Genomic DNA, 54,945 nt, shown 5'->3' with positions numbered 1-54,945 from the left:
GCTCCTCAAACCGTGATGGACAACGACATGGTGTGCACCATTACCTCAGGTGCATTCACGATCAAGAAAGCGGACAAGGAATTCAAGCTCAAGACGGGTGATATGTACACCTGCTCCAAGGGCAAGACCGATGAAGCGACGAATACAAGCAAGGAGGTCGGCGTGCATCGCATCGCCGTATTGATACCCGCATAGCAGATGGAGTTCCGGCCGGACCACGCCGTCGCGAGTCCGGCCGGCCAGACGAGGCGATCTCGTTCCGTCGTCAGCGCGGCCATCTCACGCCAGCCACTCCCTGATCGCCGAGCGGGCGGGAACGGCGCGCATGTGGTCTTCGCGCTATGGCTTTGTTTGGGCATGATCTTTTGGGAAAGCTGGCTTGGTTTTCAAATCATCGGCTAGGTCGAATGGCTGATCAACCAGCGCATCCACGTGGCCAATACGGAGATCGAAAACCGCGGGAGTTTTGCCGGCCACCAGGCGGTGTTCGAGGCGATCGAGCGCCACGACCCGGAAGCGGCCGGCAGGCGATGCGCGCGCATCTGGAAAACGCCCGGCGCAAGTTCAATTCAGGGTCGGGAAGACTGGGCTAGCCAGTTGACGCGGCGGCGCTCTGGCGCAAAGCAAAAAGCCCGCCGTTCAAAGCCGGCGGGCTCCCTTCAATCATACAGCGCGATCCGCTCGCCGGTAACCAGGACGACCGAATTTCGGCCTTCAGCGGCTGGTTGCGCTCAGGGGGCGGGCTTCGACGGGTTTGAAGCGACCAGCGATCCGAGTTTGCCGGCTTTGGCCAGACTCGGCTTTTCGTAAATTTTCTTCACAGAATCCCTCCTCTAATGGCATCAATTTCCTCTGCCAGGCCTGTTTTGTCAAATCTGACAGCAGTCCGTCACAGGTCCCGGCGGCAATTCGTGCCCTTACGCCGGCTCGCGCTTGAGCGCCTGCGCCATGCAGTGAATGCCGCCGCCGGTCTTGGAAATCTCACTCATGTCGACGGCAGCAACCTCGAAGCCGCGTGCCTTGAGCTGGCCGATCAGCGACTGGCTCGACGTCGGCGCGATGACCCTGTCCTTGCCCAGCGACATGAAGTTGCAGCCGAGCGCCATCGTGTCCTGGAAGGGCACGTCGATGATCTCGTGGCCCTTGCCCTTCAGCCAGTCGACAATGCCGGGCTCGGTGCAGGCGAGGCACACCGCGGTGAGCTTTTCAGCGATCGGCACCACCATCAGATCGATATGGACATAGTATTCGTCGATGAAGGCGAGGCGCGTTTCCCAGCCTTCCTTTTCGAACCAGTCCTGCACCTGCCGGGCGCCCTCTTCCTGCGTGCGGGCGCCGCCGCAGCCGATCAGCACCACGCCCTCCTCGATGACGTTGAAGTCGCCGCCTTCGAAGGTGCCAGCCGTGACCATGTCGTAGATGGGGATGCCGAGCTTTTCATAGGTGCGGATGGCGGCATAGTTCTCGCCGCGCCGCCACCAATTGGCCATGGCGGTGATGAAGGCGCCGTAGGGCGTCATGACGCTGGAGTCTCTGGAATAGACCTGCATCGGCAGTTCCGGCGTCGGCTCGTGCCAGTGGATGTTGACGCCGAAATGCTCGTAGGCGGCGACGAGGTCCTTGTGCTGCGCCTGCGCGATCTGGACGTTGCAGGGCGCTTCGCGCAAATGCTTGCGCGACAGCGAGCTGGTCGAGAGGTGGCGCAGGAAGTTTGGCGAGCCGAGCAACACGTCTGTCAGCACGTCGGTCTCGTTGGCAAAGCCCCATGACGTCAGCGGCTTGGTGCCGCCGGCGGGATTGCGGCGCTGCAGCGAGAACGGTTCGGCGACGATGCGGTCATGGACGGTCATAAGGTTCTCCTCGATTTGACTATGCAGCTTGATTGGATTGGCTGCTCGGAATCCACCAATCGCGTCCGCGCGCGGTGGTGACATATTCCGGCCAGCGGAAATTGATCGGCGGGTCATAGTCGCAAAGCGGCGCGATCCAGTTCGAGCCGCCGACGCCGCCGCCAGTGCGGGTGACGAATTCGTCCATGGCCGCATCGCGCGCGGACTTGTCCTCGAGCAGGCGGAGGGCTGCAAGCGCAACCGTCTTGGCGGCGCAAATGACCATCGGGTCGATGGTGGCCGAGATACCGCCCAGCGCGTTCATCGCCCAGGATGGATAGGCATGGCCATTCGCCGAGCGCAGCGCCGGGCGGGCGACATAGAAGCGTGCGGTCGGCGTGTGCCACGACATGTCGGTGTAGTCGTCGGAGGTCGAGTTGATCTGCGACGGAGGCAAATCGCGGCGCAGGATTGCCTCAGCCTCTTGCGGCGCAACCAGCCGCTCCATCTCGTCGATGAAAGGGTTGTCGGTCGCGGTGCCGCCGGCATTGACCTGGACCTCGCGACCGATCGCTTTCGCCGCCTCGTCCCAGTTCGGAGCGCCAACGGTGGACAGCGCCTCATAGGCAATCCCTGCCATGGCGTGATTGGCGAGGCCCGGCCGCGACTTCGACACCCAATGGCGCTCATGGCGACAACCGCTGATCGCCGCGGCCGCGGCCGCATTACGGTCGAGCACCGCGGTGACCTGCTCTGCCATGGCAATGGTCGGCACGCGGATCATGTACTGGATCTCGGCCAGCCCCGCCGGCAGATTGTCGGCGGTCGCCTGCCCGGCGGTGAGGATCGCCTCGCTGATCGACCAGCCGCCCTGGTGGGGTAGCATGGAATCGCGCAGCGCCTTGGAGGCCATGTACATCGTCATCAGCGCGTCATTGGCGCCGGGCGCCCGCACCGCCGAATGCGCCTGCGGGATCGGCGCGCCATCGCTTGCGCGAACCCATTTTTCGGGTTCGTCGCAGACAAAACGGTAGATCATGGCATAGGCGGCGCCGCAATGCGTGTCCCAGCGCGCCGTGTTGCAGAGCGGCAGCATATAGAAGGGGTGGAAGGAGATCATACCGGCAAGGCCGTCATAGTAGCCCTTGGCCGCATGGATCGGCTTCGAGCCCCTGACCTTCTCGGCCGGCTCGCCGGTGAAGCGCAGCGTCCCCTCGATGCCGTGGCGTTGCATTGCCGCCTTGGCGGCGAGAAGTCCGCCGAGGCCGGCAATGCCGAGCCCGGAATGCGGATCGGTGTGGCCGCCGGCCTCGACGCCAAGGCCCGGCCGCGATCGCTTCACCGTTGCCGCGTCCTGGCAGTTGCCGGGCACGGCGTCGTATTCGCCGTACATGCCGATGGTCGGCCCCGGGCCATTCGTCCAGTGGGCACAAAAGGCGGTCGGCATGCCGGCCGACCCTTCCTCGACCGAAAAGCCCTCATGCTTCAGCCGCGCCACATACCAGGCCGCCGACTGGTATTCGCGCCAGGCGGTTTCCCCGAAATCGAAAATGGCGCGCGTCCACGCCGACAGCGACGGTTGGATGCCATCGAGACAGGCAAGCGCGGTGGCTTGCGCCGAGGTCGTCACCGGTTTCTCCATGCGCCCCAAGAAAGCAGTGAAGCGGCATTGCAAAAAGTGATATGTTTTTCCGGTTCATGCAAATTCGGTTCACCTGAGGCCTCTTGCGAATACCTTCCACACAGGCGTTGCGCGCCCTCGACAGTTTTGCCCGTCACGGCAGTGTCTGGCGCGCAGCCGATGAACTGCATTTGACCCGCAGCGCCGTCAGCCATCAGTTGCGGCTGCTCGAACGCGACCTCGGCTTCGACCTGCTGGAGCGCATCGGCAAGGGCGTGGCGCTGACACCGCGCGGCCAGCGCTATGCCGCCGATGTGAGAAAGGCGCTGACGGTGCTCGGCGATGCGGTGACGCGCCAGGCCGGCACGGGCGTCGGCGGCTCGTTCGCCGTTTCCTGCACGCCGGGCTTCGCCTCTCTGTTTTTATGCACGCATATCGGCGAGTTCCGGCAAATGTATCCGGACGTGGCGCTGTCGATCCTGACGCCGCGGCGGCTGGACGATGTCAGCAATCCGGACGCCGATGCCTTCATTGCCTTTGGCGTCGGCAACTGGCCGAACCGCTCGGTGGAGTTGCTGTGCGAAATCTCGTTCACGCCACTTTGCAGCCCGACACTGCTCAACAAGGTCGGCGGCTTTTCAAAACCGGCCGACGTGCTGCGCGCCAATCTCCTGCATCTCGGCGACACCGAGGACTGGGCGCGCTGGCTGGCGCTGTCCAAGGTGGAAAACCCCGACACCGAAGGCGGCATCTTCTTCTCGGACATGAACCTCGTTTTTTCCGCGGCGATCGCCGGCCAGGGCATCGCCATGGGCGACGAGCTGACCAGCCGCCGGGCGCTGAGCGAAGGCCGTCTGGTGCGCCCCTTCGACATCGCGATCCCCTCGCCGCGCTCGTATTTCCTGGTGTCGGAACATGCCAAGGCCAGCCACCCGGTGCTGGAAGCATTCAATGGGTGGTTGAGGTCGAAGCTGTCGGAGAACCGGATCAGCCCGTACTAGCCTCCCATCCGTGAATCAAATTTGCCGATCTGGCGAAAACTATTCGGTTGCGGTGAGCCGGCGCACTGCCCTACGCTCAAGCCACGATCAAGGAAGAGGCAGGATGCAGCAACCCGGCCGGGCCGCAGAGATCAAGGCAATCGGGATCGGCAAGAGCTTCGGCTCGTTCCAGGCGCTGGACGATCTGACGCTCAATATCGGCCGCGGCGAGTTTTTGACGCTGCTCGGTCCCTCCGGCTCGGGCAAGACCACATTCCTGATGATCCTCGCCGGCTTCGTGCAACCGACCGCCGGCAAGCTTTTCAGCGACGGCATCGACATCACCGAGCGGCCGGCCGAACAGCGTGCCGCCGGCATGGTCTTCCAGGGCTATGCGCTGTTCCCGCACATGTCGGTCGAGGCCAACATCGCCTTCCCGCTCAAGGTACGCAAGAAATCGGCTTCCGAGATCAAGCGCCGCGTTGCCGAGATGATCGAGCGCGTCGGCCTCAAGGGCCATGAGACGAAACTGCCGGCGCAGCTTTCCGGCGGCCAGCAGCAGCGCGTGGCACTGGCGCGCGCGCTGGTGTTCGAACCCGGCGTGCTGCTCCTCGACGAGCCGTTCTCGGCGCTCGACAAGAGCCTGCGCGGCCAGATGCAGGCCGAGATGAAGCGGCTGCATCAGGAGACCGGCACCACCTTCGTCTTCGTCACCCACGACCAGAGCGAGGCGCTGGCGCTGTCGTCGCGCGTCGCCATCTTCAACCACGGAAAATTGCTGCAGGTCGGAGCGCCGGACGAGGTCTACGACCGGCCGGACAACCGCTTCGTCGCCGAGTTCCTTGGCGAGATCAACATGCTGCCGTTGAAGGGGGTCAAGCCCGCCGACAATGGCTCGACGGGCCTCTGCGAGGACCGCGCGGTCAACATGCTCTGCAAGGCCGAGAAAGTCCGTGGCGATGCCATATTGGCGATCCGGCCCGAACATATGTCGATCACGCGCGAAGCCGCCGCCGGCGAGAACGGCATTGCCGCCACCGCCATCGGCTCGACCTATCTGGGTGCGGCGACCAAACTCGATCTGACGACACGCCAGGGCGCCAAGGTGACCGTCTCGGTGCCGAACGAGGTCGCGGCGGCGGCGCTGAGCCAAGGCAATTCCGTCTGGCTGACCTGGCCGGCGGAAAAGGGTTTCCTCCTTCCGGACGGAGGATGACGACGAGAACGGCGAAGTCTTCCAGCAAAGAATCTGGAGCGCGCCATAACCACCGGAACCAACAACGAAAAAGGGGAACTAAAATGACAGACCAAAGCAAAAAACAAGCCATGGACGCGCTATCCGCCCGGGCTGTGCGCGGCGAGATTTCGCGCCGGCAATTCACCCAGCTTGCAGCCTTCGTGCTGGCCGGCACGCCGATGCTGCTGCGCTCGACCGGCGCGTTTGCGCAGGCCAAGGAACTGGTGCTGGTCAACTGGGGTGGCGATGCCCTCACCGCTTATGACGCCGCCTATGGCCAGGCCTTCACCAAGGAGACCGGCATCGCCGTCAAGATGGACGGTTCGGGCCCGACCGAAGGCGCGATTGCCGCACAGTTCAAGAGCGGCGCGCCGACCTGGGATCTCGTCGATGTCGACCCGTTCTCGGCCATCACGCTCGGCGCCCAGGGTGCGCTCGAGCCGATCGACTATGCCATCGTCGACAAGAAGAAGATGCGCGACGGCTTCGGCTGGGAATACGCGGCCTCGACCTATTTCTTCTCCTACGTCATCGCCTATGACTCGGAGAAATACGGCAAGGACGCGCCGACCGGCATGGCCGACTTCTTCGACGTGAAGAAGTTTCCGGGCAAGCGCTCGCTCTACAAATGGGGCGTGTCGAGCTGGGAAGCCGCACTTCTCGCAGACGGCATCGCGCCGGCCTCGCTCTACCCGCTCGACCTGAAGCGCGCGCATGACAAGATCGCCGCTTTCAAGGAAAACGTCGTGGCTTACTGGGGCGGCGGCGCCGAGAGCCAGAGCGTGCTGCTCAACGGCGAAGCCTCGATGGCGATCGTGTGGTCGACCCGCGCCTCGCTGATCGAGCAGGACTCGGGCGGCAAGATCAAGTTCATCTGGGATCAGGGCCTGATTTCGCCCGGCGCGCTGGCCGTGCTCAAGGGCAACCCCGGCGGCAAGGACGCAGCGATGAAGTTCATCGCCAGCGCCCAGGATCCGCAAAAGCAACTGGTGATGTTCGACAAGCTCGGACAGGGTCCGGCCAATCCGGCCGCCGATGCGCTGATCCCCGCCGACAAGAAGCGCATCAACCCGGTCGATCCCGAAAACATGAAGAAGCAGATCGCGCTCGACATGGACTGGTACGCCAAGAATTACGGGGCAGCACTCGACGAATACACCAAGATCATCTCGGCCTGACCAGGCCGGGCACGAGCTTCGATGAGAGGCACCCTCTCCGACAGGATGGGCGCGGCGGTGCTGATGGCGCCGCTGCTCCTGTTCCTTGTGCTGGCCTACGCCTGGCCGTTCCTCGGCGTCGTCAAGTGGAGCGTCACCTTGCCGACACCGGGGCTCGGCCAGTATGGCGCGCTCGCCACCGATGCCCTGGTGCAGTCTGTGTTCATCCGCACGCTGCGCATCGCGCTGATCGTCACCGTGGTTTCCGTGGCGGCGGCATACGCCATCACCATGGTGTGGGTGCGCGGCAGCCCGGCACAGCGCATAATCGCTGAATTCTGCATTCTCGTCCCCTTCTGGATCTCGGTGCTGACCCGCGCCTTCGGCTGGGTGGCGCTTTTGTCCAACCGCGGCCTGATCAACACCTGGCTGCAATCGATCGGCTTCATCTCCGAGCCGCTGGCGCTGGTGCGCAACGAGTTCGGCGTCATCGTCGGCATGACGCATTTCCTCATTCCCTTCGCGGTGTTCCCGCTGGCCTCCGCCATGCGCAGCCTCGACGAGCGCGTGCTGCTCGCGGCGCGCGGGCTCGGCTCCAGCCGTATGCGCACCTTCTGGACCGTGTTCGTGCCGATGACGCGCTCCGGCATCATCGGTTCGGCGATGATCGTGTTCGTCTTCTCGCTCGGCTTCTTCGTCACGCCGGCGATCCTCGGCGGCGGCCGCAGCGTGATGATCGCCGAGCTGATCTATCTGCGCATCTTCCAGAGTCCCGATTGGGGACTGGGCGCGGCGATCAGCGTCGTGCTGGTGCTGTTCGTCGGCGCGCTCATGGCGCTGCTGTTCCGCTATGTCAGACCGAAGCAACTGATCTGATGCCGACCTATCGCCCCGGTCCCGTCTCGCTGATCCTCGCCGTGCTGGTGGCACTGTTCCTGCTGCTGCCGCTGTTGGCGGTCATCCCGGTGTCGCTGACGCCAAGCCGCATGCTGGCGATGCCGACGGGCGAGCTGTCGCTGCGCCACTACCGCGCGCTGATCGAGGATCCGCGCTGGCTCGACGCCATCCTGCTGTCGATCCGCATCGGCATCGTCAGCAGCGTCATCTCCACCGTGCTGGCGCTGTGCTTCAGCCTTGGCGTCTGGATGTTCCAGCCGCGCTTCACGGCCACCCTTGTCGGCTTCGTGCTGTTGCCGATGGTGGTGCCGCCGGTGGTCTCGGCGATCACGCTCTACTTCCTGCTGACGTCGATCTCGGGCATGAGCTCGTTCTTCGGCTACGACACCTGGCTTGGCGTCGCCATGGCGCATTCGGTGATGACGGTGCCTTTCGCCACGGTGCTGATCCTGGTCTCGCTCAGCCAGCTCGACCGCCGCATCGACCTTGCCGCGCGCGGCCTTGGCGCCGGTGTGTGGGAGCGCGCCACGCGCATCATCATGCCCAACATCAGGTTCGGCATCGTCACCGCCGCGCTGCTGTCCTTCGTGCTGTCCTGGGAAGAGATCGGCGTCACCCTGTTCATCACCTCGGTCAACGCCATCACGCTGCCGCGGCTGATGTGGATGGGCCTGCGCGACAACATCGACCCGGCGATCGCCGCGCTCTCGGTGATCCTGATCATCATCACCGTGCTGGTGCTGGCGGTGCGGACTGTGGTGGTGAAGATGCGCGGCGGGCACTGAGCCAAGGTGGCCAACAACAATCGGCGATAGCCAAGCCGCTGTGTGAAGGGCGTTACGGACGGTGAGCGCCGGGTACATTACGCGGCGTCATGGGAAACCTGCCGCTGGTGACATTTGCCTTCGTGTCGGTGCTCGGAATGGCGGTTCCGGGACCGGACGTCGTGCTCGCCATCACCAACGGCTCCCGCTACGGTTTTCGACGCGCGTTTCTCGGCATGGCCGGCGTCGTACTGTCTGATTTCGTTCTTATCAGCATCGTCGCGCTGGGCTTCGGCGCTCTTTTGCTGGCTTCGGAATTCTATCTCTCGGCTCTCAGGATGTTCGGCGCGGGCTATCTGCTTTTCGTCGCCATCGGTACCCTGCGCACCGCATCCCGACCTTCGTTCAACGCTAACCTTCCCGAAACACGCCATTCAGCCAAGGCACTCATTGGGCGCTGCTTCTTGGTGGCGGTCACAAATCCGGCGGCCTGGCTGCTTTTCCCCGCGATCCTGCCGCATTTTGTCCGCGTGGATGAGCCGATCGCGATCCAGTATGGCATCCTGGCCATTATCGCCGCGCTTGCCGATGTGTTTGTGCTGACGTTTTACGCAGCCCTTGGCGCGCGGGCTGCAAGGCTTCTGGCTGGGCCAAACGCCGTGTGGATCGACCGGTTTTACGGTATCGCCCTGCTTGGTCTTTCGAGCACTTTGATCCTGCAGTCCCTCGGGCATCTGAGATAGTCGACACAGGACTACACAGGGCCGGATTTAGCAATCGGTCCGCCGTCAGCTTGCGAAGAATCTCGACAGCCTTGCAGCCGTGTCTTCGGGGTGCTCTTCCGGGAAGAAATGCCCACCCTTGACCGAGCCGCCTTCGACGTTATCAGCCCATTGCCGCCAGATCGCCAACGGGCCGCCCTCCTCCGCATACCAGTTCTCCAACCCGCCCTCGCCGCTCCAGAGCGCAAGCAGCGGGCATCTGATGCGACAGCCATCAGCCTGGTCCTGCGCGTCGTGCTCGCGGTCGATGCCTGCGGCGGCGCGATATTCCTCGCAGATGGCGTGGACATGGGCGGGATCACGCAGCGCCTCGATATAGGCGGCCCTGACCTCAGCGGGAAAAGCATCTGGAGCCGAGCCCCAGCCGGCGATCGCATTGTCGACAACTGCGTCGGGTGCTGCGGACAACAGGCGCTCAGGCAGCGGTTCCGGCTGGGCGAGCAGGCTCCACGGCCAGAAGGCCAGCGCCAACCTGGCATCGGCCCGATCCCAGGCGGAGGCCGTGGGGACGATGTCGAGAACGGCGACTTTCGACACGGTTTCGGGATGGTCGAGCGCCAGCCGGTAGGCGACGCGGCCGCCACGGTCATGGCCGGCAACCGTGAAGCGGTCGAAGCCTAGAACGTCCATAACCTGCACCATGTCGCGCGCCATCGCTCGTTTGGAATAGGCGGCATGATTGGCTCCGGAAGCCGGACAGCCGCTTTGTCCGTAGCCCCTGAGATCGGCGGCAACCACGCTGAAGTGCGAGGCCAGGGCCAGCGCTATGTCGCGCCACATCACATGCGTTTCGGGAAAGCCATGCAGGAGCAGCAGCGGCGGCCCTGAGCCACCGGCCCTGACGAAGATCGATGTCTCCTCCATTTGAACGGTCCTGGCGTCAAAGCCCGCAAACATCAGCTGCCGCCAACCATTCCGTGGCTGGAAAGGATGCGCAACACCTGGACACCCTTCGGCAATTCGATCAGGAACTCCTTGTCGCGGTCGAGATGGTGGATGCTTTGCGGATCGCCGCCGGTAAAGGCGGCCATCGCCTCGACGCTCTCCCAATAGGAGATGGTGACGAATTCCGAATGCGTCGGCGTGTCCTCGCGAAAAGTCTGCACGCCAAGCGCTTTCTCGATCAGCGGCTTGATGCCGGCCTCGTAATTGTAGCGCTCATAGGCATCGGCCTTGTCGGGCAAGGTCCTGCCGCGCCAGATGCGCGCAATGGTGGGCGTCTTCGGTGCCATCTCCTATAACACCCGAAGGCGCGCCGCGTTCCGACTATCCTGACTGGCCGCACAACTGGCTGATAGTCGACGTATGGCAAAGGTTCCGTACAGTAACTTGCACTGGACACGCGGCTATCCTGTCAAGCCCAAACGTGCTCTCTTGTGCTCAACTTGGGAGGGCACAATGAAACTACGTCTAGCTTTCGCTGTATTCACCGCAGGAATTTTCTTCGCATTGTCGGCTGCCTCGGCCGGACAAGGGGAACAGCAAAACATCAACTTCCTGGCTCGGATGTCCGATGCAAGGTTAAATTTGGCCGCCAGAATGGCCGGTGACCTCGTTGGCGTAAGGCAAAGATGTCCGGCGTTGAGGCCAACGGAAGACGGAAAAGCAATTTTCGCAGTCCCGGTCCTTTTGTATGATGGGCGGGACAAACACCTGACCCCAGACCCCCGAAAGTTCAACATGGCCATCCATACCTATGAGAGGGCTTTCGCAATGGCGGCCCAGAGATCGGCAAGTTGCCAAAGCGAGAGGGCCAAATACCCGAAACTTTACCGGTAGATGGCTAACAAGGACGACCTTCAGTCTCCGGCGCCGCGACGCCTCACCTAACGTATTGAAATTATTGGCAGGATTCGAACCTGCGACCATCGGCTTAGAAGGCCGGTGCTCTATCCGGCGGAGCTACGGGACCGCTGCCGTCAGCGAACGCGCCCTGCCTTCAGGCAGTATGCAGGGTCGGGGATGGCGCTAACGTCAACTTGGCGCTCCGCATGCCAGGCATCATACGCGGCCTGCATCCTGAGCCAGATCGCGGCACCATCGCCGAACATCTTGCCAAGGCGGGCGGCCACGGCAGGCGATACCGGCTTCTTCTCACGGATGATGTCGTAGAGCTGCTGGCGCGAGATTCCGAGCAGATTGGCGATTTCCACCTTGGTCTTGCCGGTGGCGGGAACGATGTCGTCGAGCAACGCGCCAGGATGGGAAGGGCAGCGCTCGGTCGTTCTGTTTCGTTCGTACACCTTCAGAGTGCTACCCATATGCCAGGTACAAACCGTAACCTATGTGTCCGGAATGGACCCGGCAAAATTGGCGATCCCGACAGGATTCGAACCTGTGACCATCGGCTTAGAAGGCCGGTGCTCTATCCAGCTGAGCTACGGGACCGCTGGCCGGCATTTGATATCTTGGCCGGCTGGTGTCTATGTGCCAGGCGCTGACCGCCGGTCAATGCGTCCAGGGTATCCTGCGGTCATAGCGGAAATTTTCCGCGTAGGAAATCTGCCGGCGCTTGGTCTCTTTCGGCTCCTCGACACGGAAGGCCAGCCCCTGCTTTTCGGCATAGGCCACCGCTTCTTCCCTGGTGTCGAAGGTCAGCCTGATCTGGCTCAGCATGTCGCCCGATGTGGTGTAGCCCATCAGCGGGTCGATCTTCTTGCGTTGGGCGGGATCGAATTCCAGCACCCAATGGCCGGTCTTGGCCTTGCCGGACTGCATCGCGGTTTTGGCTGGGCTGAAAATTCGCGCGGACATGGGCACCTCGTAGCTGCGTTGGCGGTAGCGCCGCCTTATTTCAGTCAATACTGTGCAACACTGCCGACGGCAAGGCCGAAGCGGCCTGCAACCAGGTCGCTTCGACAGCGGCATAGGCTGGATACACTGGCGTAGCATCAAAAGTCATGGTCATGATGGCGACACAAAGAGGCATGGACGCAGGGATTTTGCACGCCGAGGCCGACAGCCAAGCGATTTTCGACGGCGCGATCGTGATCGGCGCCGGGGCAGCCGGCTTGACCGCAGCCCATGCGCTGCTCAAGACCGGCGTGCCTGTGATGGTGTTGGAAAAGGAAGCCCGGCTGGCCGAGCCATGGCACGGGCGGCACGAGCGACTGCATCTCAACACGCATCGCGACCTTTCGGCGCTGCCGGGCGTTTCCTTTCCTGCCGGCACCCCTGCCTTTCCGCACCGAAACACCATCATCGGCCATTTGAACGAATTCCACGCCATGCACCGGCTGCCGGTCGAGTTCGGCATCGCGGTCGAGGAGATTGGCTTCGAGGGCGACCACTGGCTTGTGCGGACCAGTGCCGGGCCGCGGCTGGCGCGCCATGTCGTCATCGCCTCCGGGCGCGACCGGCAGCCCTTCGTCCCGGCCTGGAAAGGCATGAAGGCCTTTGCCGAACGCATCATCCATTCGGCCGCATTCGGCGACGCCAAGGCCTATGCGGGCAAGAAAGTGCTGGTCGTCGGCGCCGGCAATTCCGGCTTCGACGTGCTCAATCACCTGGTGGCAGCCGGCACGGGACAGATCTGGCTGTCGGCGCGCAACGGTCCGGCACTGCTGCCCAAGCGCCTCGGCCAGATCGCCGTCCACCGGTTCTCGCCGGTCCTGGCGCGGCTGCCGTTCAAGCTCGCCGATGCGGTGATGGCGGCGACGCAGCGATGGGCCTTCGGCGACCTCACGGCCTACGGCCTGCCGCCGACGCCTTCGGGCGGCGCAAGCCGGCTGGCGTCGGATTATACCGCCATCGCCACCGATGACGGCGCCGTCGATGCCATCAAGGACGGCAGGATCATCGTCTTGCCAACCGTGCGGGAATTTACCGGCGACACGGTCGTTTTCGACGATGGCGCGACGATCCAGCCCGATATCGTCATCGCCGCGACCGGCTACCGCACCGGGCTCGAGGCCATGCTGGGCAAGCTCGGCGTGCTCGACGAAAAGGGCGTGCCGCTGTTCAACGGCGCCGACAGCGACCCGAAACTGCCGGGCCTGTGGTTCACCGGCATGCGGCCAAGCATCCGCGGCTGCTTCGCCAATGCCCGCATCCAGGCCAAGGCGATCGCAGCCAGGATTGCACGGGAGCGCAGACCGCCAAGCCCCGTTTGACGATTTAGGGGTTGCGCGACATGGTCCGGAACCGTATACGCCGCAGGGCCTCGGAGTGTAGCGCAGCCTGGTAGCGCATCTGGTTTGGGACCAGAGGGTCGGGAGTTCGAATCTCTCCACTCCGACCATTTTTTCCCACAAAGCCAGTCCTTGCCCAAGGTCACTCCCAAGGTCGCCAATGGCTGCCTCGCCGGTAGCGCATGGCGGCACGCTTTGCCCAAGCAGCAGCCCCTCGCCGATCGGACCCTACATTGGAACACCAGTTCGCTCCGAGAGTTGTGTATGTTCAACCCAAGGAGCCAACAATGAAAACCCTTCTCATCGCCTCGATGATCGCGTTCGCCGGAACGGCGGCTTTGATCGCACCGGCGCAAGCCGCCAGTCTGACTATCCAGTCCGATGACGACGATCAATATTCGTCCGACGATGGCGATATACAGATTCTTCGCCATCACCAGCGCCACAAAGACTATAGCGACGACTATGGCGACGACTACAGCGACAACCAGGATGGCCAATGGCGGCGCCACCATCGCCATCACCGCTGCCATATCGAACTGGTCAGGCACTGGCGCCATCACCACAGGGTCGTCGAAGAGGTCAGGGTCTGCGGCTGATCCGGTCGCTTCGGACCTGCTACGGCCGAGTTGGCGGCCGGAGCACAATCTGACCTAAAGCCCGTCGCTTTGAACGGACTCACGCGACGCGCTTAATGTGCTTGTTTGATGCATTTCGTTCTCTCAAAAACCGGGGCCACTTTTTTTGCGACATGCATTAGGCGCCGGTATCATCGACAGCATCCCTTCTGCGGGTTTGGCTGAAAATCCGACGCAGGGATAATCCCCCCGCTTCCACCTCTACCGCCGGTCTAAAAGCACGTCGCGCTGAAACGTATCCAGGTGATGCATGTCGTTCTCTCAAAACCGGGACCACTTTTGAGCGACATGCATTAGACTCCGGGCAAAGGGGAGATTCTGGATGCTTGGTCTCGAGGCATGGCTTTCGCTGATTGGCCCTGCCTACTTCGCCTTGATCGGCATCACGGTTCCGTTCGTCGTAGTCTGGGCCATTATCTGTGCAGCCCTGTGGATCTGGAACAACCGGCCGAGCAAGAGGCAAGGCCCTCCCCGCTCGTGGCCCGCCAGCGTGCTGTTCTTTGTCGTCGTTGCCGCGTGCTACGTGGCAGCGCATACGGTGGTCTATCTGCTGGTCCGGTATCTGGCGGCGTTGTGGGCATAAACGTAGCTCTATAGAGCGCTCTCGATATCGGTCTTCGAAAAATCGTCGCCAACATAGAGCAAGCGGCAGGCTCGATCCTTTGCCACTTCATAGGCAAAGCAATCGCCGAAATTGAGCCCGGCCGGATGAATACCCTTGCCCCATCGCCCATACGCCTCGGCTATGCGTCGGCCAGAGGCTGGTGTCACCGCCGTGACCTCGAAGCCGAGCCCGTCGATCAGGCCGGCCATTTCCTCACCGACATTGCGCCTATCCGCCACGATCAGCGCCTCGGCCATTGTGCCAGCCGAGATCAGAATATCGTCTTCGGCTTCCAGCGCCGCAATGCAGGCACTGGATTGAGGTTCGGCAAGAACGATCGCCATCAGGGCCGAGGTATCGACCACGATCATTCGGGCAGGCCATCGTCGCCATAGAGGAAGTCCTGGCTCCGCGCGGCATCCGACCCGGCCTTTGCCTTGGCAGCGCCGGATGCTCGCATCGCCTCCAGTAATGCCCGGCGGCTTTTCCTGTCAGGGACAGCCTTCACGGGAACAAGGCGCACGGCTGCATGACCATGACGGGTCAGGATAACTTCATCACCCGCCTCGGCACGACGGACCAGTTCGGTGAGCTGCCCCTTGGCGTCTGTAACGGATACCTGCATTGACCACTCCTTTATGGACCATGCTCTGGTCCATATTCAAAAAGTAGACCATCTAATGGTCCATTTCAATGCAGGACGATGAAGATCTTGCGACTTGGTGAAATCTGAATGACAGCTGGCGCGCAATCGTAGGCCTTGCGGCGATTCTATCTGAAGGTAAGCTCGCCGGGCGAGAACCCCAATCATCACTCCCGGCGAGCCTACAACCCGATCAGGAACGCGATCAGGACCGGGGTCAGCCGGCAAACGCAGTGTTGCAAGATGGATGCCAGAGGTTTCTTCTCGAAATGGGACAGGAGCGGAGTCTTCTCCTTCCACTGCCTAAACCTCGAACTCGCCCTGCCCTTCATCCATGGCGCTGACGATCTCGGCGGCGAGCGCCCTGGTGATCGGCGTCTTACGCTCGAGCGCGGTGCGGTCGAGGCGCTCGACCACGCGCATGGCGGTGGCCAGCGAGCGCTCGATGCGGCGCACCAGATATTGCACGACATGCGGCTCGACCTCGACCTGGCGGTCGGCGAAGAGTTTGGTGATGACACCGGCCAGAAGCAAATCGTCCGGCTCATGGATCTCGACGGTTGCCGCCGCCTTCAGCCGCGAGGCAAGATCGGGCAACGTCACCCTCCAGGCGGCGGGGAAGCGCCGCGCCGTCAACAGCAAGGTGGCCCCGGCGCCCCGCACTTCATTGATGAGATGGAACAGGCCCGCCTCGTCGATGGCTGTCTTGTCTACATCGTCGATCAGCGCGGGCCTGCCGCCAAGCCCGGTGATGGCATTGCCGATGCGCTGGGCATCGACCGCCACAGCGTTGGCCCGCGCCTGCCAGATCGAGCCCAGATGTGTCTTGCCGGAACCGGCCGGGCCAGCGAGCACGATCACCGGTGACGGCCAGTCCGGCCAGCGATCAACAAGGGCTGCCGCCTCGCGGTTGGTGGCCGACACCACCAGTTCGTCGCGCGAGTAGCCGGTGCCGTGGCCAAGGTCGAGCGGCAGCTGGCGCGGCGGTTCGGTCTTTTGATCCGTCACGTTCAGCCGCGCGGCGAGCGGTGGCCCCCGCCGCGAGCGGCGGGCAGCGGCGGGACGGGCTCGGTGGAGTGTCCCTTGTAGAGCGGCGATTCGAGATAGCGGGCAATGGCAAACCGCACCAGCACGGCAACCGCCGCCGAAGCAGGAACGGCGATCAAAAGGCCGACGAAGCCGAACAGGGCGCCGAAGGCAAACAGCGCAAACATCAGCCAGACCGGGTGCAGGCCGACGCTTTTTCCGACCAGCCTCGGCTGGAGGATGTTGCCTTCGATGAACTGGCCGATGAAGAAGACCACTGCGACAGCAACGATCATGGTCCAGTCCGGCCAGAACTGGACGAAGGCGACGCCGACGGCCAGCACCAGCCCGGTCAGCGAGCCGACATAGGGAATGAAGGAGATCAGCCCGGCGAAGAGGCCGATCAGGATGGCAAAATTCAGACCGGTCAGCGTCAGGCCAGTGGCATACATGCCGCCGAGCACCAGGCACAACGTGCCCTGGCCGCGCACGAAGCCGGCCGTCGCGGTGTTGATGTCCCTGGAGATCGCCCTGACCGTCCCGACATAATCGCGCGGCACCCAGCTGTCGACGACCGCCACCATGCGGTCCCAGTCGAGCAGCATGTAGAAAGCGACGACCGGTGTGACCACGAACAGGCTGACCACTGACACCAGAGCAACGCCGGAACTCCAGATCGAGGTGAAGACGGTGCTCAGCAGGCCGAAACCGGAAGTGAGCAGCGAATTCAGCCCGTCGCGCAGGCCATTGGCATTGACGCCGAATTTCTGCTCCAGCCATTTCGGGTCGAACGAGGTGATCAGCGACTGCAGCCGGGTCAGATATTCCGGCAGCTTGCTGGCGAAATCGGCCATCTGCGTGGCCAGTACCGGAACCAGGATGACGAAGGCCAGCACCAAAAGGACGATGAAGGCAATCAGGATGACCACCGTCGCCATCAGCCGGGACAGCCCGAGGCGCTGCAGCCGGTCGGCGACCGGGTCGAGGAAATAGGCCAGCACCATGCCGGCAACGAACGGCAACAGGATGCTGGAAAAAATGTAGAGGAACAGCGCCAGGAAGATTGCCGTGCCCAGCCAGAAGAAAATCTGGCGGCGAAACGCCAGGGACGCAGCCGCGTCTGCTAACGCGGCAGTCGCGGCATTCTTGTCAACTACCCGGGGTGGAGCCTTCGCCATAGCCGCTCATATGCCTCAGCCAAGCCACGAGATAGGCCGCGGCCGAAGCCACGGTCAAGACCCCGGACAGCAATATGAGCGCAGGCCTGAGCGGGTCGAGGTGGAGGCCAAGGGCAAGTTCGCCCAGCACCACGGCGCCAGCACGATCTGGGCGGCGGTGTTGGCCTTCGACACATAGAGCGGCTTCATCTCGACCGGATTCGCCATGACCGTGGACAAGAGCACGGCGCAGATGATCAGCGCATCGCGTGACACCATGGTCACCACCAGCCACAGCGGCAATTGCCCGATGAAGCCCATGACCACGAACACCGAGACCAGAAGCACCTTGTCGGCCATCGGATCGAGATAGGCGCCGAGTCTCGATTGCTGGTTGAAGCGGCGGGCGATGAAGCCGTCGACGCCATCGGAAATTCCGGCAACGAGAAATCCGGCAAAGGCCCAGTCCCAGCGCATGTTCAGCATCGCCAGCACCAGCACGAAGCGCAGGATGGTGATGAGGTTGGAATGGTCAAAGGCATGTCCCGCCATGCTTGTTCTGCAGATAGATGATGGAGTTGGATTGTGGGTGCAAGGACCAGCGGTGAAGGGACTGTCCACGTATTTATCTTGGGCAAAAGCCCGGTATCCTGTCGTCATCCTTGCCCCCCGAAACCATTCATGCGAAGAGCCGCCGAGGGAAACAGGATGCGCCGACGATGAGCAAGGGCGACCGGGCCAAGCGCAAGAACGGGCTCACCTATGCCGAGGCGGGCGTCGACATCGATGCCGGCAACCTCATGGTCGAGAAGATCAAGCCGCTGGTGCGCGCGACGCGCCGGCCGGGCGCCGATGGCGAGATCGGCGGTTTTGGCGGCCTGTTCGACCTCAAGGCGGCGGGTTTCACGGATCCGGTGCTGGTCGCCGCCAATGACGGCGTCGGCACCAAGCTGAAGATCGCCATCGATGCCGGCAAGCACGACACGATCGGCATCGACCTCGTCGCCATGTGCGTCAACGACATCGTCGTGCAGGGCGCCGAGCCACTGTTCTTCCTCGACTATTTCGCCACCGGCAAGCTCGACCCCGACCAGGGGGCGGCAATCGTCGGCGGCATAGCAATCGGCTGCCGACAGGCCGGCTGCGCGCTGATCGGCGGCGAGACCGCTGAAATGCCCGGCATGTATAACGACAAGGATTACGACCTTGCCGGCTTCGCCGTCGGGGCGGCCGAACGCGGCCAGTTGCTGCCGACCGACGATATTGTCGAAGGCGACGTGCTGCTTGGGCTGGCTTCCTCGGGCCTGCATTCGAATGGCTTTTCGCTGGTGCGCCGTATCGTTGCCGTCAGCGGGCTTGCCTGGAGCGATCCGGCGCCGTTCAACGACGAAGCGACGCTGGCCGAGGCGCTGCTCGAGCCGACCCGCATCTATGTGAAGTCGGTCCTCAAGGCCATCCGCAACACGCATGGCATCAAGGCACTGGCCCATATCACCGGCGGCGGCTTTCCCGAAAACATTCCGCGCGTCCTGCCCAAGGACTTTTCCGCAGAGCTTGATCTCAATGCCATCGATGTGCCGGCGGTGTTTTCCTGGCTGGCGAAGACTGGCGGCGTGGCGCCGGAGGAGATGATGCGCACCTTCAACTGCGGTATCGGCATGATCCTCGTCGTCGCCTCCGGCCAGGCCGCACAGGTCGCAGCCGTGCTGCAGGAGGCCGGCGAGACTGTGACGCCGATCGGCCGCATCGTTCCGCGCCGCGACGCCGGCGTCATCTATCGGGGCTCGATCGGCCTATGAGCAGGAAACGCACGGTTGTTCTGATCTCGGGACGCGGCTCGAACATGACGGCGCTGATCGCGGCGGCGAGCGACCCGGCCTATCCCGCCGAGATCGTCGGCGTCATCTCCGACCGAGCCAACGCCGCCGGGCTTGGCATCGCGGCCGCGCGCGGCATCCCGACCAAAGTCATCGTGCGCGCCGACCATGCCAGCAAGGAAGCGCATGATGCGGCGATCGACGCCGCTCTGATTGCGTTCAACGCCGAGATCGTGGCGCTGGCCGGCTATCTGCGCATTCTCTCCCGCGGCCTGGTCGAGAAGTGGCAAGGGCGCATGCTCAACATCCACCCTGCCCTGCTGCCGGCCTTCAAAGGCCTGGACACGCATGCGCGCGCCCTGCGCGCCGGCATTCGCATTCATGGCTGCACGGTGCATTTCGTCACATCAGAGATGGATGACGGCCCGATCATCGCGCAGGCAGCGGTGCCGGTGATGGTCGGCGACAACGAAGACACGCTGGCCGCCAGAGTGCTGAAGGCCGAGCACCGGCTTTATGCACTGGCACTCGGGCTGGTCGCCGACGGCAAGGCGCACATGGAAGGCGGCCGCACCGTGCTGGCGCATTTCGCCGACGATGCCGAAAACGGAACTTCCGTGGTGATGGCGCCCGACCCGCTGCGCGAAGAACGCGATCTCGAACATCTGGCGCGGATCACGCCGTAGGCCGACATGGCGACACCGAGACAATTGCTCCTGCTGCGCCACGCCAAGTCGAGCTGGGACGACCCGGCGCTTGCTGATTTCGACCGGCCGCTCGGGCCGCGCGGGCTGAAGACGGCGCCGCTGATGGGGCGCGAACTGGTCCGGCGCAGTTGGCAGCCTGACCTGGCGGTGGTGTCGCCGGCGCTGCGCACGCGCGAGACATGGCGGCTGGTCTCGGCGGAACTGTCGGCGAGCGTAACGGTGGAGTTCGCCGAGGCGCTCTTCGAAGCCACGGCTGGCGACATTCTGGCCGAAGTGCGACGGGCAATCTCCTCTGCCGGCTGTCTCCTGGTGCTCGGCCATAATCCCGGCCTGGAGGACTTTGCCCGCCGGCTTGCCAGTCCGCGATCGGGTGTGGCTGCTCTCAGGAAACTTGAAGAGAAATTCCCGACCGGCGCCCTTGCCCGCTTTGTCATCGACGGCGACTGGGCGGATCTCGGCTTCGGCGCGGCCCGGTTGACGCATTGCATCAAGCCGAAGGATCTAAGCTAGACCAAGCTGCCTAACGGGCTAGCCGCCGGTGACAGCCGCAAACCGTGTTTTGAAAAGAGCCCGCAATCAAGGACATAAGACCAACTGCTGGCGGATTGATTCAAGATCTTTGCGGCCCGAGTCGATTGCACAAAAACAAGAGCGGCGGGCCAGGCCCACCGCTCTTTGCAGTCGACGATTTCTCAGAAAATCAACGACCCCAGATGCCCTGGCCGGATTCCGGCTGGTTCGAGTCGCTCTTGATCGTGAAATCGCCGAGGCTGGCCGGCTTGCGGATCGACGCGGTATAACTGTGATCGATGTTGCCGGCGGGCGCTGCCACAGCAGGCTGGTTGACGCCGTCGGAGCCGTAGTGGTCGCTGCCTGCGAAAGCGGTGCCGGTGGCAAGGAGGATGGCAGCAGCGGTAAGTGCGATCTTGGTCATTTCAGGTAATCCAGATTTTTCTGTTCTGTCCGTCAAGTGGCGTGCCTTGGGAGGAATTCGCGTCGCTCGGACCACCCCGAAATGGGTGTGCGTTGCTGCCATTGCCAATCACAAAAATGTGCGAACCGAACCGTTCGGTTCGGTCTGGGCGGGCGCAAAATGGCGTAGTTGTTGCTATATTCTATTCTCCAGGCGGCTCCGACCTCGCAACGCCCCTCGTTGCGTTACCCTTTGCATCTCAAAAGGTCGTGAAACCCAGTACGTCGCGCATGTCGTATTCGCGGGGCGGCCGGACGGCGACCCAGCGTGCTGCCGCAATGGCGCCGCGCGCGAACATCGAGCGGTGGCCGGCCGAATGGGAAAGCGTGAGCGTCTCGCCCTCGGCCAGCAAGCTCACGCTGTGCTCGCCGACGATGCTGCCGCCGCGCAGCACGGCAAAGCCGATCTCGCCGGCAGGGCGTGGATCTGTAACGCCGTCGCGGATGCGTTTCGCCACATCGTCCAGCCTGACGCCATGTCCGCGAGCGGCCGCCTCGCCCAGCATCAGCGCCGTGCCCGACGGTGCGTCGACCTTCATGCGGTGATGCGCTTCCAGGATTTCGATGTCGGTGTCGGGACCAAGTGCTCGCGCCGCCTGCTCGACCAGCCCGGTCAGCATGCTGAGCCCGAGCGAGTAGTTGCCGGAGCGAACGATGGCGACGGACTTCGAAGCAGTAGCGATGGCGGCGAGATCGGCCGGCTCGAAGCCGGTCGAGCCGATGACCAGCGCCGGGCCGCCGCAGGCCGCGCAAGCTTGTGCAAGATCGACGGAGGCCGAAGGCGTGGTGAAATCGATGATGACATCGGCAAGCGCCAGTGCTTCGTCGCGTTCGACCAGCCCCTCGCCGGCGCTGCCCGGCCTGTGAAAGCGGGCGACGAGCGCCAGCCTGGGATCGGTCTCGACGGCATCGACCATCTGCCGGCCCATGCGACCGAGCGCGCCGGCTATGGCTATTTTCAATGGATGCGGCATGGCGGCTTTCACTGGAAATGCGAGTCACAACAATGATCTACCATGCCGCCCTGCCAGATTGATTCAGCCGGCGCCATGCGTCTTGAGCATCATGCCGGCGATGTCCTTGACCAGCTTGGCGGCAACCAGCGCGGTGAGATTGGAGACGTCCTGGCTTGCATTGTATTCGACGACATCGGCGCCGACGATGGGCTGGTCGATCCGCTGGATCAGGTTGATCACTTGCCGGGTTGTAAGACCACCGGGTTCGCGGTGCGACACGCCGGGCGCACAAGCCGGGTCGAGGCCGTCGAGATCGACCGAGAGATAGACCGGCGTCTTGAGATCGAGCTGCAGATCCTCGCTGAAATGCCGCGCCTCGATCATTTCGACGCCGAAGCGCTTGAGCTGGTCACGAAGCTCATCATTGAGGGTGCGCAGGCCGATCTGGATCAGCCGGTCAGCCAGCCCGTCCTCCAGGATGCGCGCGAAGGACGAGGTGTGGGACCGCCTGTTGCCCTGATAGGCATCGTAGATGTCGGGATGGGCGTCGATCTGGACGATCGTTAGCCTGGCATGGCGGCGGCGCACGGCACGCAGCACCGGCCAGGCGATGGCATGATCGCCACCGAGGCTGATCAACGGGTGGCCGGCATCCAGCGCGCGGCCGACCTCGGCCTCGATTCGCTCCCATGGATCGCCGGCGCCTGAAAAGTCGATGTCGCCGTGGTCGACGAAATTGTCCGCCACATCGAAGCCGGTTTCGCTCCACGAGCTGTGCGCGTCGCTTTTGAGTTCCCGCCGGATCAGGGCCGGCGCTGCAGCCGCGCCCCTGAGATAGGACGAGTTCTCGTCATGTGGTATTCCCAGAAGCGAAACCCTGGTCATCGGCGTGCGATCTCCGGCAACAGGCAATCTCCCTAAACCTGGGTGCTGGCTGGCGATAGCAGTGCCGCTTGGGCCAGTTGCGAAGGCGATCAGGCGTCATTTCCCGATCGCGCCGCCCAGTCTTTGCCTGACGATCGCGATATGGAAATCCGTGCCGTGCAACAGCCCGTCATCGTTGAAGTCGTAGCTGGAATTGTGCAGCGGCGGCGAGGTCTCGCCATTGCCGAGAAACACGAAACAGCCCGGTACGTGATCGAGGAAGCGGGCGAAATCCTCCGAGGCGGTCATCGGCTCCGCCGCGATGCTGGCGGCGCCATCGGCCAGCACGCGCCTTGCGGCGACAAAGGCCGCGTCCACCAGGTCGGCATCGTTCTGCAGCGGCACGAATTCCCTGCTATAGGTCACGTCGGCGGTGACATTGTAGGCGGCGGCGGTACCCGCTGTGATGACCCGCATCTGGCGCTCGATCTCGGCGCTGACCTCGGGACGAAAACTGCGGGCGTCACCGAGGATGCGGGCGAGGCCGGGCAAGGCGTTGCGGGTGCCGTCGGTGATCAGTTCGGTCACCGAAACCACCGAAATGTCGGCCGGGCTCAGCCGGCGCGAGACGATGGTCTGCAGATTGGTGACCAGCGCGCAGGCGGCGACCAGCGTCTCGTTCCCGGAATGTGGCCGCGCCGCATGGCCGCCGATCCCCTTGAGCACGATCTCGAAATTGTCCTCCGCCGACATGAACGGGCCGGCACGGGTCTCGAAATGTCCAATGGGCAGGCCCGGCATGTTGTGCAGGCCAAAGATCTCGTCGAAGGGGAAGCGCTGCAGCAGCCCGTCATCGAGCATTGCCAGCGCGCCCTTGCCCCATTCCTCGGCCGGCTGGAAAACGAAACGCACGGTCCCGTCGAAACCGCCCTCGGCGGCCAGCAGCTTTGCCGCGCCGAGCAGCATGGTGGTGTGGCCGTCATGACCGCACGCATGCATGATGCCGGGGTTCTGCGAGCGATAGGCTGTCGCGGACTGCTCGGTGATGCGCAGCGCATCCATGTCGGCCCTGAGCGCAACCGTCCGGTTGCCGCTGCCGCGCTTCAACGTGCCAACGACGCCGGTGCCGCCGACCCCCTCTGCAACATCGTCCAGCCCGAATTCGCGCAGCTTCGCGGCGACAAAGGCAGCGGTGTGCTTTTCCTCGAAGCCGAACTCGGGGTGCGCGTGCAAATCGCGCCGCCAGCCGGTCATTTCCTGCTTCAGCACATCACGATCGAGCTCAGCCATTTTCTCCCCCGACCTATCTTGCAAGCTCACTGGCGACATCAAGCAGGATGTTGGCGCCGGCGACAAGCTCGGCATCTTCAGTGTGTTCGCGCGGATTGTGGCTGATGCCACCGGCGCTCGGCACGAAGATCATCGCCGCCGGTGCGATGCGTGCCATCATCTGCGCGTCATGGCCGGCGCCCGATGTCATGCGCCTGACGCCGAGACCGCGGTTCTTCGCGGCCGCCTCGATCCGTTCGACGATGCCGCTGTCGAATAGCACCGGTTCGAAACGGGCCAGTTGCTCTGCCGAAATCGACAGGCTTTCGGCTGCAGCGAGCTCCTCGAGACAGGCAGCAAGGGCCGCCTCATGCGCCTGCAGGCGCTGTTCGTCGGGATCGCGCAGGTCGATGGTGAAGACGGCGCGCGCGGGAATGACGTTGATGGCGTTGGGTTCGAAGCGCATCGTGCCTACAGTGACCACGGTTGGCCCATTTGAAGCTTTCGCCCGGTCGTGCAGGAAGGTGATGATGCGGGCGGCGGCATGGCCGGCATCGCTGCGCATCGACATCGGCGTGGTGCCGGCATGGTTGGCGGCGCCGTCGATGGTGATGCGCTGCCAGCAAATGCCTTGCAAATTCTCGACCGCGCCGATCGGCACGCCTTCACGCTCCAGCACCGGCCCCTGCTCGATATGTAGTTCGAGATAGGCATGCGGCTTAAGGAAGCCGGGGTCGCGGTCGCCGGCATAGCCGATGCGGGCGAGCTCCTGGCCGAGCACGCTGCCATCCGTGCCGATGGCGGCCAGCACGGCCTCGGCGCTGACGCCACCGGCATCGCATAGCGAGCCCATCATATCAGGCGTGTAGCGCACACCTTCCTCATTGGTGAAAGCGGCGACCGCGACCGGGCGTGACGGCGAAAAGCCCGAAGCCTGCAGCGTCTCGATCACCTCCAGCCCGGCCAGCACGCCGTAGCAGCCATCATAGATGCCGGCATCGATGACGGTGTCGATATGCGAACCGATGAGCAGTGGCGCCTGCCCGGCATTGTCGGGGCATTGCCAGATGCCGAAAATATTGCCGACCCGGTCGATGGCGACTTCCAGCCTGGCCTGCCTGAGCCAGCCGACAAAGAGGTCACGGCCCTGTTTGTCTGTGTCGGAGGCGGCGAGCCGGATCAGCCTATCCTCACTGTCGCGGCCAACGGCGCCGAGTTCCCGGATGCGGCCAAGCAGACGCTGTGTATCGATCCCGATCATGGCTATGCCTCGGCCTTCAGCTTGCCGGCCAGCACATCGGCGGGGCTCTGCCCGACCAGCTCGGTATAGCGATGCGGGTCTGTGGCGCCTTCGGTGTTGATTACAAGCACGCGGGATTTGTCGTCGAGCCCGAGCGCGGCCTTGTGGTCGGCCACCGCCCGGATCAGCCCGGCCAGACCGACGCCGCCGCTTTCGCCGGCGACGATCACTGGATCATTGCCAGCCGGCCGTGCCAGCCGCCGCATCACCGCGACCGCCTCCTCCTCATCCACCGTCATGAAGGCATCGGCAACCCGCGCCAGAACGCGCCAGGCAACTTGCGAGGCCTCGTAGCATTCGAGCATCGCCATCACCGTCGGCTGGTCGTGTGCGACCTTGACCACGTGGCCCGCCCGGGCGGCTGCGACAACGCAGGCGGCGCGGGCCGGCTCGACGACGATGAAGGTCGGCCTGGCGTCACCGAGCACGATGGAGAGATGGCCGGCCAGGGCGGCGGCAATGCCGCCGACACCGGCCTGCACGAAGACATGGGTCGGCGGCTGCGGCAACTGGCCCAACGCTTCGCGCACGATCGCCGTATAGCCCTGCATGACCAGACCGGGGATGCGCTCGTAGCCCGGCCAGGAGGTGTCGGACACCACGGTCCAGCCTTGCTCCGCTGAAACCTCGGCGGCCTGCCTGACCGAGTCGTCATAATTGCCGTCGACGCGGATCATCTCGGCGTCATAGCGGGCTATTGCTGCAATGCGCGCCTCGCTGACGCCGGCGTGAACGAAGATTGCCGCTTTCGCGCCAACCAACTGTGCACCTTGCGCGACCGAGCGACCATGATTGCCGTCGGTGGCGCAGGCAACCGTCATGCCGGCAGCGACCGCCCGGACGTCGAACCGGTTGAGATCGGCCACGTCAACGGGCCGATGAAGCGATCGGCTCGCCTCCTCCAGCACCAGTCGAAAAACGGCATAGGCGCCGCCGAGCGCCTTGAAACTGCCGAGACCGAGGCGAAAGCCTTCATCCTTGATGTGGACGGCGCCGAGGCCGAGTTCCCCGGCCAGCGTCGGCAATGCATGCAACGGAGTTGCCAGGTGATTGTCGCGATGGGCCAGAAAGCGCTCGACCGTATCGGCGCCGGCATTCCCCAGCGTTTCGGCATCGACCGGATCGAGCGGCCGACGGTGCAAGGCATTGCTGTTGAGCAGGAACACGGGCGGCCTCCTTTGGGTGTGACGAAATCATATTGCAGCCGAGGCGCAAATAGCGCTGTTATTGGCGCTTCGAAATGCAAGTTTGTTTCCCCGGGATAGCGCTTTGCCTCGATCGCCTTCGCTCGACAGTTTCGACCTCGCCATCCTTGCCATCCTGCAGCGGGACAACACGACGCCGCAGCGGCTGATCGGCGAAGCCGTCAACCTGTCGGCGCCGGCGGTGCAGCGGCGCATCAAGCGCATGGAACAGTCCGGCGTCATTGCGGGCAATGTCGCCGTGGTCGACCCGGCGGCGGTCGGCCATCCCATCACCATCTTCGTCGAAGTGGAACTGGAGAGCGAACGCTCGGACCTGATCGACGCGGCCAAGCGGCAATTCTCGGCAGAGCCCGAAGTGCAGCAATGCTACTACGTCACCGGCGAGGCCGACTTCATCCTAGTCATCACCGCGGCCGACATGGGGGCCTATGAGGCCCTGACGCGCAGACTGTTCTTCGACAGCAAGAATGTCCGAAAATTCCGCACCTTCGTTGCCATGGACCGTGTCAAGGTGGGGCTGACGGTGCCTCTGCCGGGATAGCCAGTCACTTTTACGCAATTCCGGACGGAAAACCGCTCACACTTTTCCTGGAATTGCTTCAGCCAGCCGGCCGCAGCCAGACCTTGTTGTCGTGGAAGGCCGCACCGCCATAGGGCGCTGGTGCGTCGGCGCCGGTGAGCACATTGATGCCTTCGCCACGCTCATGGGCGCTGTTTGGCCAGATGCCCTCGGCGATCACCACGCCGCGCTTGAGGCCTTCGAACAGCTTTGCGTGCAGCACCACCTCGCCGCGCCGGTTGCCGACCTCGATACGGTCGCCGTCGCCCGAGCCAAGCGCGGCAGCGTCGTCCGGATGCAACAACAATTCCGGCCGGCCTTCCTTGGCCTTCGACACCGGCGTTTCCGAGAAGGTCGAATTGAGGAAGTTGCGCGCCGGTGATGTCGTCAGCCGGAACGGATGCTCCGCATCCGCGACCTCGATCAGGTCGACATGGTCGGGGAATTCGGGGAGTTCCGCCACCGGCCCGAACAGGCCCATGCTTTTCGGCGGCCGGTTGGGCGCCGCCTGCCCGCTCCAGTTGGCGCGGAAGTGAAATTTCTTGTCGGCATGGCCGAAACCATCGATGAAATGCGCCGCCTCGAAATCCGGCTGCAGGTCGACCCATTTGTCTTCCTTGAGGCTGGCGAAGGAGCCCAGCCCGCGCTTGCCGAGGATGATGTCGATATGCTGCTGCTCGGTCAGGCCAAAGCCCGGCCGGTCGGCGACGCCGAGACGCTGCGCCAATTGCTCGATGACGAAATGGTTGGTGCGCGGCCCTTCCGGCGGTTCGATCAGCTTGGGACCGAGCGTGATGTGCTGGTTGCCACCGCCCTTGTAGACGTCGTCATGCTCGAGAAACATCGTTGCCGGCAAAACGACATCGGCAAGCTTTGCCGTGTCGGTCATGAACTGTTCGTGCACGCAGGTGAACAGGTCATCACGCAGAAAACCATGTTTCACCAGCCGCTGCTCGGGTGCGACATTCACCGGGTTGGTGTTCTGGATCAGCATCGCCGTCACCGGCGGGCCACCGTAAAGCGCGTCCGCTGCGCCGGTCAGCACCGGACCGATGCGCGACTGGTCGAGATGGCGAATATTGGGATCGCGCATCGCGGTGCCTTCCAGCACATCCTGGTTGAGCTTGAAGATGCCGGAATTGGAATGGAAGGCACCGCCACCCTCATATTGCCAGGCGCCGGTGACGGCGGCGATGCCGGACGCCGCGTGCATGTTGACCGAACCATTGCGCTGACGCCCAAAGCCATAGCCGAGGCGGAAATAGGTTTTCCTCGTCGTGCCGACGAGGCGGGCGAAAGCCTCGATCTCGGTGACGGCAAGACCGGTGATGGCGGAAGCCCATTCCGGCGTGCGCGTCTCCAGATGCGCTTCCAGCCCCTTCGGATCGTCGGTGTATCTTTCGAGATAGGCGCGGTCGGCCATGCCTTCCCTGAACAGCACATGCATGACCGCGCAGGCCAGCGCGCCATCGGTGCCGGGCTTCAGCACAAGGCCTATATCGGCCTGCTTCATCGTCGCGTTCTCGTAGACATCGATGACGACGATCCTGGCGCCACGCTCCTTCCGCGCCTTGATGGCGTGGGTCATGACATTGACCTGCGTGACCACGGCATTGGTGCCCCAGATCACCACGCAGTCGGACTTCGCCATCTCGCGCGGATCGGGACCGCGCAAGGCGCCCGCTCCCATCATCCAGCCGGTCCAGGCCAGATTGGTGCAGATCGAGCCGAAGAAGCCGGAGTATTTTTTCGCATGGCGCAGCCGGTCGATGCCGTCGCGCTGCACCAGCCCCATCGTGCCGGCATAGAAATAAGGCCAGACGGTCTCGGAGCCGTATTTTTCCTCGGCCGCGATGAAGTTCTCGGCGACGACGTCGAGTGCCGCTTCCCAGCTGGATTCCTTCCAGACGCCGTCGCCCTTGGCGCCGGCGCGCATCAGCGGCTTCAGCAGTCGGTCCGGATGATGGACACGATCGGCATAGCGCGCGACCTTGGCGCAGACGACGCCAGCCGTATACGTATTGGACTTGGCGCCATGGACACGGCCGATGCGGTTGCCATCGAGCAGCTCGACCTCGAGCGCGCAGGTCGAAGGGCAATCATGCGGACAGGCGGAGTGGCCGATTCTGAGCTTGGCGTGCTGGTTCATGCGGCGTTTTTAGCGGGTTTCGCGGGCGGCGTGTAGGGCCAGATCTTACCGTCCCCTTGATGGGGAGGGTCGGCGCGCAGCGCCGGGGTGGGGTGCGGCGCAGACCCCCGCCCCGCTCGGCTTTGCGGATCGACCCTCCCCACAAGGGGGAGGGTAAATCACTCCGCCGTGCCTTCCTCGTACTCGGCCGACATGGTCAGCCACTTTTCCTCGTGACCGGCAAGCTGCTGTGCCAGTTGCGAGCGCTCCTTGGCCAGCCGGGTCGCCGTCGATGGATCCTTCTCGTATACCGCCGGATTGGCGAGTTCATCCTCGATCAGGTCGATGCGCTTGCGGATGCGGTCCATCAGCGCTTCGGTGGCGCGGATTTCCTTTGCCAGCGGCTCGAAGGCGGCGCGGCGCGCCGCGGCATCGCGGCGGCGATCGGCCTTGGATGCCTTCTCGGCCTCGCGCTTGCCGCGTCGGTCGCCGGACACGCCGGTGACCAGCGTCTTGTAGTCCTCAAGGTCGCCGTCATACGGGTTGACCGCCCCGTCCTTGACCAGCCACAGCCGGTCGGCGGTCGCTTCCAGCAGATGGCGGTCATGCGAGATGAGGATGACGGCGCCGGGAAACTCGTTCAGCGCATGGATCAGGGACTCGCGGCTGTCGATGTCCAAATGGTTGGTCGGTTCGTCGAGGATGAACAGGTTTGGCCCCTCAAAGGCCGACAGGCCCATCAGCAGGCGCGCCTTCTCGCCGCCGGACAGGTCCTTGGCGGCGGTGTTCATCTTCTCGGTGGTGAGACCGAACTGGGCGACGCGGCCACGTACCTTGGATTCCGGCGCCTCCGGCATCAGCCGGCGGACATGCTCGTAGGCGTTTTCATCAGGCCTGAGATCGTCGAGCTGATGCTGCGCGAAGATCGCCACCTTCAGGCCCGGCGCCACCGTCATGGTGCCGGTTTCCTGCTTCAGCCGGCCCGAGAGAAGCTTGGCGAAGGTCGACTTGCCGTTGCCGTTGGCGCCGAGCAGCGCGATGCGATCGTCGGCATCGATGCGCAACGTCATCTTCTTCAGGATCGGCTGGCCCTCGGTGTAGCCGACATTGACGTTGTTCAAGGCAATGATCGGCGACGCCACCGTTTTCACCGGTTCGGGGAAAGAGAACGGCCGCACCGTGTCGTTCACGATCGCGGCAATCGGCTTCATCTTCTCCAGCGCCTTGATGCGCGACTGCGCCTGTCTCGCCTTCGAAGCCTTGGCTCGAAAACGCTCGACGAAGGATTCCATGTGCTTGCGGGCGGCTTCCTGCTTGACACGGCCCTTCTCCTGCAACTCCTTCTGCTCGGTGTACTGGCGCTCGAACTGGTCGTAGCCGCCGCGCCAGAAGGTCAGCTTCTTCTGGTCGAGATGAACGATGGAATTGACGGCGCGGTTGAGCAGGTCGCGATCGTGCGAGATCAGAAGCACCGTGTGCGGATATTTCGACACGTAGTTTTCCAACCAAAGCGTGCCTTCGAGATCGAGATAGTTGGTCGGCTCGTCAAGCAGCAGAAGGTCGGGCTCGGCAAACAGCACCGCGGCGAGCGCCACACGCATGCGCCAGCCGCCGGAGAAGGACGAGGCCGGGCGGCGCTGCGCGGCGTCGTCGAAGCCAAGGCCAGCGAGGATGGTGGCCGCGCGAGATTCCGCCGAATGCGCATCGATATCCGCCAGCCGCATATGGATGTCGGCAATGCGGTGCGCGTCGGTGGCGGTCTTTTCCTCCTCGAGCAATGCGGTGCGCTCGAGGTCGGCCTTGAGCACGATTTCGATCAGCGGCTCCTCGGTGCCGGGCGCTTCCTGCGCCACCTGGCCGATGCGGGTGTTCTTGGGCAGGCTGATCGAGCCGGTCTCGGAGGGAAAGTCGCCGGTGATGGCCTTGAACAGCGTCGTCTTGCCGGTGCCGTTGCGGCCGACGAGGCCGGCCTTGGTGCCGGCCGGCAAGGTCAGCGAGGCATGATCGAGAAGCAAGCGTCCGGCCATGCGGAGCGAAAGATCGTTGATGATAAGCATGCCGGGGCTTTTGCACGGGAGGGCGGCGCTTCGCAAGGGCCTGGGCGCTGGCGGGGGCATAAGGCATGAAGACGGCGCCCCTTAACGGCGCCGTCCATTGCAAACAGCAGACTGACTTTTCAGAGGCTGCCTGGTTCAGGCTTTGGGTTTGCGCTTCGTCACCTTGGCCGCGGCGGCCGGAACGGCCGGCTTGCGGCCGAGGCCCGAGGACTTGGCCAGTGCCGAACGGGTCGCGGAGTAGTTCGGCGCCACCATCGGATAGTCCGACGGCAAGCCCCATTTGCCACGATATTCCTCCGGGCTGAGACCATGGTCGGTCATCAGGTGGCGTTTCAGCGACTTGAATTTCTTGCCATCTTCCAGACAGACGATGTGGTCGGGAAACACCGACCGCTTCGGATTGACAGCGGGGTTCAGCGCGGGGCTTTCCACGGCGGCAATGCTGCCCAGCTTGCGCACCGATGCGCTGACGCTGGCGATCAGATCCGGCAGGCCGGACGCAGGGAGAGGATTGTTGCCGACATAGGCCGAGACGATGTCAGCAGTCAGTTCAATAGCGGTCTTGCTGTCGATGGTGTGCAATTCTGTTTCTCCCGCCGGTCATGAAGTTGCCGGCTTTTTTTAAGACTTCTCTTGATGTATCGACCTAGCTGCACCCCCCAACGGGTCGCTAAGTCTCAATAAACGATCAAGAATCGGAACAGGAGGATGTTTCCACAACAGGTTGCAACGTTGCAAATTAGAAAATCTAATACTTGGAAACGGCCGACTTCGCGCCAGCAGATTTCAACTGCACGGACCCGGCAGGTTTGGAGTCGGCCAGTATCTCCAGAATGCGCTTCCAGCGGGCGCACCGGCCGAAATCTTTTTGCTCTATCGCCTTTTCGGCCTTCATGGCGGCGTAGAGCGGCGCCTCGGCGCCGAACTCCTTGAGCAGCCAGAATGCTTCCTGTCTGGCGAGGCGTTCATCGTCGTCAAGCATGTTCAGCCTCCGAGCGTTCTATGCCCACCGCAATACAGCTGCCGATGACGAGGACCGCACCGGCTATCGCGGTCAGCGTCAGCCTTTCGCCCGACAGCGTCAGCAGCAGCGTCGATGCGATCGGCGTCAGATAGGCGATGACCGCAACCTTGCCGCCGCCTTCAAGCTTCAAGGCGCGCGACCAGAAATAATATCCCAGCCCCATCGGGCCGGCGCCGAGATAGAGGCCAAGCAGGAGGTGCTCGCTGGATGGCCAGGCTGCGCCGTCGTGAATACACCATAGCAAGGTCAGGCCGACGCCGACCAATGCCGAAGGCAAAAGCAAACGCTCCGACGGTGTGGCCAGGCGGGCGACCGCAATCGAATAGAAGGCCATGCACAGCGCCGAGCCGAAGGCAGCGAGATAGCCGACGATGCTGCCCTGGAGAAAAGGCTGGCCGCGACCACCCGAGATCACCAGCGCCACGCCGACAAAGCCGAACACGGCAGTCAAACCCAGCAGCACGGGGCGTTGCCGCTTGCCCAGCACGATGACCGCCGCCGCGACCATCAGCGGCCAGGTGTAGGCGACGAGATTGGCCTCGATCACCGGCATGGAGGCAAAGGCGATGTATTGCAGCACCATGGTGCCGACCAGGCCAATAAAGCCGACCGCGACCGGCGCCAGGGTGCCGTCAGCACCCTTGGCAAAGGCTGCGTCTTGCGTGTCCCCCTTCCGGCTCGCCAGATGGATGACGGCGAACACCAGAGCCGCTCCACAAAACTGCAGCAACTGCACGAGCGACACCGGATGGCTGGCCAGCAGGGATTTGCCGACCAGCGCGTTGGTCGACCACAGGGCGACCGCGCCGGCGGCGAAGACCAGGGCCGACGGCGAGCCCGATCCACCCCGGAATCGCCGAGACGGTGCCTTGTCCTTATCGCCGACCATGATGTTACCGACGGCCAAACAGGCGTCCACTTCTATGCTCTGGCTACCATGATTCCCTTGATCCGCCCGGGACCGGCGCATCGGTCGCCGCCGCAACCGGACGCTCTTCCTCGAAGCGGCGATAGGCCGGCAGCTGGTTCGTCCAGACGTCTTCGGCCAGTTCGTTGACCCATTCGCGATCGTGATCATTGTCGGCTGCGAGATAGAACATGCGATTGTCGTCGACGTAGGGCTTGGCCACAGAGCGCTGGTTGAGGACCAGCGTGACGCGTGAGCCGAGCTGGATCGGCGCGGTGCGGTGCAGCACACCGAGAAACTGACCGAGTGTGGCGTAGTTCATCTTGTGGTCGATGCGCATGACCTGGTTGCGCGGAATCTCGCGGCCGGATTCAAGGATGGCGCGGCCGGTCTCGGAATCGTCGCAGTAGATTTCGAGATGGCCGCCGACCAGCGGATTGCTGATCGACAGCGGAATGAGTTCGGTGACCGGGACACCGTCGCAATGCCAATCGACGGCGCCGTCCTTGGGATTCATGAAAGTGACGGTCGAGCCGACGATCGACAGCGGATAGGGCTCGAGCTTGGTGCCCATCATGTCGGACAGACGTTCCAGGCGCAGCTTGTCATGCAGCAGTTCCTTGATCTCCGGGATGAAACGGTCGGCGCCGGTGATGAAGGTCAGATCGAGGTGCTTGTGCACGGCGTGGCTGGCCTTGAGCTTCAACGCCGCCTCTTCGATCGCCGCCAGCAGCGCCGGGTCGTAGCCATGCAGATACTGCGCAACGCCGAAACCCGACACTTTCCAGGCCGTCTCATGACCGATAATGGCTTCTCGGCTCATCGCGTAGCGCAGTTCAGGTATGGTATGGGCGTTCATTCTACTTCTCCAGGATGGGGGCATCACTTGGTAAACTGTCGATTAATTTCCCCACCCCTGTAAAATTAGGAATGCTGGTGCTAGTGTAAGCCCAGCTTAAGGTCGAAACGCGTGCGTCTGCTCAGTCAGGTCAACCTCAATTCGCTGAAGATTGTCGAAAGTGCCGCCCGGCACCGTAACTTCACGCGCGCCGGCGAAGAGCAGTTTATTACTGCTTCCGCCGTCAGCCAGCGCGTCAAAAGCCTCGAGGAACAGCTGCGCTTCAAGATCTTCCAGCGCGGCGGCAATGCGGTGTCGCTGACGCCCGAGGGCGAGACCTATGTGTCGCGCGTTCGCGAGGCGCTGGAGCGCATCGTGGCGGCCAGCATGGAGGCGACCGGACAGTCGCAGGCACATGTGCTGAAGATTTCGGTGCTGCCGACGTTCGCGGCGCGCTGGCTGTTTGCCCGCCTGCCGCTGTTCCAGCGGCAATATCCCGAAATCGAAATGCGGGTTTCGACCTCCTACGCCGCCAATGAGTTCGCCACCTCCGAGTTCGACCTCGAGATCCGCTATGGCGACGGCAGCTTTCCCGACCTCAAAGCGGACCTGCTGTTCAAGGAGGATTTGACGCCGGTGTGCAGCAGGAAGCTGTTCCACGAAGTTCTCGGCGACAGGCCGCCGTCAAAGGTGACGCCGGACGACCTCAGGCATTTCACGCTGCTGCATTCCGACACCTGCACGCAGAACTGGCAGTCGTGGCTGGGTTTTGCCGGCGCGAGTTCCGTGCTCGGCGAGACCAAGAGCATCTATTTCGATTCCTGCATGATGTCCTATGAGGCGGCCAATGCCGGCATGGGCTTTGCAGTCGCCAACCGCGCCTATATGGCGAGCGAGATCCGCGCAGAGCGGCTGGTGGCGCCGTTTGCCGTGCATCACCCCAACACCGCCGGCTGGTATTTCGTCTGCCCGGTCACCGCGCCCTACACGCGCAAGGTGGAATTGTTCAAGCAGTGGATCATGGCCGAGGCGGCGCTGACGCAGTGCCAGTTGGACGCCGGGATTGCCGGCGGCCCGGTGCTGCGCAAGGCCATTGCCTGAGGTCGGATTCTTTCCGCGGCCTTGCGGGATTTGTGGTCTTTTCTGCTGGTTTTGCGCAGACGGCACGAGCAGAACCGGCACGAAAACTGCCACCTCATGACGCAGGCGAGAGACTCAGCTATCTTCGGTTGTTGCGGCGGACCTGATATCCGCCTGGCCGGCGCTATCAGCTCACCTCCCAAGCGGCGCCGGCCTTCTTCTCCTGAAAGCCATTTCTCGTCTCCCGCTAAAACGATCATTGCGCCGGCTGATCGCCGCTGGCCGCCGGCTTTGGCGCCGAATCCGTCTGCGGGGTTTGATCGAGCACCGGGGCTTTGGTTGGCTGGATGTCGCCGTCGCAGGCGGCGAGCGCCAAGCTGGCGGCCAACAGAATCAGAAGCCTCTTCATAGCGACCTCCTAGGTCTGCCCTCTCCTTCGTAAGGCAACGAGGTGGTTCGGCTTTGGTTGCACGCTCGCAAACGACGCCGCGTCGGCTGGAACCAAACGGCGGCTCTGAGGTTGGTTGCCCAAAGGAGATCGCGCCATGATCCGTCTGCTCATTACCGGCATTTTCGCTTACGCGACCTATCGCATCGCCAAGGAGATCATCAAGGACGTGCCCGACAATTTCGATCCGTTGCCGGTGCCTGGCGACGAACGCGCCACTTTGCGGCGCCAGTCGGCGGCAACGCGTGTCGCGCCACGGCGATAGGGGCGACTTCGGCCCGTTGCGAACAAAGCGGAAACGATGCTTGATAGGCGATGACCATCGCCATCAATGATTCGTCCTTGCAGCCCGCCTATCTGACGAAGCTCAACGCCGAGCAGCGGCTCGCCGTCGAACATGGCGACGGCCAGATCGCCGGGCCGCTGCTGGTGATCGCCGGCGCCGGCTCCGGCAAGACCAACACGCTCGCCCACCGGGTTGCGCATCTGATCGTCAAGGGGGCTGATCCCAGACGCATTCTGCTTATGACATTCTCGCGCCGCGCCGCCACCGAAATGGCCAGGCGGGTCGAACGCATCGCCGGCGAGGTGCTGGGCCGAGACGCGTCCGTCATCGCCGATGCGCTGGCCTGGGCCGGCACGTTTCACGGCATCGGCGCCAGGCTGCTGCGTGACTATGCGCTGACGATCGGCCTCGACCCCGCCTTTACCATCCATGACCGCGAGGATTCCGCCGACCTGATGAATCTTGCCCGGCATGAGCTTGGATTCTCGAAGACCGAAAGCCGGTTTCCGACCAAGGGCACCTGCCTGGCGATCTATTCGCGCGCCGTCAACGCGCAGGCGCCGCTTGGCGAGGTGCTGGGTTCGGCCTTTCCCTGGTGCTCGGGGTGGGCAGAACAGCTGAAAGAGCTGTTCGCCGGATATGTCGAGGCCAAGCAGGCGCAGAACGTGCTCGATTACGACGACCTCCTGCTCTACTGGGCGCAGATGGCCGCCGAGCCGGAGATCGCGGCGCATCTGGGCTCGCGCTTCGACCATGTGCTGGTCGACGAATACCAGGACACCAACCGGCTGCAGGCCTCGATCCTTTCGGCGCTGAAGCCGGACGGCGCCGGACTGACAGTGGTGGGCGACGACGCGCAGTCGATCTATTCGTTTCGCGCCGCCGAAGTGCGCAACATCCTCGATTTCCCGCAACAATTCGCGCGAGCCGCCGATGTCATCATGCTGGAGCGCAACTACCGCTCGACCGAGACCATTTTGGCGGCAGCCAATGCGGTCATCTCGGAGGCATCGGAGCGCTTCACCAAGAACCTCTGGTCGCAGCGCAAATCCTCGCAAAGGCCGAAACTGGTCAGCGTGCGCGACGAGGCGGAGCAGGCGAACTATGTCTGCCAGGCCATCCTGGCCGAGCGCGAGGCCGGCACGGTGCTGAAATCGCAGGCGGTGCTGTTTCGCGCCTCGCACCACAGCGGCCCGCTGGAGATCGAACTGACGCGCCGCAACATCCCCTTCGTCAAGTTCGGCGGGCTCAAATTCCTCGACGCCGCCCATGTCAAGGACGTGCTTTCGGTGCTGCGTTTTGCCGAGAACCCGCGCGACCGCGTCGCCGGCTTCCGCGTGCTGCAGCTCCTGCCCGGCATCGGCCCTTCGGCGGCGAGCACCATCGTCGAGACCATGGCGACATCGCTCGACGAGGAAATGGGGCTGGCCCGCTACCGGCCGCCGCAACGCGCGGCTGAGGACTGGCCAGCCTTCGTTGCGCTTTATTCCGGCCTGCGCGCCCGGTCGGGGAAATGGCCGGCCGATCTCGAACAGGTCAGGCTGTGGTACGAGCCGCATCTTGAGCGCATCCACGAGGATGCGACGACGCGGCGAGCCGACCTCATGCAGCTCGAGCAGATCGGTTCCGGCTATGCTTCGCGCGAGCGCTTCCTGACCGAGCTGACGCTGGATCCACCGGATGCGACCAGCGACCAGGCCGGGCCGCCGCACCGCGACGAGGACTATCTGATCCTGTCGACCATTCATTCGGCCAAGGGCCAGGAATGGAAGAACGTCTTCGTGCTCAACACCGTCGATGGCTGCATCCCGGCCGATCTCGGCGTCGGCACCAAGGAAGACATCGAGGAGGAGCGCCGGCTGCTTTACGTCGCGATGACGCGGGCCAAGGACGGCCTGCATCTGGTGACGCCGCAGCGCTTCTTCACTCACGGCCAGGCAGCGCGCGGCGACCGCCACGTCTATGCCTCGCGAACCCGTTTCATCCCGGCCTCGATCCTCGGCGCCTTCGAGCAGACGTCGTGGGCGAGCGTCCACGCCAAGGACGATCCGCGCCACAGACCTGAAGTCCGCGTCGACCTCGGCGCCCGCATGCGCGGCATGTGGAAATAGCCGCAACCGCGAATGCCGGCAGGGAGCGACCTCAAGAGCAAATCGTCCTGTCATGGCATCTCTCAGGGAACCTCGGGCCGCCAGCCGCGTTTTCTGGCGTCCAACCCGCGATCGGAGGGCGGCGGCCGCCGCCCTTCCGCCCATCCAGAGAGGCCAGAATGCACGACGCGATGTTCTTCACCCCGGTTGCCGTTAGCGTTGGCGCCGGCCACAAACGCATGCTCGCCTCGCTGTTCGAGATGCATGATTTCCTGACCGAATTTCCGCCGTCACGCCGGCGCCTGAGCTATGGCGCGGCCGTGAGGGCTTGCGAGGCGGCACGCGCCGGCGAAATCTCGACTGAGGCCGCACGCGATGCCCTGATCACCTTTGCAGTCACGGCAGGCATCCTCTGGCCCGCGGTCCAGCCGGCCGTCTCGGTCAAGCCGGTCGCACACGGTTATGGCGGCTACGCCGTCTGAGACGGCCGGGACCGGGCCTGCCCAGCAAAAAAGATCACTCGGACTTGCCGGCAGACGTCGGCGAGGCCTCTGCCAGCCTTGCCGGCGGGGCGGTCTGTTCGGTGTTGCCGACAAACAGTTGATCGCCGACAAAGGGACAGGCAAGCTGCCGATGATAGAGCGAGGGAACCGGGTTATCGGTGCCGTATTTCTGCGGCATCCTGTCGGGCATGAACAATGTGCCTCCCAGCATGTCGAGCAAAGGCAGCTGCCCGGCGAAATTCTTGCCCCAGGCTTCGCGCTCATTGGCATGATGCCAGTGATGAAATTGCGGTGACGCCAGCAGCCATTTCAAAGGTCCGAACCCGCCTTGAGGTCTACGAGATTGGATACCCTGCCCTCGTTGTGGCCGAAGATCAGCTCGCCAGAGATTAACTCCAAGGAATAAACGGATTGCTGACGGCTGGCGGCTGCTGATCTCCATAAAATCGAGATTCCGAGCTTTAAGCGATATTTCCAGCCACTTTCATGCAATATCGCGACTATCGCGAAGTCGTTCCCAGAAGCGGTAGTTTTACCTGCAACAGGCGAACAAATATGTTTGCCGGTGCTGCACCAAAAATTCGGCCGCATTTTCGGTTTTTTTCTTCACGAAAACTCGCGCCCCACGTAGATCAATCCAAGATGTACATAACTCTCTAGAGCATATTGTGCGATCAAGCTTTGGTGGCTAACGTGCCTTGGGGTGACGGGGAGGACGATCAAGCGACCTGTGCGCTGAACACGTTAATAAACGTAAACTCATAAGTATATCAGCGTAGAAATGGGTGGAATCTTGCAGAATATACAAGGGGTATTGACGTTTAGATCGGGTCATTTTTGGAATAGAGCCAATTTTGGCTCGCTGTTCACAACAGCTGAACGATTGGGTGTTCGGCGGCTTTTTCCATCAAAAAGTGGTTCCGCGGCAACCAACGCCAATGTTTTGCTTGCCGAAGCTCCGCATCGCGCGACGCTCGCCCCAGGAAAATTCGTCCACCTGATCGATCTCATGTGGTGCGATATATATGGCGTATTCGTTTTGGGTTGGGCTCACACGAACGAAATGCCTGTCAAAGCGATGTACCTCCGTAGCGGCGATTTTCGGGTCCAGGTAACGGAGATGCTGGAGCGGCCGGACCTGCAGAATTTTTTTCCGCATTTGCCGTCGACGAAATGCGGCTTCTCCGTCTACTTGGCCTGCAGTCCATTCCGGCCGGTTTTCCTGGAAGTCGAGACGGCGGCGGGCTTAGCAGAGATAGAGATCGAAGCGCCGCCCGCCAACCACCACATGAACGCTCCGCTGCCCACGGTGGACAACGGGATGAACGATTTCATCCACGAGATGAAGAGGGTCAAAGGAACCGTCGTCGAAATCGGCGCTCGTGTTGTCGGGCCGGAATCGTCGCTGCAGGCGCGGTTGTTTCAACCCGAATGCAAGTTCATCGGTGTCGACATCCATCCGGCACCGGGCGTCGACGTCGTGGCGGACGCGCATTTCCTGAGCGACCATTTCGAACCGGGCTCGGTAGATGGAATTATGTCGTTTGCGGTCATGGAGCATCTGGCCTGCCCGTGGCTACTGGCCGCAGAGATCAACAAGGTGCTCAGGGTTGGCGGGCTGACACTCCACTCTTTGCCACAGGCCTTTCCCGTCCACGAAACGCCAAACGATTTCTGGCGAGCTTCGGACGAAGGCCTGAAAGTGCTGTTCTCGCCCGAGATGGGTTTCGAGATTCTGAAAGTCGGGATGTGCATGCCCGTCAAGATGCATATCCACCCAGACTTTCGAGCAGGCGCCATGCATTCTTTTCCCCTGCACAACGGCATGGCTTCATCATTCGTCCTGGCACGCAAGATTTTCGATCTCCCGAAGGGAGCTGTCGCGTGGCCACTCCAGAGAAGTGAGTCCATGAAACATAGCAAAGCTTACCCCCCCCATGGCAGCCAAGCGACAGCAGAGCCGCCGACAGGCGATTTCAAGGATCCATCCATACCGGGTTCACCGACTAATTGGACCATGCCGGAGCGAACCAAGCTGCTGTTGTCGATGTTTGATGCGAGCGGCTTTGGCCTGGAGGTAGGGCCAAGCTACAATCCGCTTTTGCCGAAATCCCGTGGCTACAATGTCGAAACGATCGACCACGCTGACGCTGCGACCTTGCGTCAGAAATATGCCGATAATGCCACTCAGATTGAAGAGGTGGACTACGTCTCGGACGGACGCAGCATCCTCGAGACCATCGGCAAGAAGGGCCGCTACGACTTCATTTTTGCATCGCATGTCATCGAGCACATTACAGACATCGTCCGCTTCATTCAGGATTGCGAAGCGCTCCTGAAGCCGGATGGCAAGCTCGTGCTGGCAGTGCCCGACAAACGATACTGCTTTGACGCGTTGCGGCCTCTGTCCACGGTGGGGCAGGTGATTCAGGCTTACATCGACAAGCGCAAGCGCCACACTGCCGGGGTTCTGTTCGACCAGGCTTACTATTGTTCCAGCAAGGCGCAGGCGATTGTCTGGATCGAACCTACCCTCGACGATCTCAGTTTGGTGAACAGCAATGAAAGTGCCAAGAGCCACTTCGATAGCATTAAAGATAGCACAGACTACCAAGATGCTCACGGCTGGCAGTTCACCCCATCCTCATTCCGATATATGATCAATAAACTTCGCTCCCTTGGCTATATTAAGTCTGGAGAGATCTCATTGCACAAGAATAATAACGAATATATGTGTGAGTTCTATATCACCCTTTCTAAAAATGCTGCCCCCTCACAATATTCCGATATAGACATGCTTAAGCAGACAGAGCAGGAAATTCGCGACATCTACATGAATCGAGACGAGATGGAGAAAAGCAACAAGCTCGCCGCCCTGCAACGCGAAACTGCGACCGCGACCAGTCGAATCGAGGCCGCTAACCGGCAAATCGAAGCTGCAAACCAGCAGATTCAGCACCTTGCTGCGAGAACCGATGCCTTGCTGCAGTCGACATCGTGGAAAGTTACAGCTCCCCTTCGATACATCAGGTCAGTGTTCCGATGATGCACGTGTCGCCCAAGGGGTCGAAACTCTCATCGAAGAAAGCCCTGACCGTGGTGGTCGTCATCCCCTACTATAACGGGTCGGCATTCATAGAGAGATCGGTCAGAAGCGTCCTTAGTCAGACACTGCCGCCCAACGAATTCGTCGTCGTCAATGACGGCTCGACGAAAAACGAAACGGCGTTTCTGCACAAGCTTGCCAAACGGCTGCACTTCAAGGTGATCGATCAGGCCAATGGCGGTCAGGGGTCGGCCAGAAATGCCGGCGTACGTGCCTCGACCTCAAACTACATCAGTTTTCTCGATCAGGACGATTTCTACCGAGATACGCATGTCGAAGCTCTGGTGCGGGCTATTCCGTCGGACGACCCACATCTCGGCTGGGTCTATGGCGATCTTATGGAAGCCGATGGCGCCGGCAATGTGCTGCGAACGGCGACCGTGAAACGCCACAGCGCCCACCCCAAGCGCGATATCGAACAGATGGTGGGCTTCGACATGCACGTCCTGCCATCTGCATCGTTGATCTCGCGCACTGCCTACGAAGCCGTGGGCGGTTTCGACCCACAGTTCATAGGATATGAGGACGACGATCTTTTCCTGCGCATTTTCCGAAGCGGATACAGCAATTACTTCGTTGACCAGCCGGTGACCGTCTGGTGCATTCGACCCAACAGCACATCATACACCGTGATGATGTCGCGCAGCCGGTTTCGGTATTTTAAGAAGCTTCAGGAAATGTTTCCCGACGACCGCAAGATGGTCCGCTACTACATGCGGGATTTGCTAATCCCCCGCTTTCATTCGCAATTCGTCCACGACGCGATCCGGTGGGCTGTCCAGGAGGACAACCATCTTCCCGAGCACAGGGAAGAGTTGGTTTCCATCTTCAATGGCTATGGGCGAGCGGTGTTCAGCAACAAATCCATACCCTGGCGTTTCAAGGCAAAGGTCTGGCTCGAGCGCCTGGTGGTGAACACCAATTCCAAAATCGTCATCCTTACGGCGATCAGGCTAGCCCACGCCGCCCGCGGCCTGCGCGTGTTCTTCACCCAGTCGCTGCGCTAGGCGATCTCATTGCGGGATCGGATTCGCACAAGGTTCTGCCGATTGAAGGGGCTACCCTGATGCCAATATGGCCGTCCTTCGACAAAGCATAGGGAGGCATGAGGGAATGCAGGAGCGGGCGGAAGCCTATGTGAGACCCTCTGTCGCCATGCGCAATTCTGGTGTTGTTCCGCCGCTCTTTGGACGGTCTGCGATTCATGACTCCCTATTGCCGATACAGGCAACCGAGGATGGTTCGGCGCGTATCGAACTCCCAGGTTTGCTAGCTATGCGCTGCTATGCGGCGCTTGCTGTTCTGCTTGTGCATCTTATTACGCTGCCGAAGCTGCCGATTCCGGCGCAGCTGTCGTTCATCCCGACGCATCTGATCTATGGCGTGCCTCTCTTCTACGTTGTGAGCGCGTTCGGCCTTTTTGTTCGCTACAGCGGCAGGATCGAGACACAAGCAGATTTGCGCGACTTCTATACGCGGCGGTTTTTCCGCATCGCGCCGCTGTTCTACTTCATGATGTTTATTGTCACCCCGCCGCTGTTTTGGCTGATGTGGGGTGTAACGTTTTCGATTTCGCAGTTTGTCAGTTCAGGCCTCTTCATCTTCAACTTCGTGCCCCAGCATGTCACTGGCTTTGTCCTGGCATCATGGTCAATAGGCATCGAGATGGCGTTCTATGCCATTCTGCCGCTGCTCGTGTTCGCGATCACTAACTTCAGGCGATCATTAGCTTTCGTGGCCGTCAGCGTCTTCTTCGCAGCAAACTGGGAGCTGGCTTTCAGTGGTGCCAGTCCCGTGCTTGCGACCTTCGAGCAGTACTCACTGTTTACATTTCTCTTCTACTTCGCGGCTGGGATTAGCGGATCTTTTGCCTGGAAGCGGCTTCGCCGAACCGCGCCGCAAATTGGCGGGACCATACTCACTGCAAGTTTGCTTGGCATCCTCGGGCTAATCGGCCTTTCGGACCCAGTTGGCGGATTGCTCGCGGCCACATTCGGGCCGGTCGCTGCATTGATGAACGCCCTTTGGGCGCTGGCGCTGACCGGAGCCGTTGTCGGAGTTTGCCTGCAGCCGCCGAAATGGTTCGTCAATCCTGCGGCCACACTGATTGGCAACGCCAGCTTCAGCGTCTATCTCTGGCACTGCGTCGTTATCGTCATTCTCGACAGATTGGGCGTCTACCACGGACTCTATGTGTCCCTCGACGGCGCGTTCATACCGTTCTTTGCCTGTATGCTCACCACCTTGGCCGTTGTGCTTCCACTGTCAGTAATGAGCTATCGCCATATCGAGCGGCCCGGCATGAACCTGGCCGGTCGCTTTACCCAGCATCGCCCGCTCCAATGAGGTAGAGGATGTTCCAGTTCCTGAAAACGCGCCCGGTCGCATCCGTGAGGCCGGCCACCGAAGACTTCGTCGACCGACTTTCCATGCTGGACGGTATACTGATTGCCACCGGATGGACAACGGGCGCCGACCCGGTAATCCTCTACGATGGCAAGCCGGTTCCCAACCAGGTCTGCGTGCGCTTTGCCCGCCCAGGCCTAGCAACAACAGCCCATCATGGCTTTCGAATCGCCGCTCCCCTGGTCGACAGAAACATTGCCAACCAGAATGTCTCGGTTGGGTTCGACAATGGCAACCGGCTGAGGCGCTCGCCCAAACACGCGGAGACGTCGACGTCAATTCACGCCAGATTCTGCAAGGCGGTGGCCGACAGGCCAGGCGCGCCGTTGATAGAGATCGGCTCGCGGGCCCGTTCCGGCAATACCTATCGGCACTTCTTTCCCGATTGCAAATATTTCGGCATCGACGTCTCGGCCGGGCCGAATGTCGATTTCGTCACCGACGCCCACACCATGGAAGGGGTGACCGAGAGGTTCGACTTTGCCTTCTCTATATCGGTCTTCGAGCATCTGATGATGCCATGGGTAGCAGCGCACGCGCTCAACCGGGTGCTCAACGTCGGCGGCCTGGCCTTTATCCAGTCGCATCCAGCCTGGCCCCTGCATGAGGTGCCCTGGGATTTCTTCCGCTTCTCCAAGGAATCATGGTCGTCGATCTTCAACAAATTCACCGGCTTCGAAGTGCTCGACGCCGGCTATGCCCTGGAGGCGGCGATCGTGCCGGCAAACATGGAGAGCGGGCCGTTACAGACGTTTGACGAACACCCGACATTCCTGTTGTCGGCCTGCCTTGCCAGGAAGGTCGGACCTCCAACCGCCGACTGGGCCGCCGACCCGGCCACGATCTACAATCTCAACTACTCACATTGAAGCAGGCGGTCGGAGTGGGTCATGCTGAACAGGACTGAACTTTTGTTTTCAATGTTTGATCCCAAAGGCTTCGGCCTGGAAGTCGGACCGAGCTACAATCCGCTGTTGCCGAAATGCCGTGGTTTCAACGTCGAGATCGTCGATCATGCCAATGCCACGGCTTTGCGCGAGAAATATCGCGACAACGCATCACAGATCGAAGAGGTCGACTACGTTTCGGACGGTCGCAGCCTGCTCGAGACCATCGGCCAGGAGCAACGCTACGACTTCATCTTTGCTTCACATGTGATCGAACATGTCACCGATATCGTTCGTTTCATCCAGGACTGCGAGGTCCTTCTGAAGCCAGCGGGCCGGCTGGTGCTGGCCGTGCCCGACAAGCGCTTTTGCTTTGACGCGTTGCGGCCGCTGTCCACTGTGGGGCAGGCGTTGCAGGCCTATGCCGAACAGCGCAAGCGCCACACGCCGGGAATCCTGTTCGACCAGGTTTCGTATTTCTGCACCAAGGCCCAACAGGTCGTCTGGCTCGAGCCGACCTTTGATGACGTCGCCTTGCTGCAAAGCGGCGAAGAGGCAAAAAACATGGCCGAAGCCGTGCAGGTCGACAGGGCCTATTATGATGCTCACGCGTGGCAGTTCACGCCGGCGTCGTTCCGATTTCTGGTCAAGAAACTTCGCTCCCTCGGATACATCAAATCTGGCGAGATTGCGTTCCACAAAAACGAGCCGAGCCAGTTGCACCTGCACGAGTTCTATATCAGCCTGACGAAGACCGCTCCGGTTCTGGAAGTCTCCGATGTCGATCTGTTCAAGCAGGCGGAAGCGGAACTGCGCGAAATTGCTGTGGACCGGGGCGGGTTGCATTTGAACAGTAAGGCCGCTGCGCTGAGGCATCAAATCGACGCCGTGAACCAACAGATCGAAGCGGCAAACTGGCAGATCCAGCTACTTGCGGCGAGGAACGAAGCGTTGCTGCACTCAACATCGTGGAAGCTGACGGCACCGTTGCGCTATGTCAGATCGGCGTTGCGGCGATCCGCCTGATCGGGTCTGCAGCCGACCGAAGTATCCTAATGCAACGTCGGATCACCGGCCAGCAGGGCGCGCGGCCCGGTCGTTTCGAAACTGACCTGGTCGCGGCCGTTGGACTTGGCCTTGTAGAGGTGCCGGTCGGCCGTCAGGAACATGTCGGCATAGGTGGTGGGTCCGCTGAAGGCGACGCCACCGATGCTCACCGAGAGCGGACAGGGCCGTCCATCCGGGGCAAACTCGACCTCGCGGATGCGCCGCCGGATCCCCTCGGCAACCAGCCAGGACTGCGACGGGTCGGCGCCAGGCAGGAAGATGGCGAACTCCTCGCCGCCGATGCGCCCGACGATGTCGGCGCCGCGCAGCTGGGCCTTGATCGTCTGCGCAATCAGCTTGAGCGCCTGATCGCCGCAATCGTGGCCCAATCGATCGTTGATGGTCTTGAAATGATCGGCGTCGACGATCAGCAGGGCGCCGGCATCGACGACGGCCTGGCTGCGCGCCTGTTCGAGATAGGCCTCGACCAGCATCGAAAACGCGCCGCGGTTGAACACCGCGGTCAGGCTGTCGGTCGCCGCGACGATGCTCAGATTCTTCTGGGCGATCGCCAGCTGGCGCATCTTGTACATCAGGAAAGAGAAGAACGATCCACCCAGCACGAGCGGCAGCAACAGGTCGGTGAGCTGCGCCCAGCGCAACGCTTCGGGCGACAGCGACGGAAAATTGTAGGAATCGACAAGGAAGGCCGCCGCGATACAGATCGCCGTGCCGACAACCGTGACTGCTATGACCCTGCCCAAGCTCGTGGGCGAAAGATCGACCCGCATGCCATTTCTCCCACTGTGTTCGCCATTTTGCAGCGGGAACACAAATGAAACCCTAAAATCTTACCTGCAATTCGAATGTGGTTAACCAGAACAATTCCAGGAAAGTGTGAGCAGCTTTCCCGGGAGAAGCGCGTGGGCGCTTTCCCTGAGAATTACCAAGACAAAGGGATAGCGCGTTTCATCGTTTCCGTTAAACGATAAAACGCTCCGGCAATCGAAAGGCGCGATCGGTTGCCTTGTGAGTGGCGACAAAAAGCCCGCCACTTGCGCGGCGGGCTTTCCGACTGGCCGGAGGCTTCTCGTCAGCGCATGTCCCTCGGGAAGTCTGGGCCATGCGGTAGGAGAGTGCCGTAAAGCCTCACGGCTGGCTCGACACTCCCGGCGAAACCTGTCTCAGCGACGCGAGATCATAAGGCATAGCTGCCGCAGATCGCTGTCGTAGGTGCCCTCGCTGGCGAGCACATCGACGCAGCGCTTCTTCATACGTGTCAGCTGGCTGTTCGACATGCTGGCGACGACACCGGGTGTCCCAGGGGTGCCTGGTGTTCCAGGAGTTCCTGGAGTGCCGGGGGTACCGGGCGTACCGGGCGTGCCCGGCGTTCCGCCAATGCCGACGCCGACACCGACGTTGATGCCGCTGCCGACGTTGACGCCGACACCGGCATTGATACCTCCGCTGCCGACCGTGGCCCCAACACCGGCCTTGATGCCACCGGCTCCGCCGACCGTCGCGCCAGCGCCGGCCTTAATGCCGCTGCTACCGCCGACTGAGGCGCCGAGGCCCGCAGTAACGCCGCTATTGCCGCCGACCGTTGCGCCAGCACCCGCCTTGATACCGCCGCTGCCGCCAACCGAGGCGCCGGCACCGGCCTTGACCCCGCCGCTGCCGCCGATCGAAGCGCCAACACCGGCATTGATGCCGCCAGCACCGCCGATAGATGCGCCGACACCGACGCCAATTCCGCCGCCTGCATTCGCGGGAGCGGCAAAAATGACGATAATTGCACCCGCCGCCAGTGTTCTAGCGATTTTTTGAGTGATATTAACCATGACACTCTCCTTGTTGCCGTTCTGCTTTGTGCATTGCAACATGCCAGCAAACCAAAGCAGACATATGCTTATGCACTCACAGCTACGCACGAGTCTTCCTTATAGTTTCTTTATTTTTTCCAAGAATAAGGATTGTAGTTCTCAAGGCGTGCACTGGTCTGCTAAAAAAAAATATGTTTTTGCTTCAACATTTAAACTTTGTTTAATTCTCTAAACAGAAATTCCACCGGAGTTGGAGTGGGTTGTGGCTGCGGCGGCCTGGAGCCGAAGGCCCACAAAAGGCGGGCCACCGACAGCCCAGCCACCTGGCCCCGTCACCGGGCAGCGTTGTGCCGACAGGGTCCTCACAACCCGGCTGGAATTCAGAGCTGGCGTCGGGGATGGATGGTCGGCGCAAATGTACCGGTAACGCTCCCGTGCGTTTAAACGGGAAGCGCGGTCAGGAGATCAGGCGTAGGCGCGGCCTTCGTCGGTGCGTTGGAAAAAGGCTAGGTCGAGCTGCACCGAAGGCCGGCCGAGAATGGTCAGGATGGCGTGCGCCTGGCCGCGGTGATGGGTCTGGTGGTTGAAGACGTGTCCCAGCGCCGGCGCCAGCCGCTGCGAGACGGTGCGCATGTCGGAAACGGTCATGTAGGAGAAGCGGCCGGACAAAGCCTTTTCGGTCAAACCGCCGACCCAGTCGACGATCCGCCTGTCCTCGGCCTCACGCGCCAGCTTCAAGCCAGGCAACGCGCGGTGCAGGATGGCGTCGAGTTTTGCCGGCGCGTCGCCCTCGCCGGTGAAGCGTTTCATCCAGATGCGGTCGGTGGCCAGCAGATGGTTGAGCGTGCCCATCATCGAGCCGAAAAATGCGCCGACATCGCGGTTGAACTCTTCTTCCTCAAGTGCGGCGACGGCATCGTAGATGCGGCCATTGGCCCATTGATTGTAGGCCGCGAACATCATGAAATGCTGTTTCATCTTTTTCCCGCCGACGAGTTCCGCTTCAGCCGCAGGCGACTAATTAGACCGCGAGGGCGCAGCCGCCAATGACCATTCTGTTCAATGAACTCGTCGGACACGACGCGACCCGTCCGTTCAGCCCGCATTGCTGGAAGGAGGCGGCGGCAGCAGCTTAGGGAGTAGGCAGTAGGCAATAGGGTCCGAGCGCTGTACTGCCTACTGCCTACTGCCTACTGCCCACTGCCTACTGCCTACTGCCTATTCCCCACACAAGTCTCCTGATCGCCATGCCACCACCCCCCGATTTCACCGATGATTTTCGCGCCGGGCTGGTCACGCTGCTGCGCTGGCGCCGGGATGTGCGGCGCTTCGAGCGGACGGCTTTGCCCGAGGGTACGCTGGAGCGGCTGCTGGAGCTTGCCAGCATCGCGCCGTCCGTCGGTCTCAGCCAGCCGTGGCGCTTCGTGGTGGTCGACAGCGCCGAGCGGCGGGGCGCGGTGAGAGACTGTTTCGAGCGCTGCAATGCCGAGGCGCTGGCATGCTTTTCGGGCGAGCGCGCCGCGCTCTATGCCCGGCTGAAGCTCGCCGGTCTCAATGAAGCGCCCTGCCAGTTCGCGGTTTTCGCCGACCGCACGACGCAACAGGGCCATGGGCTCGGCCGCATGACGATGCCGGCAACCATCGACTATTCGGCCGTCATGGCGGTGCACACGCTGTGGCTGGCGGCGCGGGCGGAAGGCATCGGCATGGGCTGGGTGTCTATCCTCGACGCGGCCGAGATGGCCGAGATTCTCGACACGCCGCCCGAATGGACGCTGATCGGCTATTTCTGCCTCGGCTATCCCAGCGAGGAGCATGAGATGCCGACGCTGGAGCGCGAGGGCTGGGAGCGCCGGCGGCCGCCCGTTGTTATCAGGCGGTAGTGATACTGACAGTCACTTCGCGCCGTCTTTGCCGACCAGCTTGACGCAGATCGGGTCGCCCTTCGGCATCGGCGTGCATTACCATTCGGGGCCGAAGCCGAAGTTCGTATCTGTGCGGCGACCCAGAAAGAGCAGCAGAACAAGGCCCACGGCAGCAAAAATGCCGATAATCAATAGGCTGGTGGTAGGCCAGCGCGTCCCGTCAAACATGGTTCGATGTCTTTCCGTTCCGCTGATTTCCGTTCGAAACCGTGCGTGCCTGCGCAATCACCATTTTCCCGCAAGCCTTGCCTTTGACCAGAGCGTTGCGAACAGCCATGCGGGCGGTCGCGGCCGAATAACGCTGCCGGGGCGCGTCCCCTTGGCAATGGGCCGGGCGGCTTGTATAGAGCCCGCCACTCCCAATTCCTCTCTTCATCACCCAATTCCTCTCTTCATCACAAGGATGACCAATGGCGATCGAACGCACCTTTTCCATGATCAAGCCGGACGCGACCCGGCGCAATCTTACCGGGGCCATCACCAGGATGCTGGAAGAGGCCGGCCTGCGCGTCATTGCCTCACGTCGGGTATGGATGAGCCGCCGCGAGGCCGAAGGCTTTTACGCCGTCCACAAGGATCGTCCGTTCTTCGGCGAACTGGTGGAATTCATGTCGTCGGCGCCGACCATCGTGCAGGTTCTGGAAGGCGAGAACGCCATCGCCAGGAACCGCGAAGTGATGGGCGCCACCAATCCAGCCAACGCCGCCGAAGGCACCATCCGCAAGGTGCACGCGCTGTCGATCGGCGAGAATTCCGTGCACGGCTCCGACGCGCCGGAAACCGCCGCCCAGGAGATCAAGTACTGGTTCTCGGACACCGAGATCGTCGGCTGAGCCGACCATCAGCTTTGAATCGAAAAGGCCGGCTCATTGCCGGCCTTTTTCGTTGCTGCCCGTGATCAACTCGCTGCGTTGAATCGCAAAATGTCGCGGCCGTCTTTGTCGGCGATGATCAGCTTGCCGCCATCGACACGGTATGACGCCGCCTTGGCGAGCGCCTCCAACAGCGCCTTTTCCTCGGCCATGATCTCCGGCGCGCAGGCCTTGTAGGTCGAGCCGATGTCGCTGATGACGATGGTCTCGCCATCGACCTTGGCGGTGGCGAAATAGGCGTTGCACGGGCCGCTGCCGCCCGCCTTGCCGGCTTCGCTGACCCGGAACGTCGCCTGCGGCTCCGAAATCACGCCGATACCGTCGATATACTCGACCAGCCAGCTCTGGCCGAACAGCGAGGCCGAGGTCGGCTTGTCGCTCGGCGCCACCATTTTCAGCACAATGGCCTGCGGCGCGTCGCTGAGCGGATCGACCTGATAGCGCGAGTCCGTGACGAACAGCAGCTTGTCGTCGGCGGTGATGCGCGCCTGCAGCGCATAGGTCATGTTGGGCCGGATCACCGTTGAATCGAAGCTGATCTCGAACTTGATCGGCACCTGGCCGGCCGGCGCTACCTTGCGCTCGCCGACAATGGCGGCCGGCGCATCGGCCAGCGATACATCGGCAAGTTGAACCGACAGCACGGCGTTGGGCGGCAGCGCGATGCGCTCGCGATACATCACCTCGCCCTTCAGGGTTTTCTCGGCGGCGACGGAAGGCTCGGGAACGGCCAGAACGCCGATAACCAGCGGCACAAAACCGAAGACGAAGAATTCGGCGATCCTGTCCAGCATGCCCTTGCTCCCTTTTTGCCGATGCGATTTGGCCAAGGGAATGCGGTCAATACATGGCTGCGCCGAGATTTATTCGGGCCGCGCCTTCCAGCGCGCCGCAGCCTGCTCGTCGGCGTCCTTGGCCTCGATCCAGCCGCCATCGCTGCCGTCCACGCGGTGCTCCTTCTTCCAGAAAGGCGCACGCGATTTCAGGAAATCCATCAGGAAATTCGCCGCCTCGAACGCCGCCTGCCGGTGCGAGGACGCCGTCACCACCAGCACGATGTTTTCGCCCGGTGCGATCTTGCCGTGGCGGTGGATGACGGTCAGGCCTTGCAACGGCCAGCGCTGAAGCGCCTCGCCCGCGATCCGGCTGATTTCGGCCTCGGCCATGCCTGGATAGTGCTCGAGTTCCAGCGCCGACAGCTGGCCCTGCTCGTCGCGGCAAAGTCCTGAGAAGGACACTACAGCGCCGATGTCGGCGCGACCCTCGGTCAGTTTCGCGATCTCGGCGGCAACGTCGAAATCGTCGCGCTGGATGCGCACCGTCGGCGCGCCGGACATGGTGTCAGCCCCCGGTCATCGGCGGAAACAGCGCGATCTCGCGCGCGCCGGCTATCTTCTCGCGATGCTCGACATGTTCCTGATTGATGGCGACGCGGATTACATCAGGATATTGCAGCGCGTGCCCATATTCCTCGCCGCGCGATTTCAGCCAGCGCAGGAGGTCGGTGACCGTCTCGATGCCCGCGGGCAATTCGACATCCTCTTCCGGCTTGCCGATCCGTTCGCGCACCCAGGCAAAATAAATGAGCCGGGTGGTCATCTCACTCGTCCATGATGTGCTTGAGGCCGGCGCGGAAATAGTCGTAGCCGGTGTATAGCGTGACGAGAGCTGCAATCCACAGCAGCACCAGTCCGGTCCGCGTGGTCAGCGGGAAGATCTTGTCGCCGGCAGGCCCGGCCAGCAGGAAGGCGATGGCGACCATCTGGATGGCGGTCTTCCATTTGGCGAGCTGCGTCACCGGCACCGAGACTTTCAATGCCGCCAGATATTCGCGCAGCCCCGAGACCAGGATTTCGCGGCACAGGATGATGATTGCCGCCCACAGCGACCAGCCTGCGATGCCGGCATGGCGGTCGGTGTCGGCGGCGAGCAGCAGCAGGCAGGTGGCGACCAGCAGTTTGTCGGCGATCGGGTCCAGCATCTTGCCGATGTTGGACGTCTGCTGCCAGGCGCGCGCCAGATAGCCGTCGAGATAGTCGGTGATCGAAGCCAGCAGGAAGATGATCAACGCCGACCAGCGGGCGAAGTCGCTCGATTTCAGATGGCCCTCGAGAAAAAAGCACAGCACGACCAGCGGCACCGCGACGATGCGGGCGTAGGTAAGCATGTTGGGAAGGTTGAACGCGCGCTTGGCCATATCTCAGGGACTCTTTCTGCCTGCGTACTCAAATCAGAACCGGATGTAGGGGGTCAACAGGCGAGATTCGATTGGCCAGACGAAATAGCGTGCGATTGCGGGGATTCGAGTGGCCTCCGAGAAAGGAACGGCTGCTGCCATTTGATCGGGACAGCGGCGTCACCGGCGCTCAGCTCTCATGGAAATGATTGTAGACGAGCTTGGCGACCTGCTCTGAAATACCGTCGACCTTGACCAGATCCTCGACTGCCGCGCGGCTGACCGCCTTGGCAGTGCCGAAGGCCAGCAGCAGCGCGCGCTTGCGACCGGGACCGATGCCGGCGATCTCGTCGAGCGGGCTCTTGACCAATTCCTTCTTGCGTCGCGCGCGGTGCGAACCGATGGCGAAGCGATGGACCTCGTCGCGCAGCCGCTGGACGAAATAGAGCACGGGATCGCGGACGGGCAGCGAAAACGAGTCCCTGCCTTTGACGAAGAAACGCTCGCGGCCGGCATCGCGGTCCTGGCCCTTGGCGATGCCGATGGCCGCCACGCGATCCTCGATGCCGAGGTCGGCGAGGATCTTGCGCACTGCGCTCATCTGGCCCTGGCCGCCATCGATCAGGATGACGTCGGGCCAGGCCGGGAAGCTGCCGGAGATGTCTTCCTCGATGTCGTCGCCTGCTCCACCGGCTGCCGCGTCGTCGGGAACGACATCGCCATGTTCCTTCAGCAGCCGCGAAAAGCGCCGTTCCATCACCTCGCGCATCATGCCGAAATCGTCACCGGGCGTGATCTCGGTCGAGCGGATGTTGAATTTGCGGTACTGGTTCTTCACAAACCCTTCCGGCCCGGCGACGACCATGGCGCCAACGGCGTTGGTGCCCATAATGTGCGAATTGTCATAGACCTCGATGCGCACCGGTGGCTTCGGCAGGCCGAAGGTCTCGGCAAAGCCGGCGAGCAGCCGGCCTTGCGTGGAGGTTTCGGCCAGCCGGCGGCCGAGCGCCTCGCGCGCATTCTGCAGCGCGTTGTCCGTCAAATCCTTCTTCTCGCCGCGCTGCGGCACCGAGATCGACACTTTACGGCCGGCGCGGGTGGACAGCGCTTCGGCCAGCAGTTCCTGATCCTGGACGCCTCGCGACAGCAGAATGTTCCGTGGCGTCGGCTTGTCGTCATAGAACTGCGCCAGGAACGAGCCCAGCACTTCCGCCCCCTCCAGTGCCGGATCGGCCTTGGGGAAATAGGCGCGGTTGCCCCAGTTCTGGCCGGTGCGGAAGAAAAACACCTGGATACAGACCTGGCCGCCCTCCTGATGGATAGCAAAGACATCGGCCTCATCGACCGTGGCCGGGTTGATGCCCTGATGGCTCTGCACATGGGACAGCGCTGCCAGCCGATCACGATAAATGGCGGCGCGCTCGAAATCGAGCTCCTGCGAGGCCTGCTGCATGGCGGCAGAGATTTCGGTCTTCACCTTCTGGCTGCGGCCGGACAGAAAATCCTTCGCCTCGCTGACCAGCTCGGCATAGTCGCCATGCGAGATTTCGCCGGTGCAGGGACCGGCACAGCGCTTGATCTGGTAGAGCAGGCACGGCCGGGTGCGGTTTTCGTAAAAGGAGTTGGTGCAGCTCCTGAGCAGGAATGCGCGCTGCAGCGAATTGATGGTGCGCCCGACCGCGCCGGCCGACGCAAAAGGTCCGAAATAGTCGCCCTTGCGCGAGCGCGCACCGCGATGCTTGTAGATGCCGGGCGAGACGTGATCGCCGGTCAACAGGATGTAAGGGAACGACTTGTCGTCCCGCATCAGCACATTGAAACGCGGCCGCAAGCGCTTGATGAGATTGGCCTCGAGCAGCAGCGCTTCGATTTCGGTGCGGGTGACGACGAACTCCATCGTCGATGTCTCGCGCACCATGCGGCCGATGCGGGCGGTGTGGAACCGGCCTTGCGCGTAGTTGGTCACCCGCTTCTTCAGGCTGCGCGCCTTGCCGACATAAAGCACGTCGCCGGCAGCGTTCATCATGCGGTAGACGCCGGGCGCATTGGGCAGCCGCTTGACCAATGTCTGGATGACCTCGGCGCCGACCATGCCGTCGGCGTCGCCGGCATGCGGCGCCCAGTCTATCGCTGTGAAGGCGACATCGGGCCCGGTGGCCTCGGGCTCGACGATCTCCTCGACCGCTTCATCCTCAAGGTCGATGTCGGGCGGCATATCGTCGGCGGCG

Annotated in this window: 58 protein-coding genes, 3 tRNA genes and 2 pseudogenes (2 of these 63 cut by a window edge); 28 read left to right on the top strand and 35 right to left on the bottom strand. The window is 62.4% G+C overall.

What is annotated here, in order from left to right:
- Together NKJ78_RS08345 and NKJ78_RS08340 are read left to right on the top strand one after the other, a co-directional pair.
- Positions 1-195, top strand: the 3' end of a protein-coding gene (locus NKJ78_RS08345; RefSeq protein WP_023684778.1) for a hypothetical protein. It extends 228 nt beyond the left edge of the window; only the last 195 of its 423 coding nucleotides appear in the window; its start codon lies off the left edge, out of view; its stop codon occupies positions 193-195.
- Positions 196-432: 237 nt separating this feature from the next.
- Positions 433-810, top strand: coding sequence for a hypothetical protein (locus NKJ78_RS08340; RefSeq protein ID WP_352459601.1), 378 nt, complete (start codon positions 433-435; stop codon positions 808-810).
- A 107-nt stretch (positions 811-917) separates the two neighbouring features.
- Here NKJ78_RS08340 and NKJ78_RS08335 read toward each other — a convergent pair whose 3' ends face one another.
- Positions 918-1,850, bottom strand: a complete 933-nt coding sequence (locus NKJ78_RS08335) for a dimethylarginine dimethylaminohydrolase family protein (RefSeq protein ID WP_023693913.1) — start codon at positions 1,848-1,850, stop codon at positions 918-920.
- A 19-nt stretch (positions 1,851-1,869) separates the two neighbouring features.
- On the bottom strand, positions 1,870-3,471 hold the full coding sequence (locus NKJ78_RS08330) for a zinc-binding metallopeptidase family protein (RefSeq protein WP_352459602.1): 1,602 nt from the start codon (positions 3,469-3,471) through the stop codon (positions 1,870-1,872).
- Between the two features lie 83 nt (positions 3,472-3,554).
- Here NKJ78_RS08330 and NKJ78_RS08325 point away from each other — a divergent pair, with 83 nt between their 5' ends.
- From NKJ78_RS08325 to NKJ78_RS08300, 6 genes are all read left to right on the top strand, one after another.
- Positions 3,555-4,451, top strand: a complete 897-nt coding sequence (locus NKJ78_RS08325; RefSeq protein ID WP_023684774.1) for a LysR substrate-binding domain-containing protein — start codon at positions 3,555-3,557, stop codon at positions 4,449-4,451.
- A gap of 103 nt (positions 4,452-4,554) precedes the next feature.
- Positions 4,555-5,646, top strand: a complete 1,092-nt coding sequence (locus NKJ78_RS08320; protein WP_023743842.1) for an ABC transporter ATP-binding protein — start codon at positions 4,555-4,557, stop codon at positions 5,644-5,646.
- Positions 5,647-5,729: 83 nt separating this feature from the next.
- Positions 5,730-6,845: an ABC transporter substrate-binding protein gene (locus NKJ78_RS08315; protein ID WP_352459603.1), complete on the top strand. Its 1,116-nt coding sequence runs from the start codon at positions 5,730-5,732 to the stop codon at positions 6,843-6,845.
- A gap of 21 nt (positions 6,846-6,866) precedes the next feature.
- Positions 6,867-7,700, top strand: a complete 834-nt coding sequence (locus tag NKJ78_RS08310; RefSeq protein WP_023670301.1) for an ABC transporter permease — start codon at positions 6,867-6,869, stop codon at positions 7,698-7,700.
- Positions 7,700-8,506 (top strand): ABC transporter permease, encoded by an 807-nt coding sequence (locus tag NKJ78_RS08305; RefSeq protein ID WP_352459604.1) that lies wholly within the window; start codon positions 7,700-7,702, stop codon positions 8,504-8,506. The genes NKJ78_RS08310 and NKJ78_RS08305 overlap by 1 nt, the downstream gene beginning before the upstream one ends.
- Before the next feature lie 89 nt (positions 8,507-8,595).
- Positions 8,596-9,228: a LysE family translocator gene (locus NKJ78_RS08300; RefSeq protein ID WP_023715104.1), complete on the top strand. Its 633-nt coding sequence runs from the start codon at positions 8,596-8,598 to the stop codon at positions 9,226-9,228.
- A 45-nt stretch (positions 9,229-9,273) separates the two neighbouring features.
- Here NKJ78_RS08300 and NKJ78_RS08295 read toward each other — a convergent pair whose 3' ends face one another.
- From NKJ78_RS08295 to NKJ78_RS08270, 6 genes are all read right to left on the bottom strand, one after another.
- Positions 9,274-10,164, bottom strand: a complete 891-nt coding sequence (locus NKJ78_RS08295) for an alpha/beta fold hydrolase (protein ID WP_502896790.1) — start codon at positions 10,162-10,164, stop codon at positions 9,274-9,276.
- A complete protein-coding gene (locus NKJ78_RS08290; RefSeq protein ID WP_352459606.1) occupies positions 10,164-10,499 on the bottom strand; it encodes an antibiotic biosynthesis monooxygenase family protein in 336 nt (111 codons plus the stop codon). The genes NKJ78_RS08295 and NKJ78_RS08290 overlap by 1 nt, the downstream gene beginning before the upstream one ends.
- Positions 10,500-11,112: 613 nt before the next feature.
- Positions 11,113-11,171 (bottom strand) — tRNA-Arg (locus NKJ78_RS08285).
- 15 nt (positions 11,172-11,186) lie between these two features.
- A complete protein-coding gene (locus NKJ78_RS08280; protein ID WP_352459607.1) occupies positions 11,187-11,528 on the bottom strand; it encodes a HigA family addiction module antitoxin in 342 nt (113 codons plus the stop codon).
- 50 nt (positions 11,529-11,578) lie between these two features.
- Positions 11,579-11,655: transfer RNA gene (locus NKJ78_RS08275), tRNA-Arg, on the bottom strand.
- Between the two features lie 60 nt (positions 11,656-11,715).
- Positions 11,716-12,021 carry an ETC complex I subunit gene (locus NKJ78_RS08270; protein ID WP_023670294.1) on the bottom strand — a complete coding sequence of 102 codons (306 nt, stop codon included), beginning with the start codon at positions 12,019-12,021 and terminating at the stop codon, positions 11,716-11,718.
- A gap of 173 nt (positions 12,022-12,194) precedes the next feature.
- Here NKJ78_RS08270 and NKJ78_RS08265 point away from each other — a divergent pair, with 173 nt between their 5' ends.
- The 4 genes from NKJ78_RS08265 (at position 12,195) to NKJ78_RS08250 (ending at position 14,618) form a co-directional block, all read left to right on the top strand.
- The gene (locus NKJ78_RS08265; RefSeq protein WP_352459608.1) at positions 12,195-13,379 is read left to right on the top strand and encodes a flavin-containing monooxygenase; all 1,185 of its coding nucleotides are present in this window, start codon (positions 12,195-12,197) and stop codon (positions 13,377-13,379) included.
- Between the two features lie 51 nt (positions 13,380-13,430).
- Positions 13,431-13,507, top strand: a tRNA-Pro gene (locus tag NKJ78_RS08260).
- Between the two features lie 177 nt (positions 13,508-13,684).
- Positions 13,685-13,996, top strand: a complete 312-nt coding sequence (locus NKJ78_RS08255; RefSeq protein WP_023689055.1) for a hypothetical protein — start codon at positions 13,685-13,687, stop codon at positions 13,994-13,996.
- Between the two features lie 361 nt (positions 13,997-14,357).
- Positions 14,358-14,618, top strand: coding sequence for a hypothetical protein (locus NKJ78_RS08250; RefSeq protein WP_023738658.1), 261 nt, complete (start codon positions 14,358-14,360; stop codon positions 14,616-14,618).
- 8 nt (positions 14,619-14,626) lie between these two features.
- On the opposite strand, the gene NKJ78_RS08245 is transcribed toward NKJ78_RS08250, so the two are convergent.
- The 5 genes and pseudogenes from NKJ78_RS08245 to NKJ78_RS08225 form a co-directional block, all read right to left on the bottom strand.
- The gene (locus NKJ78_RS08245) at positions 14,627-15,010 is read right to left on the bottom strand and encodes a type II toxin-antitoxin system VapC family toxin (RefSeq protein WP_023738657.1); all 384 of its coding nucleotides are present in this window, start codon (positions 15,008-15,010) and stop codon (positions 14,627-14,629) included.
- Positions 15,007-15,264: a type II toxin-antitoxin system Phd/YefM family antitoxin gene (locus NKJ78_RS08240; RefSeq protein WP_352459609.1), complete on the bottom strand. Its 258-nt coding sequence runs from the start codon at positions 15,262-15,264 to the stop codon at positions 15,007-15,009. The genes NKJ78_RS08245 and NKJ78_RS08240 overlap by 4 nt, the downstream gene beginning before the upstream one ends.
- Before the next feature lie 321 nt (positions 15,265-15,585).
- Positions 15,586-16,290: a DnaA regulatory inactivator HdaA gene (gene hdaA / locus NKJ78_RS08235; protein WP_352459610.1), complete on the bottom strand. Its 705-nt coding sequence runs from the start codon at positions 16,288-16,290 to the stop codon at positions 15,586-15,588.
- A gap of 2 nt (positions 16,291-16,292) precedes the next feature.
- The gene (locus NKJ78_RS08230) at positions 16,293-17,486 is read right to left on the bottom strand and encodes an AI-2E family transporter (RefSeq protein ID WP_023711891.1); all 1,194 of its coding nucleotides are present in this window, start codon (positions 17,484-17,486) and stop codon (positions 16,293-16,295) included.
- Positions 17,458-18,017 (bottom strand): annotated as a pseudogene (locus NKJ78_RS08225) (CDP-alcohol phosphatidyltransferase family protein). Before NKJ78_RS08225 ends, NKJ78_RS08230 begins: the two are co-directional and overlap by 29 nt.
- Before the next feature lie 167 nt (positions 18,018-18,184).
- Between NKJ78_RS08225 and purM the strand changes: the two are divergent.
- From purM to NKJ78_RS08210, 3 genes are read left to right on the top strand one after another with little or no spacing between them, the layout of a single operon-like run.
- A complete protein-coding gene (gene purM, locus NKJ78_RS08220; protein ID WP_023738653.1) occupies positions 18,185-19,264 on the top strand; it encodes a phosphoribosylformylglycinamidine cyclo-ligase in 1,080 nt (359 codons plus the stop codon).
- Entirely contained in the window at positions 19,261-19,968 is a 708-nt protein-coding gene (gene purN, locus NKJ78_RS08215) for a phosphoribosylglycinamide formyltransferase (protein WP_023689060.1), read from the top strand. The genes purM and purN overlap by 4 nt, the downstream gene beginning before the upstream one ends.
- A 6-nt stretch (positions 19,969-19,974) precedes the next feature.
- Positions 19,975-20,499, top strand: a complete 525-nt coding sequence (locus NKJ78_RS08210) for a SixA phosphatase family protein (protein ID WP_352459611.1) — start codon at positions 19,975-19,977, stop codon at positions 20,497-20,499.
- A gap of 190 nt (positions 20,500-20,689) precedes the next feature.
- On the opposite strand, the gene NKJ78_RS08205 is transcribed toward NKJ78_RS08210, so the two are convergent.
- The 6 genes from NKJ78_RS08205 to NKJ78_RS08180 all read right to left on the bottom strand — a co-directional run bounded on the left by NKJ78_RS08205 (position 20,690) and on the right by NKJ78_RS08180 (position 26,516).
- Positions 20,690-20,923, bottom strand: a complete 234-nt coding sequence (locus tag NKJ78_RS08205) for a DUF680 domain-containing protein (protein WP_352459613.1) — start codon at positions 20,921-20,923, stop codon at positions 20,690-20,692.
- A 238-nt stretch (positions 20,924-21,161) separates the two neighbouring features.
- Positions 21,162-21,935: a 4-hydroxy-tetrahydrodipicolinate reductase gene (gene dapB, locus NKJ78_RS08200; RefSeq protein WP_352459614.1), complete on the bottom strand. Its 774-nt coding sequence runs from the start codon at positions 21,933-21,935 to the stop codon at positions 21,162-21,164.
- A 63-nt stretch (positions 21,936-21,998) separates the two neighbouring features.
- Positions 21,999-22,802, bottom strand: a complete 804-nt coding sequence (speB, locus tag NKJ78_RS08195) for an agmatinase (protein ID WP_352459615.1) — start codon at positions 22,800-22,802, stop codon at positions 21,999-22,001.
- Positions 22,803-22,898: 96 nt separating this feature from the next.
- Entirely contained in the window at positions 22,899-24,071 is a 1,173-nt protein-coding gene (locus NKJ78_RS08190) for an amidohydrolase (protein ID WP_352459616.1), read from the bottom strand.
- Between the two features lie 13 nt (positions 24,072-24,084).
- Complete coding sequence (locus NKJ78_RS08185) at positions 24,085-25,311, bottom strand: Zn-dependent hydrolase (protein WP_352459617.1); 1,227 nt, start codon at positions 25,309-25,311, stop codon at positions 24,085-24,087.
- Between the two features lie 2 nt (positions 25,312-25,313).
- Positions 25,314-26,516, bottom strand: a complete 1,203-nt coding sequence (locus NKJ78_RS08180) for a diaminopropionate ammonia-lyase (RefSeq protein WP_352459618.1) — start codon at positions 26,514-26,516, stop codon at positions 25,314-25,316.
- A 103-nt stretch (positions 26,517-26,619) separates the two neighbouring features.
- Between NKJ78_RS08180 and NKJ78_RS08175 the strand changes: the two genes are divergently transcribed.
- Entirely contained in the window at positions 26,620-27,096 is a 477-nt protein-coding gene (locus NKJ78_RS08175; protein ID WP_023689068.1) for an Lrp/AsnC family transcriptional regulator, read from the top strand.
- A gap of 58 nt (positions 27,097-27,154) precedes the next feature.
- Here the strand turns inward: NKJ78_RS08175 and NKJ78_RS08170 are convergent, their stop codons facing one another.
- The 6 genes from NKJ78_RS08170 to NKJ78_RS08145 form a co-directional block, all read right to left on the bottom strand.
- Complete coding sequence (locus tag NKJ78_RS08170; RefSeq protein ID WP_352562413.1) at positions 27,155-29,263, bottom strand: molybdopterin oxidoreductase family protein; 2,109 nt, start codon at positions 29,261-29,263, stop codon at positions 27,155-27,157.
- 158 nt (positions 29,264-29,421) lie between these two features.
- A complete protein-coding gene (locus NKJ78_RS08165) occupies positions 29,422-31,299 on the bottom strand; it encodes an ABC-F family ATP-binding cassette domain-containing protein (protein WP_023689073.1) in 1,878 nt (625 codons plus the stop codon).
- Positions 31,300-31,434: 135 nt separating this feature from the next.
- Positions 31,435-31,881 (bottom strand): Ros/MucR family transcriptional regulator, encoded by a 447-nt coding sequence (locus NKJ78_RS08160; RefSeq protein WP_023670270.1) that lies wholly within the window; start codon positions 31,879-31,881, stop codon positions 31,435-31,437.
- Between the two features lie 166 nt (positions 31,882-32,047).
- On the bottom strand, positions 32,048-32,281 hold the full coding sequence (locus tag NKJ78_RS08155) for a hypothetical protein (RefSeq protein ID WP_023733893.1): 234 nt from the start codon (positions 32,279-32,281) through the stop codon (positions 32,048-32,050).
- Positions 32,274-33,230, bottom strand: a complete 957-nt coding sequence (locus NKJ78_RS08150; RefSeq protein WP_245259943.1) for a DMT family transporter — start codon at positions 33,228-33,230, stop codon at positions 32,274-32,276. Before NKJ78_RS08150 ends, NKJ78_RS08155 begins: the two co-directional genes overlap by 8 nt.
- A gap of 25 nt (positions 33,231-33,255) precedes the next feature.
- Complete coding sequence (locus tag NKJ78_RS08145; protein ID WP_023684748.1) at positions 33,256-34,089, bottom strand: hypothetical protein; 834 nt, start codon at positions 34,087-34,089, stop codon at positions 33,256-33,258.
- 111 nt (positions 34,090-34,200) lie between these two features.
- Between NKJ78_RS08145 and NKJ78_RS08140 the strand changes: the two genes are divergently transcribed.
- Positions 34,201-35,169, top strand: a complete 969-nt coding sequence (locus NKJ78_RS08140) for a LysR substrate-binding domain-containing protein (RefSeq protein ID WP_023735479.1) — start codon at positions 34,201-34,203, stop codon at positions 35,167-35,169.
- A gap of 235 nt (positions 35,170-35,404) precedes the next feature.
- Here NKJ78_RS08140 and NKJ78_RS08135 read toward each other — a convergent pair whose 3' ends face one another.
- Positions 35,405-35,557 (bottom strand): hypothetical protein, encoded by a 153-nt coding sequence (locus tag NKJ78_RS08135; RefSeq protein ID WP_023693936.1) that lies wholly within the window; start codon positions 35,555-35,557, stop codon positions 35,405-35,407.
- Between the two features lie 136 nt (positions 35,558-35,693).
- On the opposite strand from NKJ78_RS08135, the gene NKJ78_RS08130 reads away from it, so the two are divergent.
- The 3 genes from NKJ78_RS08130 (at position 35,694) to NKJ78_RS08120 (ending at position 38,454) form a co-directional block, all read left to right on the top strand.
- A complete protein-coding gene (locus NKJ78_RS08130) occupies positions 35,694-35,861 on the top strand; it encodes a hypothetical protein (RefSeq protein WP_023695563.1) in 168 nt (55 codons plus the stop codon).
- A 50-nt stretch (positions 35,862-35,911) separates the two neighbouring features.
- Positions 35,912-37,993, top strand: coding sequence for an ATP-dependent helicase (locus tag NKJ78_RS08125; RefSeq protein ID WP_352459620.1), 2,082 nt, complete (start codon positions 35,912-35,914; stop codon positions 37,991-37,993).
- A gap of 158 nt (positions 37,994-38,151) precedes the next feature.
- Positions 38,152-38,454 carry a DUF982 domain-containing protein gene (locus tag NKJ78_RS08120; RefSeq protein WP_023670262.1) on the top strand — a complete coding sequence of 101 codons (303 nt, stop codon included), beginning with the start codon at positions 38,152-38,154 and terminating at the stop codon, positions 38,452-38,454.
- 34 nt (positions 38,455-38,488) lie between these two features.
- On the opposite strand, the gene NKJ78_RS08115 is transcribed toward NKJ78_RS08120, so the two are convergent.
- Positions 38,489-38,917: a sterol desaturase family protein gene (locus NKJ78_RS08115; protein ID WP_352459621.1), complete on the bottom strand. Its 429-nt coding sequence runs from the start codon at positions 38,915-38,917 to the stop codon at positions 38,489-38,491.
- 339 nt (positions 38,918-39,256) lie between these two features.
- Here NKJ78_RS08115 and NKJ78_RS08110 point away from each other — a divergent pair, with 339 nt between their 5' ends.
- From NKJ78_RS08110 to NKJ78_RS08090, 5 genes are all read left to right on the top strand, one after another.
- Complete coding sequence (locus tag NKJ78_RS08110; RefSeq protein WP_352562412.1) at positions 39,257-41,521, top strand: methyltransferase domain-containing protein; 2,265 nt, start codon at positions 39,257-39,259, stop codon at positions 41,519-41,521.
- Positions 41,518-42,588: a glycosyltransferase family 2 protein gene (locus NKJ78_RS08105; protein ID WP_352459623.1), complete on the top strand. Its 1,071-nt coding sequence runs from the start codon at positions 41,518-41,520 to the stop codon at positions 42,586-42,588. The genes NKJ78_RS08110 and NKJ78_RS08105 overlap by 4 nt, the downstream gene beginning before the upstream one ends.
- A 106-nt stretch (positions 42,589-42,694) precedes the next feature.
- Complete coding sequence (locus NKJ78_RS08100; protein ID WP_352459624.1) at positions 42,695-43,927, top strand: acyltransferase family protein; 1,233 nt, start codon at positions 42,695-42,697, stop codon at positions 43,925-43,927.
- An 8-nt stretch (positions 43,928-43,935) separates the two neighbouring features.
- Complete coding sequence (locus tag NKJ78_RS08095) at positions 43,936-44,856, top strand: class I SAM-dependent methyltransferase (RefSeq protein WP_352459625.1); 921 nt, start codon at positions 43,936-43,938, stop codon at positions 44,854-44,856.
- A 21-nt stretch (positions 44,857-44,877) separates the two neighbouring features.
- Complete coding sequence (locus NKJ78_RS08090) at positions 44,878-45,900, top strand: class I SAM-dependent methyltransferase (RefSeq protein WP_023715087.1); 1,023 nt, start codon at positions 44,878-44,880, stop codon at positions 45,898-45,900.
- A 26-nt stretch (positions 45,901-45,926) separates the two neighbouring features.
- Here the strand turns inward: NKJ78_RS08090 and NKJ78_RS08085 are convergent, their stop codons facing one another.
- From NKJ78_RS08085 to NKJ78_RS08075, 3 genes are all read right to left on the bottom strand, one after another.
- Positions 45,927-46,712 (bottom strand): GGDEF domain-containing protein, encoded by a 786-nt coding sequence (locus tag NKJ78_RS08085; RefSeq protein ID WP_023705331.1) that lies wholly within the window; start codon positions 46,710-46,712, stop codon positions 45,927-45,929.
- Positions 46,713-47,105: 393 nt separating this feature from the next.
- A complete protein-coding gene (locus NKJ78_RS08080) occupies positions 47,106-47,762 on the bottom strand; it encodes a hypothetical protein (protein ID WP_352459626.1) in 657 nt (218 codons plus the stop codon).
- Between the two features lie 447 nt (positions 47,763-48,209).
- Positions 48,210-48,722 carry a DinB family protein gene (locus NKJ78_RS08075; RefSeq protein WP_023684734.1) on the bottom strand — a complete coding sequence of 171 codons (513 nt, stop codon included), beginning with the start codon at positions 48,720-48,722 and terminating at the stop codon, positions 48,210-48,212.
- A 68-nt stretch (positions 48,723-48,790) separates the two neighbouring features.
- Here NKJ78_RS08075 and NKJ78_RS30795 point away from each other — a divergent pair.
- The 3 genes and pseudogenes from NKJ78_RS30795 to ndk form a co-directional block, all read left to right on the top strand.
- Positions 48,791-48,877: pseudogene (locus NKJ78_RS30795) on the top strand (glutathione S-transferase family protein); the annotation flags it as partial.
- Positions 48,878-48,991: 114 nt separating this feature from the next.
- Positions 48,992-49,627 carry a 5,6-dimethylbenzimidazole synthase gene (gene bluB, locus NKJ78_RS08070; protein WP_352459627.1) on the top strand — a complete coding sequence of 212 codons (636 nt, stop codon included), beginning with the start codon at positions 48,992-48,994 and terminating at the stop codon, positions 49,625-49,627.
- A gap of 452 nt (positions 49,628-50,079) precedes the next feature.
- Complete coding sequence (gene ndk / locus NKJ78_RS08065; protein ID WP_192259008.1) at positions 50,080-50,502, top strand: nucleoside-diphosphate kinase; 423 nt, start codon at positions 50,080-50,082, stop codon at positions 50,500-50,502.
- Between the two features lie 65 nt (positions 50,503-50,567).
- Here the strand turns inward: ndk and NKJ78_RS08060 are convergent, their stop codons facing one another.
- The 5 genes from NKJ78_RS08060 to uvrC all read right to left on the bottom strand — a co-directional run.
- Positions 50,568-51,335, bottom strand: coding sequence for a YbaY family lipoprotein (locus NKJ78_RS08060; RefSeq protein ID WP_023738630.1), 768 nt, complete (start codon positions 51,333-51,335; stop codon positions 50,568-50,570).
- 69 nt (positions 51,336-51,404) lie between these two features.
- Complete coding sequence (locus NKJ78_RS08055) at positions 51,405-51,878, bottom strand: molybdenum cofactor biosynthesis protein MoaE (RefSeq protein WP_023738629.1); 474 nt, start codon at positions 51,876-51,878, stop codon at positions 51,405-51,407.
- 4 nt (positions 51,879-51,882) lie between these two features.
- Positions 51,883-52,140, bottom strand: a complete 258-nt coding sequence (moaD, locus tag NKJ78_RS08050) for a molybdopterin converting factor subunit 1 (RefSeq protein WP_352459629.1) — start codon at positions 52,138-52,140, stop codon at positions 51,883-51,885.
- 1 nt (position 52,141) lies between these two features.
- On the bottom strand, positions 52,142-52,738 hold the full coding sequence (gene pgsA / locus NKJ78_RS08045; protein ID WP_023738627.1) for a CDP-diacylglycerol--glycerol-3-phosphate 3-phosphatidyltransferase: 597 nt from the start codon (positions 52,736-52,738) through the stop codon (positions 52,142-52,144).
- 169 nt (positions 52,739-52,907) lie between these two features.
- On the bottom strand, positions 52,908-54,945 hold the 3' portion of the coding sequence (uvrC, locus tag NKJ78_RS08040; RefSeq protein WP_023738626.1) for an excinuclease ABC subunit UvrC. Its footprint extends 38 nt past the window's final position; the window shows 2,038 of its 2,076 coding nt (coding positions 39-2,076); its start codon lies beyond the right edge, outside the window; it ends in the stop codon at positions 52,908-52,910.

This window comes from Mesorhizobium sp. M0037 (assembly GCF_040323635.1).
Classification (GTDB): Bacteria; Pseudomonadota; Alphaproteobacteria; order Rhizobiales; family Rhizobiaceae; genus Mesorhizobium.
The sequence above is the reverse complement of the archived record's forward strand: the minus strand, read 5'-3'. Positions and strand labels throughout refer to the sequence as shown.

Coding starts and splice junctions, on each gene's coding strand:
- NKJ78_RS08335 (WP_023693913.1), bottom strand. CDS start 1,850: ATGACCGTCCATGACCGCATCGTCGCCGAACCGTTCTCGCTGCAGCGC.
- NKJ78_RS08330 (WP_352459602.1), bottom strand. CDS start 3,471: ATGGAGAAACCGGTGACGACCTCGGCGCAAGCCACCGCGCTTGCCTGT.
- NKJ78_RS08320 (WP_023743842.1), top strand. CDS start 4,555: ATGCAGCAACCCGGCCGGGCCGCAGAGATCAAGGCAATCGGGATCGGC.
- NKJ78_RS08315 (WP_352459603.1), top strand. CDS start 5,730: ATGACAGACCAAAGCAAAAAACAAGCCATGGACGCGCTATCCGCCCGG.
- NKJ78_RS08310 (WP_023670301.1), top strand. CDS start 6,867: ATGAGAGGCACCCTCTCCGACAGGATGGGCGCGGCGGTGCTGATGGCG.
- NKJ78_RS08305 (WP_352459604.1), top strand. CDS start 7,700: ATGCCGACCTATCGCCCCGGTCCCGTCTCGCTGATCCTCGCCGTGCTG.
- NKJ78_RS08300 (WP_023715104.1), top strand. CDS start 8,596: ATGGGAAACCTGCCGCTGGTGACATTTGCCTTCGTGTCGGTGCTCGGA.
- NKJ78_RS08295 (WP_502896790.1), bottom strand. CDS start 10,164: ATGTTTGCGGGCTTTGACGCCAGGACCGTTCAAATGGAGGAGACATCG.
- NKJ78_RS08290 (WP_352459606.1), bottom strand. CDS start 10,499: ATGGCACCGAAGACGCCCACCATTGCGCGCATCTGGCGCGGCAGGACC.
- NKJ78_RS08280 (WP_352459607.1), bottom strand. CDS start 11,528: ATGGGTAGCACTCTGAAGGTGTACGAACGAAACAGAACGACCGAGCGC.
- NKJ78_RS08270 (WP_023670294.1), bottom strand. CDS start 12,021: ATGTCCGCGCGAATTTTCAGCCCAGCCAAAACCGCGATGCAGTCCGGC.
- NKJ78_RS08265 (WP_352459608.1), top strand. CDS start 12,195: ATGGACGCAGGGATTTTGCACGCCGAGGCCGACAGCCAAGCGATTTTC.
- NKJ78_RS08255 (WP_023689055.1), top strand. CDS start 13,685: ATGAAAACCCTTCTCATCGCCTCGATGATCGCGTTCGCCGGAACGGCG.
- NKJ78_RS08250 (WP_023738658.1), top strand. CDS start 14,358: ATGCTTGGTCTCGAGGCATGGCTTTCGCTGATTGGCCCTGCCTACTTC.
- NKJ78_RS08245 (WP_023738657.1), bottom strand. CDS start 15,010: ATGATCGTGGTCGATACCTCGGCCCTGATGGCGATCGTTCTTGCCGAA.
- NKJ78_RS08240 (WP_352459609.1), bottom strand. CDS start 15,264: ATGCAGGTATCCGTTACAGACGCCAAGGGGCAGCTCACCGAACTGGTC.
- NKJ78_RS08230 (WP_023711891.1), bottom strand. CDS start 17,486: ATGGCGAAGGCTCCACCCCGGGTAGTTGACAAGAATGCCGCGACTGCC.
- purM (WP_023738653.1), top strand. CDS start 18,185: ATGAGCAAGGGCGACCGGGCCAAGCGCAAGAACGGGCTCACCTATGCC.
- purN (WP_023689060.1), top strand. CDS start 19,261: ATGAGCAGGAAACGCACGGTTGTTCTGATCTCGGGACGCGGCTCGAAC.
- NKJ78_RS08210 (WP_352459611.1), top strand. CDS start 19,975: ATGGCGACACCGAGACAATTGCTCCTGCTGCGCCACGCCAAGTCGAGC.
- NKJ78_RS08205 (WP_352459613.1), bottom strand. CDS start 20,923: ATGACCAAGATCGCACTTACCGCTGCTGCCATCCTCCTTGCCACCGGC.
- dapB (WP_352459614.1), bottom strand. CDS start 21,935: ATGCCGCATCCATTGAAAATAGCCATAGCCGGCGCGCTCGGTCGCATG.
- speB (WP_352459615.1), bottom strand. CDS start 22,802: ATGACCAGGGTTTCGCTTCTGGGAATACCACATGACGAGAACTCGTCC.
- NKJ78_RS08190 (WP_352459616.1), bottom strand. CDS start 24,071: ATGGCTGAGCTCGATCGTGATGTGCTGAAGCAGGAAATGACCGGCTGG.
- NKJ78_RS08185 (WP_352459617.1), bottom strand. CDS start 25,311: ATGATCGGGATCGATACACAGCGTCTGCTTGGCCGCATCCGGGAACTC.
- NKJ78_RS08170 (WP_352562413.1), bottom strand. CDS start 29,263: ATGAACCAGCACGCCAAGCTCAGAATCGGCCACTCCGCCTGTCCGCAT.
- NKJ78_RS08165 (WP_023689073.1), bottom strand. CDS start 31,299: ATGCTTATCATCAACGATCTTTCGCTCCGCATGGCCGGACGCTTGCTT.
- NKJ78_RS08155 (WP_023733893.1), bottom strand. CDS start 32,281: ATGCTTGACGACGATGAACGCCTCGCCAGACAGGAAGCATTCTGGCTG.
- NKJ78_RS08145 (WP_023684748.1), bottom strand. CDS start 34,089: ATGAACGCCCATACCATACCTGAACTGCGCTACGCGATGAGCCGAGAA.
- NKJ78_RS08135 (WP_023693936.1), bottom strand. CDS start 35,557: ATGAAGAGGCTTCTGATTCTGTTGGCCGCCAGCTTGGCGCTCGCCGCC.
- NKJ78_RS08130 (WP_023695563.1), top strand. CDS start 35,694: ATGATCCGTCTGCTCATTACCGGCATTTTCGCTTACGCGACCTATCGC.
- NKJ78_RS08125 (WP_352459620.1), top strand. CDS start 35,912: ATGACCATCGCCATCAATGATTCGTCCTTGCAGCCCGCCTATCTGACG.
- NKJ78_RS08120 (WP_023670262.1), top strand. CDS start 38,152: ATGCACGACGCGATGTTCTTCACCCCGGTTGCCGTTAGCGTTGGCGCC.
- NKJ78_RS08115 (WP_352459621.1), bottom strand. CDS start 38,917: ATGGAGATCAGCAGCCGCCAGCCGTCAGCAATCCGTTTATTCCTTGGA.
- NKJ78_RS08110 (WP_352562412.1), top strand. CDS start 39,257: ATGGGTGGAATCTTGCAGAATATACAAGGGGTATTGACGTTTAGATCG.
- NKJ78_RS08105 (WP_352459623.1), top strand. CDS start 41,518: ATGATGCACGTGTCGCCCAAGGGGTCGAAACTCTCATCGAAGAAAGCC.
- NKJ78_RS08100 (WP_352459624.1), top strand. CDS start 42,695: ATGCAGGAGCGGGCGGAAGCCTATGTGAGACCCTCTGTCGCCATGCGC.
- NKJ78_RS08095 (WP_352459625.1), top strand. CDS start 43,936: ATGTTCCAGTTCCTGAAAACGCGCCCGGTCGCATCCGTGAGGCCGGCC.
- NKJ78_RS08090 (WP_023715087.1), top strand. CDS start 44,878: ATGCTGAACAGGACTGAACTTTTGTTTTCAATGTTTGATCCCAAAGGC.
- NKJ78_RS08085 (WP_023705331.1), bottom strand. CDS start 46,712: ATGCGGGTCGATCTTTCGCCCACGAGCTTGGGCAGGGTCATAGCAGTC.
- NKJ78_RS08080 (WP_352459626.1), bottom strand. CDS start 47,762: ATGGTTAATATCACTCAAAAAATCGCTAGAACACTGGCGGCGGGTGCA.
- NKJ78_RS08075 (WP_023684734.1), bottom strand. CDS start 48,722: ATGAAACAGCATTTCATGATGTTCGCGGCCTACAATCAATGGGCCAAT.
- bluB (WP_352459627.1), top strand. CDS start 48,992: ATGCCACCACCCCCCGATTTCACCGATGATTTTCGCGCCGGGCTGGTC.
- ndk (WP_192259008.1), top strand. CDS start 50,080: ATGGCGATCGAACGCACCTTTTCCATGATCAAGCCGGACGCGACCCGG.
- NKJ78_RS08060 (WP_023738630.1), bottom strand. CDS start 51,335: ATGCTGGACAGGATCGCCGAATTCTTCGTCTTCGGTTTTGTGCCGCTG.
- NKJ78_RS08055 (WP_023738629.1), bottom strand. CDS start 51,878: ATGTCCGGCGCGCCGACGGTGCGCATCCAGCGCGACGATTTCGACGTT.
- moaD (WP_352459629.1), bottom strand. CDS start 52,140: ATGACCACCCGGCTCATTTATTTTGCCTGGGTGCGCGAACGGATCGGC.
- pgsA (WP_023738627.1), bottom strand. CDS start 52,738: ATGGCCAAGCGCGCGTTCAACCTTCCCAACATGCTTACCTACGCCCGC.